This window comes from Streptomyces sp. NPDC050619 (genome assembly GCF_040654815.1).
Classification (GTDB): Bacteria; Actinomycetota; Actinomycetes; order Streptomycetales; family Streptomycetaceae; genus Streptomyces.
In genome coordinates, this window is sequence record NZ_JBFAIR010000003.1 from 344,944 (window position 1) to 402,114 (window position 57,171).

Genomic DNA, 57,171 nt, shown 5'->3' on the forward strand with positions numbered 1-57,171 from the left:
CGGATCGTGGCCTCGCGGGGGCTGCGGCGGTACGGGGTCAAGCTGTGACCACGGGGACCTCCCGCGCTCTGGTCCTGGAGCGCTTCGGGTCGCCGCCGCGGACGCTGAGACGGCCCCTGCCGACCCGGGCGGCGGACGAGACACTGCTCCGTGTGCTCGCCGCCCAGGTGGGTCACCTGGACCTGAACGTCCTGGACGGCCACTTCGGCATCCTGCCCTCGCTCCCGTTCGTCCCGGGTACGGAGGCCTGCGGCACGGTCGTGGCATCGGACGTCCACCCGGAGGGGACGCTCGTCCGGGTGCGCGGGGCGGGACTGGGGCTCAGCCGTGACGGCGGCTGGGCCGAGCACGCCGTCGCTGCGGACCGGGCCGTCGTCCCGGTGCCGCCGGGCACGGATCCCGCGTTGGCCTGCTGCTTCTTCTCGGCGGCGGGGTCGGCGTGGGCGGCCGTGCACGATGTGGCCGCGCTCTGCGAGGGGGAGCGCGTCCTGGTGACGGGCGCGGCCGGAGCCGTCGGTTGCCTGGCGGTCCAGCTGGCCCTGCGGGCGGGCGCCGAGGTGATCGGCGTCGTCGGGCGGCAGGCCAAGCGCGCACATGTCCCCGCGGGGGCCAAGGCGGTGCTGGCCGGCGACCTGTCGGCGGATGCGGTGGGCGAGCCCGTCGACGCGCTCATCGACACTGTCGGCGGATCAGTGCTGCCCGCCGCGCTGAAACTCGTCCGGCCGGGCGGAAGGGCCGCCCTGATCGGCTACTCGGCGGGGCGGGAGCTCACGGTGGACCTGGCCGACTTCCTGCTCGCCGACGTCCCGCTGCTGCCGGTCAGCATGATGTCGCGTGCCGTGGACCTCACCCCGGTCGGCGACCGTCTCCTGGCCGAGATCGCGTCGGGGGAGCTGAACCTGCCCATCGAGCGATACACCCTCGATCGTCTGGAGACGGCCGTCGAACGGCTGCGAACAGGAGCGGCGATCGGCAAGGTCGCGATGACGATGGAGTGATCTCCGCGCCGCGACGGGCTCTCCACAAGCCCCGGGTGGATGCTGTGAACCCGCCATGAAAACAGCTCCGTAATTCACAGGTCACGCAGATATGTCCTGGTCATTTCCAGATCGTGCGGCGTGCAGCTTTAGGTTGCGCGCGGCGGCGTGGAATCCGCGAGATTCTCGCAGTGATCTCCAGGAATTCGCCGCCTGTGAATGGGAGTTGTGATGTCGAAGAACGAGTCCGGGGCCGCCCCGCAGAGAAGCTCACTGCACCGCCGGTCCTTCCTGAACGGCTCCGTCGCCGCTGCGGTGACGGCCGCGTCCCTCGTGGGCGGTACGGCGGCGGCGCGGGCGTCGGACGCCAAGCCGGCCGCGTCGGGGCTGAAAGCGGGGGCGGGCCGGGCCGCGATCGACATCCCGTCCTCCCTCCTTCCGCTGGACAACTTCACCACCGTCCACGACGACCTCTACGTGCGGATCCTCCTGCTGGAGAACGGCTCACGCCGCATCGCCCTCGTCGTACTGGAGCTGACGTCGATCAGCGCCGAGGCGCTCGCCGACATGAGGTCGGTCATCACGAAGGCGGCCGGTGCGGAGACGGCCGACATCGTCGTGACCGTGACGCACACCTTCTCCGCCCCGCACGTCACCCCGGTCGGCAACGGCGCCGGCACGGCCCGGTTCGTGCAGCTGATCACCGAGGCCACCTCCACCGCGATCGCGGCCGCGGTCGAGGGACTGCGCTCCGCGCGGGTCGGGTACGGCACCGGCACCTGCGACGTGAACGTCAACCGGGACGTCCTGACCGCCGACGGCTGGTGGCTCGGCACCGGTGAGGCGGGCCCCTCCGACAAGAGCGTGGGCGTCACGCGCTTCGACGACCTGGACGGCAACCCGATCGCGGTCCTCATGAACTACGGCGTCCAGTCCTCCGTGATGATGGAGTCGGTCATGGCCAACGGGGACCTGCCGATCTCGGCGGACCTCGCGGGCGCGGCGGCGCGGCACGTCGAGAAGCAGTACGACGACGAGGTGGTCGGGCTCTTCCTGGTCGGCTCCTGCGGCGACCAGTCCCCGGCGTTCCGGTCCAAGCGCTACACCATCGACAAGGACAGGAACTGGTCCCAGGTCGACGCCCAGGACGCGGGCTGGCTGCTGCTGACGGTGCAGGGCGAACGCCTGGGCACCGAAGTCGTCAGGGTCAGCGAGACCATCAGGACCTCCGGGGGCGGTGCGGCCTCGGCCCTGCGTCTGGTCACCGACTCCGTCACGGTCGACACGGTGAAGACGGGGCTGCCCACGCAGCCGACCAAGTCGCACGAGTTCACCCCCGACGCCACGGCGGACGTGCCGATCTGGGCCCTCCAGGTAGGGGACGGCGTGTTCGTCGGCGTGGAACCGGAGCTGTCCACCGACACCGCGCTCGGCATCAAGAAGCACTCGCCGTTCCCGCACACCGCCGTCCTGTCGATGCTCGAAGGCGGCTCGAAGAACATGGCCGAGTCCCGCAGCTACGCCCGCATCACCTACGAGGCGATGGACTCGTCGTACGCCCAGGGCTCGGCCGAGACCGTCGCGGCGAAGATCGGCGACCTGCTCGACTCCCTGCGCGGCTGACCTCGCCATCGCTTTCCCCCCCACACCCCCACCGAATAGCAGGAGAAACACGTTGACCTGGGAAGAAAACAGGAATGACCGCCCCGCAAGCCGACTGAGCCGACGGGCCTTTCTGGGCAGTTCCGCAGTCGTCGCCGCCTCGGCCGCCCTCGGCACGGGCCCGGTGGCGCAGGCGGCCGAGGCAGTGACCTCCGCGACCCTCACGGGACCGGTCCGGATCGGGAGCGGCCAGGTGTCCGGAGTGGCGGGCGCGCTGTCCGGCACCACCGTCTTCAAGGGCATCCCCTACGCGGCCTCCACGGCCGGGGAGAACCGCTGGCGTCCGCCGCAGCCGCCGGCTTCCTGGACGGGCGTACGGGTGGCGGACACCTTCGGCGACATCTGCCCGCAGTCCGGCCCCTCGTCGTCCACTCCGGCGATGAGCGAGGACTGTCTCAACCTGAACGTCTGGACGGGGGCCGCCTCCAGCCGGGAACGGCGCCCGGTCCTCGTCTGGATCTACGGCGGGCGGTTCAACAGCGGTTACGGTTCCGACCCGACCTTCGACGGCGCGGGGCTGGCCGCCAAGGGCCTGGTCGTGGTGACGCTGAACTACCGCACCGGCGTCTTCGGCTTCCTCGCCACCCCTGAACTCAGCGCGGAGTCCGGACACCGGGCCTCGGGCAACTACGGCCTGCTCGACCAGATCGCGGCGCTGCGCTGGGTGCGGGACAACATCTCCGCCTTCGGCGGCGACCCCGGCCGGGTGACGATCGCCGGACAGTCCGCCGGGGCCGCCTCCGTCCTGGAACTGGTCTACTCGCCGCTCGCCCAGGGCCTGTTCCACGGCGCGATCGCCGAGAGCGGCGCCCGCTGTTCCGGCGACCCGGAGAACGCCGGACTGGCCACCTCCTACCGGACCCTGGCGGCGGCCGAGAGCGCGGGCACCACCTACGCACAACAGCACGACGCCACCACCCTCGCCGCACTGCGCGCCCTCACCGTGACCGACCTGCTCGACGGCAACAACGACAACGACACCACCGTCAGCGCACCCATGAACGGCAACCCGCCCCTCTTCCGCCCCGTCCTGGACGGCTGGGTCATGCCCAGGACCTACGAGGAGTCGCTCGCGCGCGGCGCCCACAACTACGTCCCGGTCATCACCGGCAACAACCTGGACGAGAGCGGCGCCTCGCCGGCGCCCGACACCACGCTCGCCGCGTACCAGAGCATGGCGCAGACCAAGTACGGCGCCATGAAGGACGAGTTCCTGGCGCTGTACCCGGCCTCGAACGACACCGAGGCCGGCGACCGGACCAACGCCTCCGCACGCGACGGCTCGCGGATCTCCACCTCGCTGTGGGCCACCGAGTGGGCGAGCAGGGCCAAGAGCCCGGTCTTCACCTACTTCTGGACGCACGCCCCGCCCGGACAGACCCGGGGCGCCTACCACGGCTCGGAGATCAACTACGTGTTCGACAACCTGTACGGCACCGACCTGCCCTGGACCGACGAGGACCGCGCGATCGCCGACACGATGTCCGCGTACGTGGTCAACTTCGCCGCCCACGGGGACCCCAACGGCCAGGGCCTCACCCACTGGGCCGCCGCGCGGCCGGGCTCCGCGACCACGATGGAACTGGGGGACGCGTTCGGGCACATCGCCGACGCCGATGCCGCCAACGTGGACTTCTTCGAGCGGTACTTCCCTACAAGGAAAGCCTGGTGACGGGAGGTCAGCGCCCGGGCGCCGGTCCGCTGCTGCCGCGGACGACCAGGTCCACCGGGACGAGGGACTCGGGCCGAGGAGGCTCCGTGGCGCCGTCGATGCGGCTGAGCAGGCGCCGCAGGGAGCGGGTGCCGATCTCCGCGAAGTCGGTGCGCACGGTGGTCAGCGGCGGGAGGAGGTGGGCGGCCTCCGGGATGTCGTCGTAGCCGACGACGCTGACCTCGCCGGGGACGGAGCGTCCGGCCTCGTGGAGGGCGTGCAGCACACCGAGCGCCATCTGGTCGTTGGAGACGAACACCGCCGTCACCTCCCGGCGCTCGGCCAGCCGGCGGCCCAGCTCGTACCCCGAGTCGGCGCTCCAGTCGCCCACCAGCGGGTCGGGCACCTCGGCACCGGCCGCCTCCAGGGTCGAGCGCCAGCTGGCCAGCCGGTGGTCGGCGGAGGTCCAGCCGGTCGGGCCCGCGAGGTGCCACACCGTGCAGTGGCCGAGCCGCAGCAGATGCTCGGTCGCCTTGCGGGCCCCGACCCGCGAATCGCCGGTGATCAGCGGGGTCTCGGTGTCGAGGCCGTTCTCCAGCACCACCAGCGGGATGTCCAGGTGGGTGTCGGCCAGGGCGCGGCCCACCCACAGCTGCGGGGCGATGGCGATCACCCCGTCCGCGCCCTCGGCCGAGAGGCGGTCGACGGCCTCGACCACCGTGTCGTGGTCGGCCGTGTCGAGCGCGATGGAGCTCACCAGGTAGCCGGCGTCCTGGGCCGCGGTGTTGATCGCGGTGAGGATGGCGGCGGGCCCGTAGCGGGCGGCGTCGAAGGAGATGACGCCGAGCATCCGGGTCCGGCCGCTGGCCAGCGACCTGGCACTGCGGCTGGGGCGGTAGTCGAGCGTGCGCATGGCCTCGAGGACCGCTTCGCGCGTCTCGGCGCGGACGGACGGATGGTCGTTCAGCACACGGGAGACGGTCTGTTTCGAGACACCGGCCAGCCGGGCCACGTCGTCCATCACGGGCCGCGAGCCCGCGAAGTTCCGTCTGCTGCGCCACTTCGGAACGGCTCCTTCGGCGGCGCTTCGGGTCATGGTGGCGGTTTCCTCGACATCGGTATGGCGGTCTGTCCCGCCCGGCGGGATTCACAGCATAGGCGGGACAGCCCGAGGGCCCGGGGGGTGCCTCAGCCGGCCCGGATAGTCCAGGAGCGGGCGGTCACCCACTCGGCGTGCGTGACGGCGGCCCTCTCCCCGGCGCCGGCCGCCTCCCGCGGCACGTACACGGGTGCGTCCGGGTGCAGCGGCAGCACCCTCAGCCGCAGGCCGTCGGCGCGCAGGGCATCGGCGGGCAGCCGGTCGACGCCGATGTCCCAGACCCGCCCCGAGAAGAACTGGTCGGCGACGAGCGCGTCTCCCACGTACGCCCGCCCCACGTCCCCGGTCCAGTGGATGCGCAGCAGCGTCCCCGGCGGCCGGTCGTCCGGGACGTCGACGCGGTACTCGGCGGCCACGGTGTCGAAGTACTTGTCCGCGGGCGCGCTCGCCCGGTTCTGCACCCCCGTCGAGAGGTCGGGCGCCGGACCGGCGGGCCGGACCAGGGTGATCGAAACGGTGGTGTCATCAGCCTCGGCGGACGGAACCGAGTAACGGGTGAACACCCCGTCCGCCGCCGCGCTCACCGGCACCCCGTCCACGACGGGAGCCCGCTCCGGAGCGGGCAGCACCGCGAACGAGGTCCCCAGGGACGAACCGTGCAGCCGTACCTCCGCATGGTCGAAGACGACACCCTCGCCCCACAGCACCAGCCGCTCGGCACCCCAGGCCACGCCCCGGTAGGCGGTCCGTGCCGTCGCCGCGTCCAGCACCAGCAGGCCGACCCGGCCACCGTCCGCCGTGTCCACCTCGACCAGGGCGTCGGTACCGGGCCGCAGCCCGGTCACCATCAGCCGACCGCCGACGGCCGTGACATTCCCGGACGGCACACCGACCGACGCCACCGTCGAGGCGTCCAGGGCGAGTTCGGGCGCGATGCCGTCGATCGCGGCCAGCACCAGGACCGTACGGCCGTCCACGTCGACCGTGCAGACGGGCTGCGCGGTGGCCCACTCCAGCTGCAGACCCGCCACGTCCAGCCGCAGCGGCCAGCAGAAGTAGGCGCCGCGCGGGACCGTGACGGGAGTGCTCGGCAGAGTCAACTCGGCGCCGCCGTCCGGGAATTCGACCGTGAACGACGTGTCCGGGTGGTCCGGCAGCGGTTCGTGCGGCTGGTGGTTGTTGACGAACAGGAACCCGGAGCAGCCATCGCCGCGCACGGCCCAGCGCAGCGTGTCCCGGTCGTCCTGCGCGGACGGCTGCCGCTCGGGCAGCACCGACTCCATGGGTGCGAAACGGTCGCCGAAGTCCGCCAACAGCAGGTGCTGGAGGCGCAGTTCGTGGTAGGTCCGCCGGTACTGGCCGTACTCGCCGAGCGGGGCCTGGAAGTCGTACGTCAGGACGGGCAGGTCGTTGGGGTAGCCGGTGGCGTGGGACTCCTGGAGGGTGGTGAGCTCACCGGCCGGGTTGGTGCCGCCGTGGAACATGTAGAAGCCCTGCCAGACCGAGCCGCAGCCGATCTTGGTGAGACCGAGGGCGCCGATGTCGTCGGGGTCGACGCGTGGCCGGCGGTGGTACGACACCGCCATACCGCCGCCCAACTCGCAGGTGGCCCAGGGGAACCGGTCCGCGAACGCGTCCGGGTCGCCGCCACGCACGGTCGTGGGCCTGAGGTCGGCGCCGATGCCCTCGTCGTCGCGCCGGTGGGTGAAGAAGAAGTGCTTGCGGCAGGTGTCGGGCCAGCCGCCGTCCGCCTCGGTCCAGAAGGCCTCGGTGTAGCCGCCGTACAGCGGAAGCAGCTCGTCGGGCGGGAGCTGGACCCCGCCCCAGGCGGTCGACGTCCACAGCGGGGCACTCAGGCCGGCCTCCTGGGCCATCCGCTTGAGGGTGAGGAGGTGGCCGGGCTGGTCGTAGAGCTCGTTCTCGATCTGGATCGCCACGATCGGGCCGCCGTGCGCCCGGTCCAGACCGCGCAGTTGCTCGGCGACGGCCGCGAACCAGGTGCCCACGGGTTCGAGATACGCCGGGTCATCGGTGCGCGGCACGCAGTCGCGGGCCAGCAGCCAGTCGGGCAGGCCGCCATTGCGGACCTCCGCGTGTGACCAGGGGCCGATGCGCGGGATGAAGTCCAGTCCGTGCCGGGCGCACAGCTCGGCGAAGCGGCGCAGGTCGCGGTCTCCGTCGAAGCGGACGCGGCCCTCGATCTCCTCGTGGTGGATCCAGATGAGGTAGCTGGCGATGGTGGTCACCCCGCCCGCCTTCATCTTCAGCAGCTCCTCCTCCCACTCGTCGGCCGGATAGCGGGAGTAGTGGAACTCGCCGGAGACCGGGAACCAGGGGCGGCCGCCCCGCGTGAGCCAACGGCTGGTGACCTCGATGGGATCGGGCACTCCGGGGGCGTCCGCGAAGGGCAGGTGTCCGGTCAGCGGCGGGCCGGCGGGGTCGGGGACCCGCAGGCGGTGCGGATGCGTCGTCATCAGGAGTCGTTCTCCGGTCCGAGGTCGGGAGTGTCGGTCAGCCGGGCGTGCGTGCCGGTCGTGGCGTGCAGCTCCAGCAGGACCAGTTCGTTGGCGCCCGGACGCAGGACCGGGCCGGGGACGTACAGGGTGTGCTGCGGACCGCGGTTCCAGTAACGGCCGAGGTGGAATCCGTTGACCCATGCCTGGCCCTTGGTCCAGCCGGGCAGGGAGAGGAACGTGTCGGCGGGGGTGTCCACGTCGAACGTGCCGTGATGGAAGGCGGGTTCGGCGTCGGTGGCCGCCTCGGACGGCACGAACGGCACCGCGTCCAGGTCGTCCAGGGGCACGGGCCGGCACTCCCAGCCGTGCAGGGCGGTGCCCTGGAAGGACACCTGCCCGAGCAGGCCCTTGGGCGCACCGATGCGCGGCCCGTAGTTGACCCCGCCCAGGTTCTCCACAAGGACCTCGAGGACCGCACCGGGCTCCGGCACCCGCACGGGCAGCGTCTCGTCGTGGCGTTCGCGCTCCAGTACGCCGACACTGGCGCCGTCCACGAAGACCTGGGCGCGGTCGCCGACCCCGCCCGCGAAGTGCAGCAGACCGTCGCCGGAGGCGGGAACGGTGGTGCGGTAGAGCACATGGCCGGTGTGCACCCCGAGTTCGTGCATCGGCACCGGGTCCTGGGCGCGCACGACCCCGTCCAGCGCGCGTACGTACGGCAGCAGCGGCGCCCTGCGGTCCAACTCGACTGTGGTAGAAGGAAGTTTGGGACCCGGCGCCGGGGCCGGCTCCTCGGGAACGGCCGCGTACCGGGCGATGACCTCGCGGAAGGCGTGGTACTTGGGGCCGGGGTCGCCGCTCTCGGTGAGCGGGGCGTCGTAGTCGTATGACGTGATGGTGGGCTCGTAGGCGTGCTTGTGGTTGGCGCCGTTGGTGAAGCCGAAGTTGGTGCCGCCGTGGAACATGTAGATGTTGACGGAGGCACCCGCCGACAGCAGCCGGTCGAGGTCGGCCGCGGCGTCGTCCGCCGACCGCACATGGTGCGGCCCGCCCCAGTTGTCGAACCAGCCGATCCAGAACTCGGCGCACATCAGCGGGCCTTCGCTCTGGTGGGCGCGCAGCGCCGCCAGGTGCTCGTCGACCCGGCTGCCGAAGGTGGCGGTGGCGAGCGTGCCGGGCAGGCTGCCGGCGCTCAGGTGCGGGGCGTTGGCCTGGTCGCAGGTGAACAGCAGCTCGTCGACACCGCGGGAGCGCAGGGCCTGTTCGACGTGCTTCAGGTACGCGGTGTCGTCGCCGTACGCCCCGTACTCGTTCTCCACCTGTACGGCGATCACCGGTCCGCCGTTCGCGGCCAGATGCGGCAGCAGCGGGGGCAGGAGCTGGTCGAGGTAGCGGTCGAAGGCCTGCGTGAAGCGGGGATCGCTGGTGCGCAGCCGGATGTCGGGGTCCGAGAGGAGCCACGCGGGCAGCCCGCCGTCGTCCCACTCGGCGCAGATGTACGGCCCGGGCCGCAGCAGCACATGCAGGCCCTCCGCCTGCGCCAGGCGCAGGAAACGGGGCAGGTCGAGCAGGCCGTCGAGGGCGAGGGTGCCGGGCTCCGGCTCGTGCAGGTTCCACGGCAGGTACGTCTCGACGGCGTTGAGCCCCATCAGACGCGCCTTGCGCAGCCGGTCGGCCCACTGGTCGGGATGGACGCGGAAGTAGTGCAGGGCCCCGGAGATGATCCGGAACGGCTCGCCGTGCAGGAGGAAACCGTCGGACGACGTCGTCAGAGCGGGCATGGGGGGCTTCCCTTCGCTTCGGTTCGATTCGGAGTGCGGAGCCTTGTGCGTGGGGGACCGGGGTGCCGGATTCAACAGGGCTCAGGAGTCAGTGAGTTCGGGTGCTGCGGATCAGCCAGAGCGTGGCGGCCAGGCACAGCGCCGAGACACCGGAAAGCAGGAGCGGGACCGCGCGGATGCCGGACGCTTCAATCGCCTTGCCGAGCGCCGGCCCGGCGGCGACACCGCCGACCATGGAGGCGGCGATGACCAGGGCCCCGGCCCGCCGGGCGCGTGGAGCCGCCCGGTGCAGCCAGGGCAGGCCGGTGGGGAAGACCGGGGCGATGAACAGCCCGACACCGGCGTACGCGTACGGCGCGAGCGCCGGGACCGAGGCCAGCAGCAGACAGACCGTCATGCCCGCGCAGGAGACCGTGATGATGGCCTGGGCGGAGAAGCGCAGGGCGATCGGGGCGACCAGGAACCGGCCGACGGTCATCATCAGCCAGTACACGGAGGTGGCGGTCGCGGCGACCCCGGCGCCGAACCCCACCGTCTCCAGGTGCGTCGGCTCCCAGCCGCCGACACCCGCCTCGATACCCACGTGCAGGACGTAGAGCACGACGAACATGGCGAGCACCGAACCCAGGCTGCGGCCGAGAACCCGTCCGCCGTCGGTCCCGGATCCGGCCGTCGCGGCCGTCGGACCCGGCGCGCGGTCGCGCACGCCCCGCAGGCACAGCAGCAGCGGCAGGTTGGCGAGCGCGAAACCGAGGAAGACCGCCGGGTAGTGCGCCGAGCCGACCGCGCCGATCAGCGCCGGGCCGAGGATCGCGCCGATCCCGAAGTGCGCGTTGAGGATGTTCAGCATCGCGGTCGAACGGTGGCCGAAACCGACCGCGAACAGCTGGTTGAGGCCGTAGTCGATGCCGCCGAAGCCGAGTCCCGCCAGCAGGGCCGTGGCCAGTGCGGTCGGCCAGTTCGGCGCCAGCGCGAAACCCGCCGCGCCGACGGCCATGAGGAGGTACGAGGCGCCGAGGATCTGCCGGTTGCCGAGCCGGCCGTAGAGCCGGTCGAACAGCAGCACACCGGCCACCCCGCCGACGAAGTGGGCACTCAGCCCCAGCCCGGCGGCCGAGGGGGTCAGCCCGAACTCCTCGCGGAACGCCGGGATGGCGGGCCCGTACAGGGCCTGGAGGGCGCCGATGAGAACGAAGCCCACGCAGGAGGCGACCACGGCGGCGGGGCTGAAGATCGGGGCGGCGTTCGGGGCGGCCCTCGGCGGGGCGCTCGGTCCGACCGGCGGTGCGGATGGCTCCGGCCTGCCGCTGTCGACAACTCGTTCTTCCCCCGGCACAGCACACCTTTCCTTCGCTCTTACGGCAGTGATGTTACCGGTAACATCGGCAGCGTCAAGATCCCGGACAGAGGTGGATGGGGGAGAGGTGGGTGGATGGCGGTTTGGACTGTTCGTCCAGGCTCTGGACGTGTAGTCTGAGATGACTCGTTGTGGCAGGGAGGGGATGTCGATGGTCGAGGCGAGCGTGGAGGCCGAGCGGGACGCGATCATCGCGGCGCTGACGCCCGTCATGGACGGCATCGCGGCGACGTTCGGCCCGATGTGCGAGGTGGTCCTGCATGACTACCGGCACCCGGAGAAGTCGGTGGTGGCCCTCGCCGGCTCGGTGACGGGGCGTGCGGTGGGCGGGGCGATGAGCGAGATCGGCATGCGGATCGTCGCCCGGGGCGAGGAGGCGGGCGACGAACTGAACTACGTCACCCGGATCGGGACCGGGAAGACCGTCAAGTCGTCCACGATGGTGCTGCGGGACTCGACGGGCGCGGTCTTCGGCGCGGTGTGCGTGAACCTGGACGTCACCGCGGTCACCGAGGCCCACACCCTGCTCGCCGCGCTCGCCGGCACCCCCCGCACCCCTGCCGAACTGCCGGTCACCACCTTCGGCAACGACATCGACTCCGTCGTCGACGTCATCCTCGACGACCATCACCTCAGGCAGAACCAGCCATGGGCGGGTCTCGACCGCGAGGCACGCCTGGAGCTGTTCCGCGGCCTGGACGAGCGCGGGGTGTTCGCGGTGCGCCGCTCGGTCGAGCAGGTGGCCGGCCGCCTCGGCATCTCCCGCGCCTCCGCGTACAGCTACCTCGCCCAGGCCAGGGCGGCGACCGACACGACGTCCGAGGCCGATGGCACCACTTCCGACTCCGGTGGCACGACTTCCGCCTCCGGTGGCGACGCTTCCGATTCCGCTGGCGCCGCTTCCGACTCCGCTGGAGGGCACGCGTGACGACCAGCACCCCGCCCGTCACTCTCGACGACATCCGTGACGCGGCCGCCCGCCTCAAGGGCGTCGCACACCGCACCCCGGTGCTGCGCTCGCGCACCCTCGACGAACGCGTCGGCGCCGAGGTCTTCCTCAAGTGCGAGAACTTCCAGCGCGTGGGGGCCTTCAAGTTCCGCGGCGCCTACAACGCGGTCTCGCGCCTCACGCCGGAGCAGCTGGCCCGGGGCGTCGCCGCCTTCTCCTCCGGGAACCACGCCCAGGCCGTCGCCCTGGCCGCCCGGGAACTCGGCACCACCGCGGTGATCGTCATGCCGGAGGACACCCCGGCCTCGAAGCTGGCGGCCACCGCCGGTTACGGCGCCGAGATCGTGACGTACGACCGCTACACCGGCGACCGCGTGGCCATCGGCGAGGCCCTGGCCGCCGAGCGGGGCCTCGCGCTCATCCCGCCCTACGAGCACCCGCACGTCATCGCCGGGCAGGGCACCGCGACGCTCGAACTCCTCGAGGAGGTAGGGGAGTTGGAAGCGCTGATGACACCGGTCGGCGGCGGCGGGCTGATCGCCGGGAGTGCCACGGCGGCCAAGGGGCTGTACCCGGGCATCCGCGTGATCGGCGTCGAACCGGAGGCGGGGGACGACACCAAGAGATCCCTGGAGGCGGGCCGGCGCGTCAGCGTCCCCGTGCCCAGGACCATCGCCGACGGACAGGCCCTGCACACGCCCGGAGAGTTGACCTTCTCCATCAACCGACTGCTCGTCGACGAGATCGCCCTGGTCTGCGACGACGAGATCCGGGACGCGATGCGCTTCGCCTTCGAAAGACTGAAGATCGTCGTCGAGCCGAGCGGCGCCACTCCGCTCGCCGCCCTCCTCGCCGGCGGAGCGGCCGGCCTCCCGCGCCGGATCGGCGTGATCATCTCCGGCGGGAACATCGACGCGGAGCGCTTCGCCCGGCTCTGCGGAACCGTGGACTGACAGACACAGGGCCGCCGTCCCCCGAATGGCAGTGCCGGGTGGACAGGCGGACGATGGAGTGGTGGGGCCGGCCCCGCCGGTCCGCCCGGAGTGGACGGGCGACGGAGACCAGCCCCGGCCGTACGGACAACGGCCGGAAGGGAGAGCCGTCATGATCGAGGTGAAGCCGCTCGACAAGCCGGACGAGCGCCGTGATTTCCCCAGGGGCCATCTCGAAGCCGTCCACCTCACCGGACTCGACTTCGCCGTGGCGACCTTCGAACCGGGCTGGCGCTGGTCGGAGTCCGTGGCACCTATAGCGGGCACGGACAGCTGCCAGATCCATCACAACGGATACGTCGTCCAGGGACGCATGCGCATCCGCATGGACGACGGTTCCGAGAGCGAGGTCGGGCCCGGCGACGTCTTCGTGGCCCCGCCCGGACACGACGCCTGGGTCGTCGGCGACGAACAGTGCGTGGCATACGACTTCGCGGGCAGCATGGCAAAGGAGTACGCCAAGGCGGACTGACACTCGGCGTGCGGTCAGACCGGCAGCAGCCGGCCGACCAGGGTCCCGAGCTGTCGCGCGTTGCGGCACTCGTGCATCTCGACGAGTTCGGCGTAGGCGGGGGCGGCTGAGTCGCCCGTGCCCCACTGCGCGTGTGCCTCCGGGTTCAACCAGTAGACACGGCGGGCCCGTTCGGCGATGTGCCGTACGGCCGCCAGGTTCGGGTCGCTCATGTTCGTGCGGGCGTCACCGAGGACGAACACGGTCGTGCGCGGGCCGACCGCCTCGCCGTACCGCTCCGCGAACTCGCCCAGGGCGACGCCGTAGTCGCTGCTGCCGTGCCAGCCCGTGAGGGTCGCCTCCGCCCGGATCCGGGCGCCGAGCCCTTCCGGGTCGGCCGCGCCGTGCACGAGCAGCCGGGTCACCTCGTCGAGCCGATTGACGAAGGCGAACACCCGCACCTTGCTGAACTGGTCGTGCAACGCCTGCACCAGCAGCATCGTGAAATCGGAGAACCCGGACACCGAGCCCGACACATCGCACAGCAGCACCAGTTCGGGGCGGGCGGGGCGACGCCGGCGCAGCACCGGCCGCATCGGGACCCCGCCCGTCGACAGCGACCCCCGCAGGGTGCGGCGCAGGTCGATCGTGCCGCGGGCGGCGCGGCGGCGGCGCGCGGCCAGCCGGGTGGCGAGCTTGCGGGCGAGGGGCTGCACGGTCCTGCGCAGCTCGGCCAGCCGATCCTTCCCCGCGAACAGGAAGTCGACCCGGTCGGCGGTCGGGGCCACCGCCCGCCGCGCGATCTCGTCCCGGCCGCGCCGCTCGGCGACCCGGCGCCGCGCCTCCGCGGCCACCATCCCCCGGAAGTCCTCGATACGCCGCCGGATCTCGTCCTCCAGCAGCCGGTCCGTGAACCCCGAACCGCCGCCCCGCGCACGGACGTCGTCGCGGACGCGGGCGAGCAGCGTCTGGGGGCGGAGCCGTTCGAGCGTCTGGTACGACGACCAGCCGTCGGACGCCGGAGAGGAGCCGTATCCCCCGAAGCCGTCGACCGCCTCGATCGCCAACCGGGCCAGCAGCGCCCGGTCGTCGGCGGTGAGCGCCGCCGCGAGCCGGTCGCGCAGGTCGCCGCGGTCCGCGGGCTCCGCCTCGGGCGCGCCGACGCCCCGCGGAAAGTACAGGTCGAAGACCGGATCGAACACCGGCCGCTGGGACGTCCCGTGCAACAGGGTCGCGGCCAGCCCCTCCCGCAACCGCTCACGGTCGGCCAGTCCCAGCGCTTCCACCGCCTGCGCGGCGTCCAGGGTCTCGCCGGTGCCGACGCGGACGCCGTGCGCGCGCAGCGCCCCGACGAGGGACGTCAACCGCTCAGCGACACCGGCCGGCGTGCTCACAGCGCGCCCAGGTCGAGCTTGGCGGTGGCCTTGAGGACGTCGTCCTGGTGCTTCAGGAGCACGCCCAGGCTGTCGCGTACGACGGTCTCGTCGAGCGTGTCGGCGCCGAGGGCGATGAGCGTGTGCGCCCAGTCGATGGTCTCCGCGACCGACGGCACCTTCCGCAGGTCCATCGCCCGCAGCGCGCCCACCACCCGGACCACCGACTCGGCCAGCGCCTCGTCCAGGCCCGGCACCTTCAGCCGGACGATCCGGCGCTCCAACTCCTCGTCGGGGAAGCCGATGTGCAGGAACAGACAGCGCCGACGCAGCGCCTCCGACAGCTCACGGCTCGCGTTCGAGGTGAGCACGACGAAGGGGCGGCGGGTCGCGCTGATCGTGCCCAACTCGGGCACGGTGACCTGGAAGTCGCTGAGCACCTCCAGGAGCAGGCCCTCCACCTCGACGTCCGCCTTGTCGGTCTCGTCGATCAGCAGCACCTTGGGCTCGTCGCCGCGAATCGCGGTCAGCAGCGGGCGGGGGAGCAGGAACTCCTCGCTGAAGATGTCCGTGCGCGCCTCGTCCCACGTCTCGTCCCGGCCCGCGCTGATGCGCAGCAACTGCTTGGCGTGGTTCCACTCGTACAGCGCCCGGGACTCGTCGACGCCTTCGTAGCACTGAAGACGCACCAGCCGAGCCTGGGCGACCTGCGCCACCGCCTTGGCGAGCTCGGTCTTGCCGACCCCGGCGGGACCCTCCACCAGGAGCGGCTTGCCCAGGCGGTCGGCGAGGAAGACGGTCGTGGCGACCGCGGGAGAGGCGAGATAGCCGGTCTCGGCGAGACGTGCGGAGACGTCGTCTACGGAAGTGAACAACGGGGCCTCCAACTCGGTGGCGGTACCTGGCAGTGCCGACAGCCACCTATCTAAGCGCTTGTTCACCGCCCGTGTCACTACAGATCCGTGTCACACGGACAGGGCGAACACAAGGCGGGGGCGGCCGTCGAAACGGCCGCCCCCTCCCGTCGTACGCGTCGCCCTCACGCCGTCACCGCGACCGCCCCCACGGCCGGAGTGCGCAGCACGCGCCGGGTCGTGGCCAGGCTCGTCCCCAGCGTCGCCGCCGCCGCGACCGACACCACCGCCAGCCAGATGCCCAGGCCCTGGTCGGGCAGCACCGCGTCGGTGCGGACCACGGTGAACGGGATGATCCCGGCCAGCGCGGCCACCGTGCCGAAGAACAGACCGGTGAGTGTCAGGATCAGCCCCTCGGCGCCCACGGTGCCGAGCACCTGCCCCGGAGTCGCCCCCGCCAGGCGCTGCTGCCCGAACTCCCGGCCGCGGTAAGTCGTCGCCGCGTACAGCGAGTTGATCAGCATCACGCAGACGAACACCACGATGATGCCGACGACCGTGAAGTTCAGCGTCTGAAGGTTCTTGGCGTCGACCGACTTGATCGCGCCCGAGGCCTCCACGGCGTCGCTCTCCACCGCCTGCATGTACAGCGTGGCGGTGGCGACCGCCGTGAACAGGATCAGCGACATCAGGATCCCGGCCAGCTGGTCGGCCCGGCGGCGCAGGTTGCGCACCGCCAGCCAGCCGCTCGCGCCGGTCAGCGGCAGCCGGTCCAGCAGGCCCTTCAGCAGCCGCGGCGACAGCAGTGCGAAGCCCACCGACAGCAGGATCGCCCCGTACGCCGGTGCCGCCATCAGCGCGGAGTCCGTCGCCGAGAACGCGAAGGTGGAGGACGCCGCGAGGGCACCGGTGACCAGGGCGGCGTACGCGAAGAACGTCCGCCCCCTGCCGCTCCGTTGATCCCTGCGCGTCGCCCGCCGTACGGCGAGGAAGGCGGCCCCCGCCGCCGCGAGCAGCGTGACGCCGACGCCGGACATCAGCGCGAACGGGCCGAAGGCGTGGTCGACGGACCGCGCGACCTGCCCGCTGTCGTGAAACACCGCCAGCAGCGCCTGGCCGCCGAGCATCGCCGGGCCGATCGCCAGCGCCGTGCCCACCAGGGACACGGCCACCGCCTCGCCCACGACCATCCGCTTGGTCTGCGCCGGAGTGGCCCCCGAGCAGCGCAGCAGTTCCAACTCGGCCGCGCGCTGACGCACGTTGACCGTCAGCGTCGAGGCGATGGCGAAGAACACCAGCAGGGTGCCGTAGCCGCCGACCACAGTCGCCGAGATGCTCAGCGTCTCCGCGCTCACCGAGTCGACGCCGTCCTGCGCGGCCGTGTCGTGCATCGAGTTGAACGTCATGATGATCGCCGCGCCGAGGAAGGCGGACAGCAGCGTCGCGAGGAACCGCCCGGGCCGTTGCCTGATCGAACGCATCGCCAGTACGAACATCGCTCAGACCTCCGCCATCATGTCGTCGCCCAGGTGCGCCAGCCGCTCGGCGACCGCTTCCGGTGTCGGGGCGTCCATCCGGCCCGCGAGCCGGCCGTCCGCGAGGAAGAGCACCGTGTCGGCGTACGAGGCGGCGATCGGGTCGTGCGTCACCATCACCACGGTCCGGCCGTGCACCCGCACCGCGTTCTGGAGCAGCGTCAGCACGCCCCGCGCGGAGCGCGTGTCCAGTGCTCCGGTCGGCTCGTCCGCGAAGACCACCCGGGGCTCCGTGACCAGGGCACGGGCGATCGCCACGCGCTGCCGTTGGCCTCCGGAGAGCTGGTCGGGCCGGTGATCGAGGCGGTCGCCGAGGCCTACCGTCGTCAGGACCTCCCGGGTCCGCCTGCGGTCCACGCGCTGCCCGGCGAGCTTGAGCGGCAGCACCGTGTTCTGCGCCACGGTCAGGGTGTCCAGCAGGTTGTACTGCTGGAAAACGAATCCGATCCGGCCCCGCCGGAACTTCGTCAACTCGGCCTCGCTGCCGCCGGTCAGCTCCTTGCCGTCCACCTGCACGATGCCGCTGTCGGGCAGGTCCAGCCCGGCCGCGCACTGCAACAGCGTGGACTTGCCGGAGCCGGACGGCCCCATCACGGCGGTGAACGTGCCGCGCCCCAGGCCGAGGGTGACCTTGTCGAGCGCGGTCACGGCGCTGTCGCCGGTCCCATAGGTCTTGCTGACCTTGACCAGTCGGAGTGCCTCGGCGGCGGGTCCCGAATCCTGCGTACGTCGCGAACCTGCGCGAAACATCGTCATCACTCTCCGTCCGGCACGCTCTGTGCCTCCCTGATGAAGCTACGGAGACGGAGGGCGCGGGACACGGGGCGCAGAACCCGTATTGGATGGTGTCGCTGAGTACACCGTTCCCCGTCTCCCCAGCCGGGCGGACGTCAGCCCCTCGCACTGTCACCGCTGTCCCGGGACGGCAGAAACATGGAGAAGAGCAGATATGAGCAAAGGAACCGCCCTCATCGTCGGTGTCGGCCCCGGCCTCGGTCTGGCGCTCGCGGAGGCTTTCGCCCGGGACGGCCACCCGGTCGCGCTCTTCGGCCGCGACGCGGAACGCCTCGGGAAGCACGCCGCCGAGCTGACCGGCCAGGGTTTCGGGGCGGGCGCCTACCAGGCAGATGCCGGCAACCCGCAAGACCTGCGGACCGCGCTCGGCCGGGCGGTGGACGACCTCGGCGCCCCGGAGGTGCTCGTCTACAACGCGGCCGTACTCCAGACCGACTCACCCACAGGCCCGGACGCCGACGCGTGGGCGCAGACGTTGGCCGTGAATGTCACCGGGGCCGTGGTCGCCGCCCAGACGGTTCTTCCCCTCCTGCGGGAGGGCCGGGGCAGTCTGCTCTTCACCGGCGGCGGTCTCGCCCTCCAGCCCTCGCTCGAATACACCACGCTGTCGGTCGGCAAGGCCGCGCTGCGCGCCTACGTCCAGGTCCTCCACGACGACCAGCGCGACTCGGGCGTGCACGTCTCCACGGTCACCGTTGCCGGCGCCATCGGAGGCGAGGACCCACGCTTCGCCCCCGACGTCCTGGCCGCGGCCTACCTCGACCTTCACCACCAGCCGAAGGACCAGTGGCAGGCCGAACTCGTCTACGCCTGACAGCCCGCGCCCAGGGCCGACGCGGGGCCGTCCCCCGCCCACAGCCCTCCGCGGACAGCCGTGACAGGGCTGTGACCGGAGTTATGGCCTCCGCCACAGCCCCGGTCGGCCACGCCTGATCAACTCGGCGGATGCACAGAAACATGGTCCGGCGGACGCCCAGAAACATGGTCCGGCGGACGCACGGAAACACGGTTGGTCGCACCGCCCTGGCGACCCTGGCCACGACGGTCGCCCTCGCCCTCGCGGGGTGTGGCAGCACCCGCGCGGCGGACGCCGGATCCGGGACCACCGCCGCCGCCCCGGACACCTCCGCTCCGACGTCGTCATCGCCCCAGCCGCGCCATATCAGCGCCGAGTTGCGGAAGCTGGAGGACACCGCCTGCGGTTCGACGACACCGCGGCCGTCGGCCGAGGAAACCACCAGCGCGCCCCCGACGGAACCGGTGGGGGATCAGCCCCCGAACTACGCCGACAACAACGCCTACCGACAGACCCTGCCCCTCGAGGGCCTGGCCGTCTGCCGGGGCGAGGTCCATGTCGAACGGCTGACCGAGAAACTCAAGGATGTCCCCGTGGACAAGGCCCGGGTCGACACCGAACTGTCCCGCCTCGGCTACGGCTACGAGGTCGACGAGATCCAGGCCGATGACGAACCGGACGACACCGTCCGGTTCGTCATCGGCCTGGACGGGGTGTGCCTGACCGGCACGCTGGTGCCGGGCCACGGCGACACGATCGAGGCCCACGGCCCCTACATGGAGGGCGGCTGCGTCGAGCCCGCCTACGGGCACTGAGGCGCGCCTCCATGGGTCCCACTGGCTGACGAGTCCGCGATTCCGTTTTTGAAAAGTTTCAATTCCTACGGCACTCGACGTGACGGGTTCTGTTGGAAACTGTCGCCAACTCACCCTGTCGCAGCCGTGGACACGTGTCGCATGCGCCACTAGCTTCAACCGCCGAGCCGGCTGAATCGATACAACTCCGACGGCCGAAGGGACAACGGCGTGAATGACGGAGCGAACGACCAGGAGCGCGGGACGATAAGGCGCAGGACGGTACTGACGACGGCCCTGGGCGCGGTGCCCCTGGCCATGGCGGGCGGCGTGGGTGGCGGGGGCACGGCCTGGGCCGTCCCGCTCCCCGGCCGGACCTCCGTGGCGGGGCTGACCGTGGAGCACCGTACGAACCCGCTCGGCGTGGACACGGCACGGCCCCGGTTCGGCTGGCGGACGGTCTCCGCGGTCCGGGGCCGCAGGCAGACGGCGTACCGGATCCTCGTGGCGACCTCGCCCGACCGCCTGACCGACTCCCGCGCCGACGTCTGGAACAGCGGCCGCGTCACCTCGCCGGACTCGGTCGCGGTGCGCTACGCGGGCCCCGACCTGCGCCCCTCCACCCGCTACCACTGGACGGTGACGGTGTGGGACGAGCACGGCCGCGCCGTCCCCGCCGCCCCGACCGCCCACTTCGAGACCGGACTGCTCAGCACCGACGGCACCGCCGGCTGGGACGGCGCACGCTGGATCACCATGGGGGGCAAGGAGCCGAACAGCGCCGGAGCCCCGCTGCTGCGCCACGAGACGGCCCTGAAACAGCGTCAGGTGCGCGAGGCCCGGCTGTACGTCTCGGCCCTCGGCGTGTACGACGCCTACGTCAACGGCCACCGGGTCTGCGTACCGCAGGGCGAGGGCACCACGCTGGAGCTGCTCGCCCCGGGCTGGACCAACTACGACAGCACCGTCAACTACCTGACCTACGACGTCACGGACCTCATGGCGGGCCGCGGGCGGGTCACGCTCTGTGCGGTGCTGGGCAACGGCTGGTACAACGGCCGCATCTCCGAGAACAGCGCCTACTACGCGGCGGACGGCAACCGCCTGGCCCTCAAGGCGAAGTTGCTGATCCGGTACGCGGACGGATCGCGGCAGACGATCGTCACCGCACCCGGCGACGACTGGAGAGCCACCGACACCGGCCCCTACCGCGCCGACGACATCTACGACGGGCAGACCTACGACGCCCGCAAGGAGCTCCCGGGCTGGACGGCGAGCGGCTTCGACACCTCCGGATGGGCGGGCGTCGAGGAGCACGACCACGCCACCCGGTTCCCCGACGCGAAACTGGTCGCCTGTCCCGCGGACAGCGCCCGCCTGATGCCCGAGTGGGACCGCGCGCCCCAATCCGTCACCGTCTGCACCGGTGTGACGGGCCAGGACGGCAGCCCGGGCGACAAGGGCCGCATCGTCGTCGACGCCTCCCGCACCATCACCGATCCCGCCGAGGCCGCCACCGCGGCCGTCACCCTGCACCCCGGCGACACCGCCGTCATCGACCTCGGCCAGAACCTGGTCGGCGTCCCCCGCTACACCCTCCGCGGCCCGGCCGGCGCCCAAGTCACCTTCGAACCGGGCGAGATGCTCAACGACGACAGCGCCGGCGCCGACGGACCCGTCGGCTCGGTCTACCGGGCCAACCTGCGCACCGCCAAGGCCACCAGCACCTACGTCCTCAAGGGCGACCCCGACGGCGAGACCCACCAGGACTCCCTGACCTTCTACGGCTTCCGCTACCTCTCCGTCACGACGACCGACACCGTCACCCTCACCGAACTCACCGGCCGGGTCGCCACCTCCGCACTTCGCGACATCGGCACCGTCACCACCGACGACCCCGAGGTCAACCAGCTGATCAGCAACGTCCGTTGGGGCCAGCGCGGCAACTACCTGTGGGTGCCCACCGACTGCCCGCAGCGCGACGAACGCTGCGGCTGGACCGGCGACACCCAGCTCTTCTCCCTCACCGGCCTCTACAACGCCGACGCGGTCGCCTTCCTCAGCCACTTCCAGGACACCCTGATCGACTCGCAGCGCGTCTACGGCGCGGACGGCGCCCAGTTCACCTGGATCGCCCCCGGAGCCCGCTACAACCAGCCGGTACCGGCGAGCGGTTGGGCCGACTGCGGGGTCGTCGTGCCGTGGACGGTGTGGCAGATGTCCGGCGACACCACGATCATCGACCGCGGCTGGACGGCCATGACGAAGTACCTGGACTGGATCCGGCAGCGGACCGGCGACACCTACGCCGGCCAGGGCGCGGTCTTCGGCGACTGGCTCGCCTTCCAGGTGACCAGCACCCAGCTCATCAGCGACGTCTACTACGGCTACAGTGCCCGGCTCATGGCCGACATGGCCCGCGCCACCGGCCGCACCGCAGAGACCCGCACGTACGAAGAGCTCTTCACCCACATCAAGCGGGCGTTCGTCACCAAGTACCTGAGCACCGAGGACGGCACCCTCACCCTGCGCTCCAGCCTCGGCGAGGCCCCGCCGTGGACGCCCGGGGGAAACGCGGGCGAGCCCGAGGACGACAGCCAGACCGCGCTGCTGTGGGCCCTCGAACTGGGCCTGTACGACACCGAGGCCCAGCGTCGCCAACTGGTCACGCTGCTCGCCGAGAACATCGGCAACGACGCGGCCTACAAGGCCGCCCATCCCGACAGCACCCGCGTGAAGTACGCGGAGAACACCCTCTCCGTCGGCTTCCTCGGCGTGAACGTCCTCGCCCCCGTCCTCACCGACGAGGGCCGCGTCGACCTGGCGTACGCGCTGCTGCACCAGAACGCCATGCCGTCCTGGCTGTACTCGGTGGACAACGGCGCCACCACCGTCTGGGAGCGCTGGAACTCGTACTCGAAGGAGGACGGCTTCGGCCCGGTCGACATGAACTCGTTCAACCACTACTCCTACGGCGCGATCATGGAGTGGATGTACGAAAGCATGGCCGGCATCGCCAAGGACCCGGAGCACCCCGGCTTCCGCCACTTCTTCCTGCGCCCGCACCTCGACCCGACCGGCCGGATCGGCCAGGTGGCCGCGTCGCACCTGTCGCCGTACGGAGAGATCGTCAGCGAGTGGACGGCGAAGGACGGGAGGCTGACCTACCGGGCCGTGGTCCCGGCCAACAGCACGGCGACCCTGCGCCTGCCCACCGCCGACCCGGACACGGTCCGCGAGGACCGCTCACCCCTGGCCCGCGCCGAGGGCGTCGAATATCTGGGCTTCGCGGACGGCACAGCCTCCTACCGGCTCCCGTCCGGCCGCTACGAGGTGACCTCCGCGCTCGCCTGATCGCCCACCAGCACCACCTCCAGGGTGCGCGGACCGTGCACCCCCTCGACCCGGTCCAGCTCGATGTCGCTGGTCGCCGACGGCCCGGAGATCCAGGTCAACGGGCGGGCCGGGTCGAGGCGTTCGAGAGCCTGCGGGACCGAGGAGACGACCTGGTCCGCGACCCGTACGACACAGATGTGGTGGTCGGGGACGAGCGTGATGCGGCGGCGGCCCTGGTCGGGGGAGCCGTCCAGGACGATGGTGCCGGTCTCGGCGACGGCGATCGCGCACGCGGTGACGACACTGTCGACCCGGTCGAGCTCGTACGCCGTGCTCTCGGCGCGGTCCGGCACCTGCTCGGCGTGGGCCGCCGCGAGCCAGCCGGGATCGAGGCCCGGCGGTACGAGCACCGTCCGCGAGCCCCGCGCGGCCAGCATCCCGGCGATCGTCGCCGCCAGGTCCTCGGCCGTGCAGCGGTGCACGATCGCCCGGTAGTCCGCCAGGTTCTCGGCCAGCAACTCCACCGTCTCCGCGACACGCCGGTCACCGTGCTCGCGCAGATAGTCGCGCGAGAACGCCTGCTCGTACGGCGTGTCGTCCTGTTCCACGTCCGCCAGCGCGCGCCGCACCCGGCCCAGGATCCGTTCCCTGCTGCTCACTTCGAGTCGTCCTTTCCACCCCGCGTGCGCTGCCACCAGTCGCGGAATGGCTCGGCCGGCACCGGCGGCAGATCCCGCGTACCGCTCCACGCGCTGCCCGGACCGGGCAGGGTGCGCGGATGGAAGCGGCGGGAGCGCGAGGCCAGCCGCTGGCCGGCGCGCAGCGCGCCCGGACGCGCGAACGCCCAGCGTGCCGCGCGCATCGCCGCCCGCTCGGCGGCGTGTCCCTTCGCAGGCTTGAGCACCACCTTGTTGCCCTCCCGCGTCACCGGACCGCCCTGCACGACCCGCTCGCGCAGATGCACCAGGACCTCGGGGATGTCGATGGCGACCGGGCACACCTCGTAGCAGGCCCCGCACAGCGAGGAGGCGTACGGCAGCGAGGCGTCGATCTCGCTTGCCGTGCCCCGCAGTTGAGGGCTGAGGATGGCGCCGATCGGGCCCGGGTAGACCGAGCCGTACGCATGCCCGCCGGCCCGCTCGTACACCGGGCACACATTGAGACACGCCGAGCAGCGGATGCAGCGCAGGGCCTGGCGGCCGACCTCGTCGGCGAGCGTGTCGGTGCGGCCGTTGTCCAGCAGGACCAGGTGGAAGGTCTGGGGGCCGTCCCCGTCGGTGGTGCCGGTCCATGTCGACGTGTACGGGTTCATGCGCTCGGCGGTCGAGGAGCGGGGGAGGGTCTGGAGGAACACCTCCAGGTCCCGCCAGGTGGGCACGATCTTCTCGATGCCGACGACGGAGATCAGTGTCTCGGGCAGGGTGAGGCACATCCGCCCGTTGCCCTCGGACTCGACGACGACCATCGTGCCGGTCTCGGCGACCATGAAGTTGGCGCCGGAGACACCGACCTTGGCGCGCAGGAACTTCTCCCGCAGGTGCAGCCGCGCGGCCTCGGCGAGTTCGGCGGGTGTGTCGGTCAGGCCCTCGGGTGCCGGGCGGCCCCACTCGCTCATCTCGCGCGCGAAGATCTCCCGGATCTCGCCGCGGTTGCGGTGGATGGCCGGCACGAGGATGTGCGAGGGGCGGTCCTTGCCCAACTGCACGATCAGCTCGGCGAGATCGGTCTCGTAGGCACCGATGCCCTCGGCTTCGAGGGCCTCGTTGAGCCCGATCTCCTGCGTGGCCATCGACTTGACCTTGACGACCTCCGACTCGCCGGTCTCCTTGACCAGTTCGGTCACGATCCGGTTGGCCTCGTCGGCGTCGGCGGCCCAGTGGACGATGCCGCCCGCCGCCGTCACCGACTCCTCCAACTGCTCCAGATACCGGTCGAGATGATGGAGCGTGTGGTCCTTGATCCGCTTGCCGGCCTCCCGCAGGGCCGCCCAGTCGGACACCTCCGCGACGGCCTTCTCCCGCTTGGCGCGGATGGTGTGCGTGGCGTGCCGCAGATTGCCCCGCAGGGTCGGGTTGTTGACCGCCTCGTGCGCGGCCTTCGGGAAGGCCGGCATTCCTACGAACGTGCCGCTCATGCCGCCGGTTCCTCCTCCGTGCTGGCCAGGATCTCCGCGATGTGCACGGGCCGCATCCCCGTCTTCAGCCGGGTCATCGTCCCGCCGATGTGCATCAGACAGGAGTTGTCGGCCGCGCACAGCACGTCCGCGCCCGTCGACTCGGCGTTGCGCACCTTGTCGGCGCCCATCGCCGCCGAGACGTCGGCGTTCTTCAGGGCGAAGGTGCCGCCGAAGCCGCAGCACTCGTCGGCCCCCGGCAACTCGACCAGCTCCAGCCCCTTCACGGCCTGGAGCAGCCGACGGGGCCGCTCGCCCAGACCCAGGCTGCGCAGCCCGTGACAGGTCGGGTGGTAGGTCACCGTATGCGGGTAGTACGCCCCCACATCAGTCACCCCCAGCACGTCCACCAGGAACTCGGTCAGCTCGTACGTCTTCGGTACGACCGGTGCCAAGGTGGCCGCGAGCGTGTCCCCGCGGCCCTCGGCCCGGGCCCGCTCACCCATCCGCGGATACAGCTCCCGCACCATCGCCCCGCACGAGCCGGACGGTGTCACGATCGCCTCGTAGTCCCGGAAGACATCGGAGAAATGCGTGGCCAGCGGCTCGGCCTCATGCCGGTACCCGGTGTTGTAGTGCGCCTGCCCGCAGCAGGTCTGAGCCATCGGGAAGTCGACGTCGACGCCCAGTCTGGTCAGCAGTTTCACGACGGCGCGCCCGGTGTCGGGGTAGAGCGTGTCGTTGACACAGGTCAGGAACAGGGCGACACGCATCGCGGCTCCTCGTGGTCGATCATCGGATGAGTGAAGCGTAGTCGGGGTGCACGGTACCCGGGAGTCCCCGTCATCCGGCGGTAAGCCGGGCTTGCGCGGCCCGCCACCGTGCCGTGTCGCCCTGCGGCTCATAGTGCGTCAGCGGCTGCGTACGGGTGAGCAGTCCGCGCATTCCCGCCAGGTCGCCGACGAGCCCGTGGGCCCGGGCCTGCACCAGGACGTTCCCGAGAGCCGCCGCCTCCGTCGGGCCCGCCACCACCGGCAGCCCGCAGGCGTCGGCGGTCAGCTGGCAGAGCAGGGCGTTGCGAGTGCCGCCGCCGACGACGTACACGACGTCGACCGGATGGTCGGCCAGCCGCTGCGCGTCTTCGACGGCCTTGCGGTGGGCGAGAGCCAGGGAGTCGAGGATGCAGCGCGTGATCTCGGCGGGGGACTCGGGCACCTGCTGTCCCGAGGCGCGGCAGGCCTCGGCGATCCGCTCCGGCATCCGGCCCGGCGCCAGGAACGCCGCGTCGCCCGCGTCCACGACCGACCGCAGCGCGGGCACCCTGGCCGCGTCGAGGAGCAGCGCGCCGAGATCCGGCTCGCCCCAGGCCCGTACGCACTCCTGGAGCAGCCACAGGCCCATGATGTTGCGCAGATAGCGGACCGTGCCGTCCAGCCCCAGCTCGTTGGTGAAGTTGGCCAGGCGGCTCTCCTGCGTCAGCACCGGCGCGTCCAGCTCCAGACCGGCCAGGGACCAGGTGCCGGTGCAGATGTAGGCGAACCGCTCGTCCGTGGCCGGGACGGCCGCCACCGCGGACGCGGTGTCGTGCGAGCCGACCGCCGTCACCGGCACCGGCCCGCTCAGCCCGGCCTCCTCCAGCACCTCCGCCCGCAGCACCCCCGCCGGATCACCGGGCTGCCGCAGCGGAGCGAACAGGCCCAGGTCGATGCCGAGTGCGGAGGCGATGTCGTACGACCACGCACGCGTCCGGGGATCGATCAGCTGGGTGGTCGACGCATTGGTCAGCTCGGTGCCCTGCTCACCCGTGAGCCAGTAGGCGAGAAGGTCGGGGATGAGCAACAGCCGCTTCGCGTAAGCCAGTTGATCCGACGCCCGAGCCGCGACCAACTGGTAGAGCGTGTTGAAGGGCGCGTACTGCAAGCCGGTCGCCGCGTACAGCTCGGGAGCGGGCACGCTCGCCCACACCTTCTCCGCGATGCCCTCGGTCCGCGCGTCGCGGTAGTGCACGGGGTTGCCGAGCAGGGCCCCGTCCGCGTCGAGGAGGCCGTAGTCCACGGCCCAGCTGTCGATGCCGACGGAGTCGAGCCGGCCGCCGCAGTGGGCTCCCGCCGCCCGCAGCCCGTCCAGGACACCCCCGTAGAGCCCGAGGATGTCCCAGCGCAAGCCCTCCGGAACCCGGACGGGCCGGTTGGGAAAACGGTGTGCCTCGGTGAGCTCCAGGCTGTCGGGGCCGACGCGGCCGACCATGACACGCCCGCTGGACGCGCCGAGGTCGACCGCGGCGTACGACTTCACAGCCCCGCTCATCGCAGGAAGGCGGCCGCGACGCCGGCGTCGACCGGGACGTGCAGCCCCGTGGTGTGCGTCAGCTCCCCGCCGGTCAGCGCGAAGACGGCGTTGGCGACATGCTCCGGCAGGACCTCCCGCTTGAGGATGGTCCGCTGGGCGTAGAACTCGCCCAGCTTCTCCTCGGGCACCCCGTACACGGCCGCCCGCTTCGCGCCCCAGCCCCCCGCGAAGATCCCGGAGCCGCGCACGACCCCGTCCGGGTTGACGCCGTTGACGCGGATGCCGTGCTCGCCCAGCTCGGCGGCCAGCAGCCGCACCTGGTGGGCCTGGTCGGCCTTGGTCGCGGAGTAGGCGATGTTGTTGGGACCGGCGAACACGGCGTTCTTCGAGGCGATGTAGACGATGTCGCCGCCCAGCTCCTGGGCGATCATCACCCGGGCCGCCTCGCGTGAGACGAGGAAGGAACCGCGCGCCATGATGCCGTGCTGGAGGTCCCAGTCCTTGGCCGAGGTCTCCAGCAGTGGCTTGGAGATGGAGATGCCGGCGTTGTTGACCACGAGGTCGACCCCGCCGAAGGCGAGCGCGGCCGACTTGAAGGCGTCGGCGATCTGCTCCTCGGACGTCACGTCCACGGTCACGGCGACGGCCTTGTCGGGCCCGCCGAGCTCCTCGGCGACCTGGGAGGCGTTCTCGGCGTCGAGGTCCGCGATCACCACACACGCCCCCTCGGCGACCAGCCGCTGCGCGATCGCCTTCCCGATCCCGCTGCCCGCGCCCGTGACGAGCGCGACGCGCGTCGCGAGCGGCTTGGGCTTCGGCATCCGCTGGAGCTTGGCCTCCTCGAGGGCCCAGTACTCGATGCGGAACTTCTCCGACTCCTCGATGGGCGCGTACGTCGAGACCGCCTCGGCGCCCCGCATCACATTGATCGCGTTGACGTAGAACTCGCCGGCCACCCGCGCGGTCTGCTTGTCCTTGCCGAAGCTGAACATGCCGACGCCCGGGATCAGCACGATCGCCGGGTCGGCGCCGCGCATCGCGGGGGAGTCGGGCAGGGCGTGCCGCTGGTAGTAGGCCGCGTACTCCTCCCGGTACTCCGCGTGCAGCTCCTTCAGCCGGGCGATCGCCTCGTCGAGGGGAGCCGCCGGCGCCAGGTCGAGGACCAGCGGGCGGACCTTGGTCCGCAGGAAGTGGTCCGGGCAGGAGGTGCCGAGCGCGGCGAGCCGCGGGTGCTCGGCGCGTGCCAGGAAGTCGAGGACGACGTCGGAGTCGGTGAAGTGACCGACCTGCGCCCGGTCCTGCGAGGCGACGGCACGGACGTACGGCGCCAGGGCCGCGGCCCGCTCCTGCCGCTCGGCCTCGGGCAGCGTCTCGTACCCCTCGATCACCGGACCGAAGGGCTCGGACTTCCCGCGCTCGGCGAGGAAGGCCTCCGCGGTCCGGATGATGTGCAGCGAGTTGCGCTCGCACTCCTCGGACGTGTCACCCCAGGCCGTGATCCCGTGCCCGCCGAGCACACAGCCGATCGCCCGCGGGTTGGCCTCCTTGACCGCCGCGATGTCCAGACCGAGCTGGAACCCGGGCCGCCGCCACGGCACCCACACCACGCTGTCGCCGAAACACTCGGCCGTCAGCTTCTCCCCGTCGGCCGCACAGGCGAGCGCGATCCCGGAGTCGGGGTGCAGGTGATCCACGTGGGCGGCCTCGACCAGCCCGTGCATCGCCGTGTCGATCGAGGGAGCCGCCCCGCCCTTGCCGTGCAGGCAGTAGTCGAACGCGGCGACCATCTCGTCCTCGCGCTCCACCCCCGGATAGACGTCGACGAGCGCCCGCATCCGGTCCAGCCGCAACACGGCCAGCCCACCCTCGGTCAGCGTCCCGAGGTCCCCCCCGGACCCCTTGACCCACATCAGCTCGACATCACCACCGGTGACGGGATCGGTGTCGGTGCCCTTGGCGGACGTGTTGCCGCCGGCGTAGTTGGTGTTACGGGGATCAGCACCGAGCCGGTTGGATCGGGCGAGGAGAGCGGCAGCTTCGGGGTGGGATGCCATGAACTTCCAGTCCTTGTTAGAGAGAGGGCGAGTGCACTTACCTAGGGGCGCGGGGCTGTATCAATATGCGGCTCCGCCGCGTGGGCGCGACGAGCCACAGACGGCCCGCAGCCGCCAGACAACAGATCCAGGCAGACGATCACGCCCCCCAACCCGCTTGCTGACCACCAACCCGTTCAGCAACGATCTTCTGAGCCCACCCGGACCGGGCATACGCGGCAAGAGGATCCCCGTCCAAGCCCATCTCCTCCCGCACCTCACGCAGCAACGGCCGCACATCGGTGTTGTACGCATCCATGATCACCGCGTTCGCCTCCAGCACATCCCCCGCCCGCTGGGCCGCACCCAAAGCCTCCCCGTCCACCAGCAACGCCTTCGCCGTCGCCTCCTGCACATTCATCACCGACCGGATGATCGCCGGAATCTTCGCCTCGATGTTGTGGCACTGGTCGAGCATGAACGCGACCGAAGGCGTGAACCCACCCCCGCGGATCACCTCGTACATGATCCGGAACAGCTGGAAGGGATCGGCGGCCCCCACCATCAGGTCGTCATCCGCGTAGAACCGCGAGTTGAAGTCGAACGCGCCGAGCTTCCCCTCCCGCAACAGCGTCGCGACGATGAACTCGATGTTGGTGCCGGGCGCGTGATGCCCGGTGTCCACCACGACCTGCGCCTTCTCGCCCAGCTTCAGGCAGTGCGCGTAAGCCGTCCCCCAGTCCGGCACATCCGTCGCGTAGAAGGCCGGCTCGAAGAACTTGTACTCCAGCAGCATCCGCTGCCCGTCCCCGAGCCGCTCGTACACCTGTGCCAGCGCCTGGGCCAGCCGGTCCTGGCGCGCTCGGAGGTCGTCCTGCCCGGGATAGTTCGTGCCGTCCGCGAACCACAGCTTCAGGTCCCGGGAACCGGTCGCGTCCATGACGTCGACGCACTCCAGCAGATGGTCCACCGCCTTGCGCCGCACCGCCGCGTCCGGGTGACAGACGCTGCCGAGCTTGTAGTCGTCGTCCTGGAAGGTGTTGGAGTTGATCGCGCCCAGCCGCACACCGCGGTCCTCGGCGTGCTTGGCCAGCGCGGCATAGTCCTCGACCCTGTCCCAGGGGATGTGCAGGGCGACGGTGGGCGCGACGCCGGTGAACTCGTGGACCTTCGACGCGTCGTCCAGCTTCTCCTGCGGCGTCCGTGGGACGCCTTGCTGGGCGAACACCTTGAAGCGTGTGCCCGAGTTCCCGTACGCCCATGACGGCGTCTCGACTGCCTGGGTCTTGAGAGCGGTCTTCACCGCGGCGATCTCGGTCACTTCGGGGCTCCTCTGTCAGCCATGCGATATGAATCGATTCAAAGCGCGAAGGTATGGGTCCCCCGTAGGGGTGTCAAGGGTTCCGGCAAACCCTGTCGGTCGTGTCCGGAGTGTGACCTTTGGCTATCGAAAGTTTTTCGATCCGGACCCATTGACGTGACATGGCTGGCGCGCCTAACGTCCCGGCAACCAAGTTGAAACCTTTCACGACGCTGTGACGGCCTCCGCCGGCGTTGTCGAGGAGCCCCTCATGACCCACCCGTCCAAAGCGGGTCCGGCCCCGGTGTTGTCGCTCAAGGACGTCTCCAAGTCCTTCGGAGCGGTGCGCGCACTCAGGGACGTGTCCCTGGAGTTGTTCCCCGGCGAGGTACACGCACTCGCCGGCGAGAACGGCGCGGGCAAATCGACCCTCATCAAGACGCTCGCCGGGGTGCACCGACCGGACGCCGGCCACGTGCTGCTCGACGGCGAGCCCGTCCTCTTCCACGGCCCGGGCGACGCCCGCGACGCCGGTATCGCCGTGATCTACCAGGAGCCCACGCTCTTCCCCGACCTGTCGATCGCCGAGAACATCTTCATGGGCCGCCAGCCGCGGCGCGCCCTGGGCCGGATCGACCACAAGGCCACCCACGCGGTCACGCTCGCCCTGATGCGGCGGCTCGGCGTCGAACTCGACCCCGACCGTCCCGCCCGTGGCCTGTCGATCGCCGACCAGCAGATCGTCGAGATCGCCAAGGCCCTCTCCTTCGACGCCCGCGTCCTGATCATGGACGAACCTACGGCCGCCCTCACCGGCAGCGAGGTGGCCCGCCTCTTCGGCGTCGTCAGCACCCTGCGCGAGCAGGGCGCCGCCGTTCTCTTCATCTCGCACCGCCTGGAGGAGATCTTCCGGATCTGCCAGCAGGTGACGACCCTGCGCGACGGCGCCCTGATCGCCAGCGAGTCCCTGGACGGCATGACCGAGGACGATCTCGTACGGCGGATGGTCGGCCGCGACCTCGACGAGCTGTACCCGAAGCAGGACGTCCGGCCGGGCGAGGTCGCACTGAGCGTGCGACGCCTGACCCGGGAGGGCGTCTTCACTGACGTGTCCTTCGACGTGCGGCACGGGGAGATCGTCGGTCTCGCCGGGCTCGTCGGCGCCGGCCGCACGGAAGTGGCCCGGGCCGTCTTCGGGATCGACCGCTGGGACGCGGGCGAAGTCGAGATCCAGGGGAGAAAGCTGACCAACGGCGCCCCCTCCACCGCCATGGCCGCCGGGCTCGCCCTCGTCCCCGAGGACCGGCGCGCCCAGGGCCTGGTGATGGACATGTCCATCGAGCGCAACATCGGCCTGACCGGTCTGCGGACCACGGTGAAGGCCGGCCTGGTCGACCGCGGCGCCGAACGCAGCCGCTCCCTCGACTGGGCCGTCAAGCTCCAGGTCAAGTACGCCCGGATCGCCGACACCGTCAACACGCTGTCCGGCGGCAACCAGCAGAAGGTCGTACTGGCCAAGTGGCTCGCCACCGGCCCCAAGGTGCTGATCGTCGACGAGCCGACGCGCGGCATCGACGTCGGCACCAAGGCCGAAGTGCACCGGCTGCTGAGCCAGTTGGCCGCCGACGGGGTCGCCGTACTGATGATCTCCTCCGACCTGCCCGAGATCCTCGGCATGGCCGACCGCGTGCTCGTGATGCACGAGGGACGCCTCACCGCCGAGATACCGCGCTCCGAAGCCACCGAGGAATCCGTGATGGCCGCAGCCACCGGGAGGGCCGCCGCATGACGGTGCTCACCCCGAACGAGACCCCCGTCGCGGACGTGCCCAAGTCCAGCGGCACCCGGCTGGTCGACCGCGTCTTCAAGATGCGCGAACTCGCCATCCTGGCCGTCTTCCTGGTGATGATCGCCGTCACCCAGGCGGGCAACAGCGAGTTCCTGTCCGAGCAGGGCATCAAGGACCTGCTGCTGAACGCCACCATCCTGGTGCTGGTCGCCACCGGTCAGTCGCTCGTCGTCATCACCCGCAACGTGGACCTGTCGGTCGGCTCGACCCTCGGTATCAGCGCCTTCGCCGCCGGTACGTACCTCCAGGGCGGCGGCAACCCGGTCGTGGCCGTCGTCCTGGCGATCCTGCTCGGCATCGGCTTCGGCCTGCTGAACGGACTCCTCGTCAGCCTCGGCCAGGTACCCGCCCTGGTCGTCACCCTCGGCACCCTCTACATCATCCGCGGCATCGACTCCATCTGGGTCGGCTCCCGCCAGATCACGGCGGCCGATCTCCCCGGCGGCTTCGTCGACTTCGGCTCCGGCGGCATCTCCGCCGTGCCGTGGCTGGCGATGATCGCCCTCGCCGTACTGGTGGCGACCGCGTACTACCTCAAGCACTTCGGCAGCGGCCGCGAGCTGTACGCGCTCGGCTCCAACCCCGAGGCCGCCCGCCTCGCCGGCATCCCCGTGCGCAAGCGGATCCTCGCCGCGTACACCTTCTGCGGAGCCCTCGCCGGACTCGCGGGCGCGATGTACCTGGCCCGCTTCGGCAACGTCGACTCCGGTACGGGCAACGGCTACGAACTCACCGTCGTCAGCGCGGTCGTGGTCGGCGGAGTGGTGTTCACCGGCGGCTCCGGCAGCGTCTACGGGGCCGCTCTGGGCGCGCTGCTCCTCACCTCCATCAACAGCGTGCTGCCCGCCCTCGGCGTCAGCTCCGTGTGGGTGCTCGCCATCAACGGCATCCTGCTCATCCTCGCCATCTCCGTGGACCGTGTGGTCGCGCTGCGGGTGGCGTCGGCCCTGAAGAAGTCGGCCCTGAAGAAGAGGAACGCCCGCCATGCCTGAGTCCCTCACGCGCGCGGTCCGCTGGGACACAGCCGTCGGCGCCCTCCTGATCGCCTTGCTGCTGCTGTCCTTCTCCTCCGTCGACGGCTTCGGCAACGCCCTCAACCTGTCGTTCCTGATCGGCAACACCCTGCCCATCGCGCTGATCGCGCTGCCGATGACCCTGCTCGTGGTCTCCGGCGAGATCGACCTGTCGGTCGCCTCCACGGCCGGTCTTTCCGGCGCGGTGATGGGGTACCTGTGGAACCAGGGCATGACGATCGAGGCGATCATCCCGATCTGCCTGCTGCTCGGAGTCGTCTGCGGGCTGATCAACGGCCTGCTGGTGACCCGGCTCGGACTGCCCTCCCTCGCCGTCACCATCGGCACCCTCGCCGCCTACCGGGGCATCGCCCAGATCGTGCTCGGCTCCGACGCGGTGACCGACTTCCCCACCCAGTACCTCGACTTCGCGGCCGGACGCATCGGCGACACCTTCATCCCGCAGGCCTTCCTGCCCTTCCTGGTGCTGCTCACGATCGCCGTGGTCGCCCTGCACGCCACCCCGTTCGGACGGTCGCTGTTCGCGATCGGCGCCAACGAGGAGGCGGCGCGCTTCGCCGGGATCCGGGTCAAGCGGCAGAAGCTGATCCTGTTCACGCTGACCGGTCTGATGGCCTCACTCACCGGCATCTTCTGGGCGCTGCACTACGCCAGCGCCCGCTACGACAACGCCACCGGCCTCGAACTGTCCGTCGTGGCCGCCGTGTTGCTGGGCGGCATCGACTTCGACGGCGGCAAGGGCACGCTCGGCGGCGCCATCGCGGGAGTCTTCCTGCTCGGCGCGCTGCAGAACGTGATGAGCCTCCTGAACGTCTCCGCCCAGTCGCAGATCGTCGTCACCGGCGTTCTGCTCGTCGTCTCCGTGCTCGCCCCCCGGGTCGCACGGCAGATCTCCGTCGCGAGGGCGGGCCGCAAAGCCGCCTCGACTCCGACCTCCTCCCTCAGCTCACCCTCGTAAAGGAACCCTCGTCATGCGCAAGTCGACCCTCCGCCGCACCTGTGTGGCCTTCGCCGCCGTCACCTCCCTCGCCCTGGCCGCCACCGCCTGCGGCGGCACCACCAAGGAGGACGTGAAGAGCGAGAGCACCGGCTCCGCCGCCTCGGCCGGCAAGGCCGACCCGAACGCCGCCCTCAAGAAGGGCCTGACCGTCGGCTTCCTGCCCAAGCAGGTCAACAACCCGTACTTCACCATCGCCGACAAGGGCGGCGAGACGGCCCTGAAGGAGCTGGGCTCCAGCTACAAGGAGGTCGGCACGAACAGCGCCACCGACACCGCCGGCCAGGTCTCCTACGTCAACACGCTCACCCAGCAGCAGGTCGACGCGATGGCCGTCTCCGCGCAGGACCCGGGCGCACTGTGCACCGCGCTCAAGCAGGCCATGAAGAACGACATCAAGGTCGTCACCTACGACTCGGACACCAACCCCGAGTGCCGCAACGCCTTCGTCTCGCAGGCCAGCGCCGAGGACCTGGGCCGCACCGAGGTGCAGCTGCTCGCCGAACAGATCGGCTACAAGGGCCAGATCGCGATCCTGTCCGCCGCACAGACGTCGACCAACCAGAACACCTGGATCGACTTCATGAAGGACGAGCTCAAGGATCCGAAGTACAAGGACATCAAGCTCGTCAAGGTCGCGTACGGCAACGACGACGCCCAGGCGTCCTTCCAGCAGACCCAGGGCCTGCTCCAGGAGTACCCGAACCTGAAGGGGATCATCTCCCCGACCACCGTCGGCATCAAGGCGGCGGCGCAGTACCTGTCGGGCTCCAAGTACAAGGGCAAGGTCAAGCTGACCGGCCTGGGCACCCCGAACGACATGCGCAAGTACGTCAAGAACGGCACCGTCGACGCCTTCGAGCTGTGGGACCCGGCGAAGCTCGGCGAGCTGGCCGCGCGCACGTCCGTCGCCCTGGTCTCCGGGCAGATCACCGGCAAGGAGGGCGAGACCTTCAAGGCCGGCGACATGGGCGAGTACACCATCGGCAAGGACGGCGTGATCAGCCTCGGCAAGCCGACCGTGTTCGACGCGAAGAACGTCGACCAGTTCAACTTCTAGGCATCGGAGGGTTTTTGATGCAGCGCGTGTGCTTCCTGCTGAAGGTCCGGGCGGACCGTCTCGACGAGTACCGCGAGCGGCACGCCGCCGTGTGGCCTCAGATGCTCGACGCTCTGACGGCCACCGGCTGGCACAACTACTCGCTCTTCCTGCGTGACGACGGCCTGCTCGTCGGCTACCTGGAGACCGAGGACTTCGCCGCCGCCCAGGCCGGCATGGAAGCCACCGACATCAACGCCCGCTGGCAGGCGGAGATGGCGCCGTTCTTCGAGTCGTTGGACGGCGCCCGGCCCGACGAGGCCATGAAACCGCTCACCGAAGTGTTCCACCTCGCCTGACCCCTGCTCTCACCTCGCCCGACAATGGAGTCCCCCGAGATGAACAGACGTACTCTGCTGGGCGCCGCCCTCGCCGGAGCCGTGATGACCCCCGTATTCGCCGCCGGTACCGCACGAGCCGCCGACCCCGGCCCCTCGGTCACCCGGACCGGCAACACCACCCTCGACAGCCAGGCCATCTTCTTCGTGTCCTACGACGGCCTGGTCAACAACAACTCCTTCCAGAAGAACGGCCTGCTGACCTACAAGGGCTACCAGTACGCCGTCTGGTACACCGCCGACCGCAACGCCGTCGTCGGCCGCCGCGTCCTCGGCTCCAGCACCTGGTCCACCGTCAAGGTCGGCCACACACTGCGCTACAACGACTCCCACAACGTCATCTCCATGGGCGTCTCCAAGGTCGACGGCCGCCTGCACCTCAACATGGACTCCCACAGCGACGGCTTCACCTACGTCAAGTCGGCGGCCGGGCTCATGGACAACCCGTCCGGGCTGAGCTGGACCGCGAGCCGCTTCGGCGCACCCCAGTCCACACTGGACGGACTGGCGCTCACCTCGCAGTTCACCTACCCCCAGTTCGTCTCCACCCCCGACGGCAAGCTCCAGCTGAGCTACCGGGTCGCCGTGTCCGGCAACGGCCGCAACGCCCTCGCCGAGTACGACGGCACGAAGTGGACCAACCTCGGCGAGTGGACCAGCTCCACCGGCACCTACACCAGCGAGCACGGCTCCAGCACGGCCCGCAACATGTACCTGCACGGCATCGACTACGACGCGAACGGCCGGCTGCACTCCTTCTTCACCTGGCGCGAGCAGAACGGCGCCGTGATGTGCAACGGCGGCGGCATCACCAACCACGACACCGGCTACGTCTACTCCGACGACCGCGGACGGACCTGGCGGAACAACGCGGGCACCGTCGTCGGCACCACCGGCGGCTCCGACAAGGTCGCCGTCACGGACAGCGGCCTGGTCATCGACCCGCTCAACCCCGACCACTCCCTGATGAACCAGGAGAGCCAGGCCACCGACTCGGCGGGCCGGCCGCACGCGATCATCAGCTACGTCCCCGGCCGCTTCGGCCAGTGCACCACCAACTACGCCGCCGACCGCACCGCCAACGGCCGCGCCTTCCACGTCCGCAAGAACGCCTCCGGCACCTGGCAGAAGACCGAGATCCCGGTCCCGCTGAACTCCTCCCAGCGCACCAAGCTCGTCCTGGACAAGTACAACAACGCGTACGCGATCTTCCCCTTCGGCCGGATCGCCGCGGCCTCCGCGGCCTCCGGGTACACCGACTGGAAGCTCCTGTTCGACGGCAGCGGCCTCAACGCCTTCGGCGAGGTCGTGATCGACGAGATGAGGCTCAAGGCGGACAACGTCCTGTCGTTCATGTACCAGGAGAAGTCGAGCGGCACGACACCCTCGGCGCTCCACGTCGTCGACTTCGCACTGCCCGCCTGACCGGGCCGGACACGCGATGCGTCACGGTAATGTGAGGGCCTTCCGGCCATCCCCCGCCCTCCTGGAGGTCTCTGCCTGATGGTCCAGTCGGTGGGTATCAAGGACGTCGCCCGTGCCGCGGGAGTCTCCGTCGGCACGGTCTCGAACGTCATCAACCGTCCGGACACGGTCGCGGCCGAGACCCGGGCGCGGGTGGTGTCCGCGATAGACCGGCTCGGCTACGTCCGCAGCGAGTCCGCGCGCCAGTTGCGCGCGGGCCGCAGCCGGATCATGGGCCTGCTCGTCCTCGACATGGGCAACCCCTTCTTCGTCGACGTGGCGCGCGGTGCCGAACGGGCCGCGCGCGAGGCCGGACTCGGTGTGATGGTCTGCAACAGCGCCCAGAACCCGGGCGAGGAGGCCGAGTACCTGTCGCTCTTCGCCGAACAGCGGGTCCGGGGCGTGCTGTTGACCCCCGCCGACGCGACCGGCCGCAACATCGACTCCTTCCGGCGCCACGGCATCCCGTTCGTCCTCGTCGACCGGGTCGCCGAGGGCACCACCGAGTGCTCGGTCTCCGTCGACGACGTGGCGGGCGGCGCGCTCGCCGTCCGCCACCTCGTGGACGCCGGGCACCGCTCCCTCGCGTACGTCAGCGGCCCGCCCGGCCTCAACCAGGTCCGGGACCGCCGTACGGGCGCCCTGAACGCGCTCGCCGAGGCAGGTCTCGGCCCCGACGCGATGCGCGAGCTGCCGACCGAGCGGCTCGACGTGGCCGCCGGCCGGGACGCCGGCGCCCGCCTCCTCGGCCTGGCCGACCGCCCGACGGCCGTGTTCTGCGCCAACGACCTGCTCGCCCTCGGTGTCCTTCAGGCCATGTACGCGGCCGGCGTCGGCGTCCCCCACGACCTCGCGATCGTCGGCTACGACGACATCGAGTTCGCGGCCGCCGCGGCCGTCCCGCTCACCTCGGTCCGCCAGCCCGCCGTCACCATGGGCGCCCTGGCCGCGGAACTCCTCCTGGAGGAGACGGAGCCGGAGGCCGCGCCGCACGGGCACGAGCACCGACGGGTCGTGCTCCAGCCCGAACTGGTCGTACGACGCTCCAGCCTGTCGGCCCGCTGAGCCGCCGTTCAGTAGCGCCCGTGATCCCGGCCGCGGCCGACGGCCGGGACATGTGCTCAACTGGTACGCGGCCAGCAGTCCGTCCGCACCGGGAGCCCCGTTGACCGTCAGCTACCGCCAGCCCGGCGTCGTCCTCACCGACCGCCACTTCACCGTGCCCCTCGACCACGACGACCCCGCGGGGGAGACGATCGAGCTCTACGCCCGCGAGGTCGTCGCGAGCGACAAGGCGCACCAGGACCTGCCGTGGCTGGTCTACCTCCAGGGCGGTCCGGGCTTCGGGGCGCACCGGTTCGTCGGCAAGCAGGCCTGGCTCGGCCGCGCCCTGAAGGAGTACCGCGTCCTGCTCCTGGACCAGCGCGGCACCGGCCACTCCACGCCCGCGGGCCGCCAGACGCTCCCGCTGCGCGGCGGCCCCGCCGAGCAGGCCGACTACCTCACGCACTTCCGCGCCGACTCGATCGTCCGTGACTGCGAGACGATCCGCCCATCCGTTACCGGCGGCACGCCCTGGACCGTCCTCGGCCAGAGCTTCGGCGGCTTCTGCACGGTGAACTACCTCTCCACCGCCCCCGAGGGCCTCAGCACCGCCGTGGTCACCGGCGGTCTGCCCTCGCTCGACGCCCACGCCGACGACGTGTACCGGGCCGCCTACCCCCGTATCGAACGCAAGGTCACCGCGCACTACGGCCGCTACCCGCAGGACGTCGAACGCGCTCGGCGGATCGCCGAGTACGTGCTGCACCACCAGCCGCTCCTGCCGAACGGCTACCGGCTCACCGCCGAGGCCTTCCAGTCCCTCGGCATCCTCCTCGGCGGCAGCGAGGGCAGCCACCGGCTGCACTACCTCCTGGAACACGCCTTCGTCCGCACCCCGCAGGGCCCGGCCCTGTCGGACGCGTTCCAGGAGGAGGTCCAGGGCCTGCTGTCGTACGCGGGCCACCCCCTGTACGCCCTCGTCCACGAGGCGATCTACGGCCAGGACGAGCGCCCCACCGCCTGGTCGGCCGAGCGCGTCCGCGCCGAGTTCCCGCAGTTCGACGCCGCCAAGACCCTCGCGGGCGACGGACCGCTGCTCTTCACCGGCGAATCCGTCCACCCCTGGATGTTCGACTGCGACCCGGCCCTGCGCCCGCTGCGCGAGACCGCCGACCTGCTCGCCGCCCGCACCGACTGGAAGCCGCTGTACGACCCGGCCCGCCTCGCCGCCAACGAGGTGCCGGTCGCGGCCGCCGTCTACCACGACGACATGTACGTCGACTCCGCGCACTCCCTCGCGACGGCCCGGGCGATCCGCGGCCTGCGCACCTGGGTCACCGACGAGTTCGAGCACGACGGCGTACGGGCGGGCGGCCCCCGCGTCCTGGACCGGCTGCTGGCGCTGACCCGGGACGAGGTGTAGTCGCGCTTCCATGGTCGCCGAGCGCCCTGACGCCGAAGACGGCCAAGACTCGGCGTTATCGAGCCGCCGCGCGCACATGACGTTCACACTGCGGCGCGGGGCGTGGTTGGATCATCACGCTTGCGCACCGCGCCGGAACGGACATGGGGGACGGCATGAACGAGACGGAACTGGCGGACCGCTTCGAGGAACACCGCGGACACCTGCGGGCGGTGGCCTACCGCATGCTCGGCTCGCTGGCCGAGGCCGAGGACGCCGTCCAGGAGACCTGGCTGAAGCTGAGCCGCGCAGACGCCGACGAGATCCGCAACCTCGGCGGCTGGCTGACCACCGTGGTCGGCCGGGTCTGCCTCGACCTGCTGCGCTCGCGCACCGCACGCCGTGAGGACCCCCTGGACGACACCTTCGTCCCCGACCCCGTGATCCGGCCCCTGACCCGGACCGACCCGGAGGAGGAGGCGCTTCACGCCGACTCGGTGGGCCTGGCTCTGCTGGTCGTCCTGGAGACACTGGAGCCCGCCGAGCGGCTCGCGTTCGTACTGCACGACATGTTCGCGGTGCCGTTCGACGACATCGCGCCGATCGTGGACCGCAGTTCGGCCGCGACCCGGCAACTGGCCAGCCGCGCCCGGCGCCGCGTGCAGGGGGCCACACTCTCGGCCGAGCCGGACCTCGGCCGGCAGCGCGAGGTCGTCGACGCCTTCATCGCCGCCAGCCGAGCCGGGGACTTCGAGGCCCTGGTCGCCGTCCTCCACCCGGACATCGTGCTGCGGGTCGACTCCGGGGCCCTGGTCGGCGGCGCGGCCGCGTCGAAGCTGGTGCGCGGTGCCAAGACAGTGGCCGAACAGTCGCTGATGTTCCGGCGGTTCGCGCCGTTCACGCGGGTCGCGCTCGTCAACGGAGCGATCGGCACCTTCACCGTCGTCGACGGGCGACTGCAGTCGGTCACGGGCATCACCGTCGTCGACGGCCGGATCGCCGAGTTGCACATCCTGGCCGACCCCGAGCGTCTGGCCGGCCTGGAACTGCCGGAGGTGACCGGCTGACTCAGGCGGCCACGGTCACTGAGCCCGCGGTGCGGTGCGGGCCCACGACCCGGCCGTCCGGCAGGAGTTCACCGGTGTCGTCGAAGACGATGGTGCCGTTGCACAGCAGGCTCCAGCCCTGTTCGGGGTGGGCCGACACGATCACGGCGTCGTGGTGGTCGGGGCTTTCCGCGGCGGGACACGCCGGCTGGTGGCTGCACATGACGTCACTCCTCGGTCCGGATACGGCTCCTGCCCGTTCGGCTCGCATCTCTGTGATAGCCGAGCCAGTTTTCCGTTGGATGAGGGGACCCCCACAGTCCCGGAAACTCGTCGGTGAGTTTTCGCTCCCCCGCGGAGCCCGGATCATGGCCCGGATCATGACCTGCGGGTAAGTAGGCTGGCGGCATGCGAGACCACACGACGGACCTGGCCGGCCTGCGCGGCGACTGCGAGCAGTGCTTCGGGCTGTGCTGCGTGGCCCTGCCCTTCGCCGCCTCGGCCGACTTCGCTATCGACAAGAAGGCCGGCAAACCCTGCCCGAACCTCCGGGGCGACCACCGGTGCGGCATCCACGCCAAGCTGCGCGAGAAGGGCTTCAACGGCTGCACGGTGTACGACTGCTTCGGCGCCGGGCAGAAGGTCTCGCAGATCACCTTCGGCGGCCGGGACTGGCGTACGAGCCCGCCGGAGCAGGCCCGCCACATGGCCGAGGTCTTCCCGGTCGTGCGCCAACTCCACGAACTGCTCTGGTACCTCAACGAGGCGCTCACCCTGCCGGCCGCCCGCCCCGTCCACGACGGCCTGCGCCGGGCCCTGGACGAGACCGAGCGGCTCACCCACAAAACCCCCGAGGAACTCGGCGCGTTGGACGTGGCCGCCCACCGGCAGGAGGTCAACGTGCTCCTGCTGAAGACCAGCGAGCTGGCGCGGGCGGGGATACGCGGCAAGAAGAAGAACCGCCGGGGCGCGGACCTGATGGGCGCCCGCCTCAAGGGCGCCGACCTGCGGGGTGCCAACCTGCGCGGTGCCTACCTCATCGCCGCCGACCTCACCGGCGCCGACCTGCGCGGCGCGGATCTGATCGGTGCCGACCTGCGCGACGCCGACCTCACGGACGCCGACCTGACCGGCGCCTTCTTCCTCACCCAGCCCCAGCTGAACGCCGCCCGGGGCGGCGCGGGCACCCGACTGCCCGAGTCAGTCACCCGTCCCGCGCACTGGACAGCCCGACTCTGACGGAGCCTCGTCGACGACCGGTGCGGACGCCACTCCGGGCGCGGCCACCCGCCGCGTGAGGCGCAGCCGCAGCCCCTGGGGCATCAGCGTGAGCCGCTCGGCCACCCGCAGCCGGTAGTCCGGGTCGGACGCCAGCTCGTAGCGGCGCAGCAGCAGGCCCAGGACCAACGTGGCCTCGTGCAGGGCGAACTGCCGCCCGATGCAGGCCCGCGCCCCGGTCCCGAACGGCTTGTAGGTGTGCGCAGGACGGGACCGTACGGCTTTCGCCTCGAAGCGGTCCGGGTCGAACCGGTCGGCGTCGGCGCCCCAGACCGCGGGATCCCGGTGCAGCATCGGCGTGAGGACCAGGGTCCAGGCGCCCCGCAGCATCGGGTGCGTCCCGGCCAGCACGGTGTCCTGGCGGGCCTCCCGGGAGATGCCGGGCGCCGTCGGCCACAGCCGCAGCGACTCGTCGAGGATCCGGCGCACATGACGAAGCTTCGCCACCTGGTCGTAGCCGGGCACCGCCGCGCCGCCCCAGACGCGGTCCACCTCCGCCCGGGCGCGGGCGGCGACGTCGGGATGGCGGGCGAGGTAGTACAGGGCGAAGGAGAGCGCGCCCGAGGTGGTCTCGTGGCCCGCGACCAGGAAGGTGATGACCTGACGCCGGACGTTCTGCGGTGACAGTCGCTCGCCGGTCACCGGGTGGGTCGTGCGAAGCATCCGGTCCAGCAGGTCCCCGTCCCCGTCCGGGCCCCCGCTCGCCGTGCGCCGGGCGCGTATCAGGTCGTCGACCGTGCGGTTGAGATACGCGATGTCGGCCTCGTTGCGGCGGGCGGCAGGGCGCAGCAGCAGCGGGGAGGGCACGGTGTTGAGCCGCTGCGCGTAGCTGAGCGTGCCCACCATCGCGGTCACGAAGGGATGCGGCCGGGGGCGCTCGAAGGAGCCGAAGTCGTGCCCGAAGCCGGTCCGCGCGATCGTCTCCATGGTCAGTTTGGTCATGTCGCCGGGCACGTCCACCGCACGGCCCGCCGTCACTTCGCGGTCCCAGCGGTCGGTGAGCTGCCCGGCCACCGCCAGCATCGTCCCGTGATAGCTCTCCATGGCCTCCCGGTTGAAGCCCGGGGCCAGGACATCGTGCGCCAGCTGCCAGTTGGGCTCGTGGTTGTACGCCGTGAACAGCCCGTCCCCGGCGACCGGCCGCAGGTTGGCGACCCCGAGCCCCACATGCTTGGCGAACCGCGACTCGTCCGCCAGGTCGGCCACGAGATCGGCGCCCCAGGTGAACACGACCTCCCTGCCGAAGGCCTTGCGCCGGAAGATCGGACCCAGCCGCCGGGCGTGCCCGAGGGTGTCCTGCAACGGCGTGCGCCCACTGGCGCCGAGCACGTCACCCAGCAGCGGGACCCGGTGCGGCGGACGCGGAATGCGGTCCAGCTGGGGCCAGCCCAGCTCGGCGCCACGGAATCCCTTCGGCAGCCCGGTCCCTGTCATCGTCTGCGCCATGACGCCATCTCCCTCGCTCCAGCGGCGGATTGAGCACGTTGTACATGAGTTCAATAGCGTCTCAGTCTGGTCCCGCCGGTGAAGCGCGGTCAAGTAAAGTGCGGGCATGGCCGCGGAACAGGGCGAGCGCACACGCCGCCGGCTCAGCACGGGGGAGCGCAGGGAGCAACTGCTCTCGGTGGGCGCGCGACTGTTCTCGGAGAGCCCCTACGACGAGGTGTGGATCGAGCAGGTCGCGGAGATCGCCGGTGTCTCGCGAGGGCTGCTCTACCACTACTTCCCGACCAAACGGGACTTCTTCGCGGCGGTCGTCGAGCGCGAGAGCGAGCGGATGCTGCGCATGACGGAAGCCGTGCCCGGGGTCCCGGTGCGCGAGCAGCTCGCCGCCGGTCTCGACAGGTATCTGGAGTACGTCCAGGCCCATGCGCACGGCTACCGCGCCTTCCACCGGGCCGACGCGGCCGGCGACCAGACGGTGCGTACGGTCTACCGGCGGGCCCTCGCCGCACAGGAGCAGCGGATTCTCGCGGCACTGGCCGCGGACCCCGAGTTCGGTGCGGCGGCGCGGGAGCGGCCCGATCTGGGCCTGGCCGTCCGGGGCTGGCTGGCCTTCACCACCGCGGTCTGTCTGGAGTGGCTCCGGGGCCCGGATCTCCCGCGCGAGCAGGTGCGCGATCTGTGCGCACGGGCGCTGCTGGGCGTCATCTCGTCCTGAGGCGTACCGGTCGTCCTGAAGCGCACCGGTTCATGGGCGGTTCTTGGTTGGCTTCCTCGCCGATCTTCGATAGGTTAGGCAAGGCTTACCTAAGGAGGTATTTGGGATGGGTGACAGCCAAACCTGGACGGCCGCGCCTTCCGCGGCCGAGCGGGCCCGGTCCGTGCTTGCCGCCGCATGGTCCTGTGCGGTGACGGCTCAGGGCGCCCGCGAGGAGTTCGTCGGCGCGCACACCGTGACCGAGGACGGCGGGGTGCTCCTGGACGTACCCGAGGAGAGCATGCTGCTCGCGGCGGCGATCTGCGCACCTCGCGGCGAGCCGTCCGCCGTCCTGGAGTTCGCCGACGTCGCGCCCGTCCCCGTGCGCAACCGGATCCGCACCCGGCTCTGGCTCGCGGGCTGGTTCGTCCCCGCGGACGGCAAGCTGGCCTGCCAGGCCACGCGTGTCGTGCTGCGCGAGCCGTCCGGCGCGGTGGTCGTCGGCCTCGGCGAGTTCGCCGCCGCCGTACCCGATCCGCTGGCCACGGCCGAGGCCCGGTTGCTCACGCACCTCGCCGACTGCCATGCCGACGCGGTCGAGCGGCTCACCCGCCTCGTCGACTCCGACAGCCTGCACGGCGCGGTCCGCGTCCAGCCGCTCGCCGTCGACCGGCACGGACTGACGCTGCGCATCGAGCGCGCCCGGGCCCACGGCGACGTACGACTGGCGTTCCACCGGCCCGCCGACGACATCGCCCAACTCACGGAACGCATGCACGTCCTGCTCACCCAGGCCAGTGCCGCCGCCTGCCCGCGGGCCCTACAGCGGCAGCGCACAGACGGCGACGGGTGAGGCGAACGGCTCGCCCGCGAGCCGCAGTTCACCGCTGCGCGTATTCACCCGGAACACGCTCACGGTGCCGGACTTCTGATTCGCCGCGAACAGCAGCGTCCCGTCCGGGGAGAAGGCGATCTGCCGCGGGAAGTCACCGGCCACCGGCACCGTGTCCAGCAGCCTGAGCCGGGCGCCGTCGGCCTCCACCGCGTAACGGGTGAGGCTGTTGTGGCCCCGGTTGGCGAGATAGGCATAGGCGCCGTTCGACGTCACCAGGATCTGCGCCGGGTAACTGGTGCCGGACCCTGTTCCCGTGGACTGGGCCTCGCCGACGGTCAGCCGGCCGCCGGAGCGGTCGTACGCGCAGACCGCGACCGTGTTGTCGACCTCGTTGGCCAGATAGGCGAACCGCCCTCCGGGGTGGAACGTGAGGTGACGCGGACCGGCGCCCGGCCGGGTGTGGGCCTGCGCGACCTCGGTGAGCCGGCCGCTCTTCTCGTCCAGGCGGTAGGTGTACACGGTGTCCGTGCCCAGGTCGACGGCGAGCACATGGCCGCCGTCGGGGCTCGTGACGACCTGGTGGGCGTGCGGGCCCTCTTGGCCGGGACCGGGCGCCGGACTGGAGTGCGTGACCAGGTCGGTGCGCTCGCCCAGCGCCCCCGAGGTGTCGATCGGGTGCACGGCCACGCTGCCGGAGCCGTAGTTGGCGCTGAGCAGCCAGCGCCCGCCCGGATGCACCGACAGATGGGTGGGACTCGCGCCGCCGGTGCTCCGGCTGCCCAGGATCCTGCGGTCTGCCGGCCGTATGGCGGTCACCGCGCCGTCCTCGCGCTCGTTCACCGCGTACAGCGTGCGGCCGTCCGGATGCGGCGCCAGGTACGAAGGATCGTCCACGCCGGTGAGGGTGCCGCTTGCGGTGATACGGCCGCTTCCGGCGTCGTACGTGGCGAGACCGATGCCCCTGCCGCCGCCTTCGGCGGAGGTGTAGGTGCCGAGGTAGAGCGGGCGGGGGCCGGAAGGCGCAGGGCTCTCGCGCGGCTCGCTGGGTGTGCTCGTGCTCGCCTCAGCGGCCGTCGGATCGATCGTCGGATCAGCCGTCGGATCGGTCGTCGGCGGCGCGTCGTCGCAGGCCGGCAGCGCGGCCGCGGAGGCCGCTCCCGCGAGAGCGCCGACGAATCGGCGCCTGCTCCAGCCGCCACTGCCCATGTCCACACCTCAGGTCGTCGGTCGTTCCGTTCGTGACTGCCACCTTCGCGTGGATCACCTGTCACGTGCAACAACGGCATCGTGCGTTGCGCTGGGCGCGTCGTCACGTGGAACGACGGTCGGCTCCCGTGCGGCCGCGGCGCAGTGGTGCGGGCACGCTCTCCCACAGGCGGGTGAGCCGTGGCATGCGTTCGCGCTGCTCGCGGGCGGTGCGGTCCAGCTCCTCCAGGAGGCGGCGCGAGCGGTGCTCGGTGTCGAGCTCGTCGAGGATGCGGTTGACCTCGGTGAGGACGGCGCCGTGCAGCTGCCACTGGCCGGCGTCGCGCTGGACCTCCTCCAGGAGCAGCTGGGCCAGCTTGTCGCGGGTGGCCACGGCCTGCCGCAGCTCGGCGGCCAGCCGGGACTCCGCCGCGTCGGCGTTCAGACTCACCGGGGTGGTGACCAGTACCGCGAAGCTGACCACGGCGTCGCCGATCTCCGACAGCAGCTGCTCCACGGCGGCACCCGTCCCCGGCGCGAACAGCGGCTCGAACTCGCGTTCCTTGGCGAGGTCGGTGAAGGTGCGCGCGAGCACCCGCAGCACGACCGTGCAGATCTCCAGCGTGTCCAGACCGGTGCGCAGCACCACCCGGTGCAGCAGCCCCTCCTTCACACGGGGATTGAGCCGCAGACTGTCCTCGGCCTGCCGCAGGGCCGCGTCCACCTCGACGATGTCGTGGTCGAGGCGGCGCGCCTCGTGCAGTGAGGCCGTGGCGCGCTCGACGGGGGTGCGGCCGGCGGCCTCCTCGCCCATGCGCAGCATCAACTGTCTGACCCGGCGGGACAGCCCCTCGATCGACTGCCCGGCCTCGCCCACCCACACCGGAGGGGCGAAGAGCAGATTGCAGCCGAGCCCGACGACCGCCCCGATCAGTGTCTCCAGCACCCGCGCCCACGCGGTGTCCCCGACGGTGGTGACCCCGAGCACCAGCATCGCGCTGATCGCCACCTCGGGCACGAACTCGTCGACCCGCACCAGGTGCCCGACGGCCAGCGCCGCCACGATCAGCAGTCCCAGGCTCCACCAGGTCAGCCCCACCAGCAGACTGAAGGCGATGGCGACGAGGACCCCCGCCACCACGGAGTTCACCCGGCGGATGCCGGTGGTGAGCGTGGAGTAGAGGGTGACCTGGACGACCAGCAGCGCGGTCAGGGGCGCGGTGAGCGGCGCCGCCTCGGGGCTCAGGCGCAACGCGATGACATACGCGATGGTCGCCGCGGCCGACGACCGCAACGCCTGCACGACCACGGGGTCCCGGTGCCGCTTCACCAAGCGCACGAGGGACGTCGGCCACTTACGTACGTCTCGCATCCTCGCGCTGTCCCCTTCCACGTATGTACCGCAGGTACGCATTGAGGACCGTAAGTGTCCGCAAGGAAGCGTAGACCCTGAGGAAAACCTCCGTCATCGCCCTGCGGTTGTCCGCACCCCGTTTCTGCGGACTCCCGGATGGTCCCAGCCCCTTCGGGACGGAAGTCTTGGATCATGAAATGGCAACGGACCGCACTACTCCTGCCCCTGCTCATCGCGCTCAGCACCGCCGTGTCGGCCGGCCCCGCCGTGGCCGGAGGGCCGGCGGACACGGTGACCCCCGCATCGACGACCGCGTCCGTCGTCGCCGCCCTCGACCGCGCCGCACACCCGCTGCGCAGCGTCGAACCCGGCGGTGACAGCGGCGATCTGCGTGCCCTCGACCGCATGGTCGGCGACGCCGAAGTGGTCGGACTGGGCGAGGCCACACATGGCTCGCACGACTTCTTCGCCCTCAAGGACCGCGTGTTCCGCCACCTCGTCGAGGAGAAGGGCTTCCGCACCTTCGCCCTGGAGGCCCCCTGGAGCACGGGCCTGCGCCTCGACGACTACGTGGTGCACGGCAAGGGCGACCCCCGGCGCATCATGCGCGACGAGTTCCAGCGCGACTACCTGTGGTGGAACAACACCGACTATCTGCGGCTCGTCGAGTGGATGCGGGCGTACAACGTCCGTCATCCCGGCGACCCCGTCCGCTTCATGGGCGACGACATCGCCTGGACGGGCCCCGAACTGTACGACGCGGTGACGGACTTTGTGGCCCACACCCGTCCCGAGTCGAGCGCCCGCCTCGCCGAGCTCTACCGGGGCCTGAGGCCCACCGTGTCGACGGGGACGTACATCGAGCGGTACCTGAACAAGCCCTACGCCGAGCGGACGGAGATGGCCGACCGCACCGGCGAGGCGCTGGAATTGCTCAGGCGGCAGGGCCCGGGCACCGACCTGGAGGCGTACGACCGGGCTGTGCGGAACGCGACGGTGATCGACCAGACCGCCCGCCAGTACGCGTTCGATCTGGAGGCCCCCGCGCAGATCGCCGAAGGCATGCGCTACCGCGACCGGACGATGGCCGCCAACGTCCTCCGGTGGCAGCAGCACACCGGCACCAAGGTGCTGCTGTCGGCGCACAACAACCATGTCGGCTATGTGCCGGAGGACCCCTCGTCCTACCCGAAGGTGTAAGGCGCCTTCCTGCGCGACAGGCTCGGCTCCGGGTACGTGAACATAGGTCTGACGTTCCACCACGGCTCGTTCAACGCCACCGGTCAGGACGGGGCCGCCATCCGTCGCTGGACACTGGGACCACCGGGCCCGGGCAGCAACGAGCGGACCCTCGACCGGGTACGCCACCGCGACTACGTACTCGACCTGCGCTCCGCCGGATCACCGGCCCGCGAGTGGCTGTACCTGGCCCGGCCGACGCGAAGCATCGGCACCGCCTACCCGGACGGCCCGCACGACATCGCGCTCGCCCGTAGCCATGACGTCCTGATACACCTCCATCGCGTGGAGGCGGCACGGCTGCGGGACCATTGACTTGCACCTCGGGCTGAAGCCCGAGGATTCTGGCCTTCTCGACTTGTTGCTGCGCCGCTACGCGGCACGGGGTTCGGTCGGGAATCCGTGGCTTCCTGTTTCTTCGCGCTGTGCCGGGATTGCTCCTGGTCTTACCGGCGCTCCGCAGGCCGTCACCGCCAGTCCGGCGGCCGTCTTGACGTTGATCGCGGCGTTGGTGTCCCGGTCGTGGACGGTGCCGCAGGCGGTACAGGTCCATTCCCGCACGTTCAAGGGTTTGGGCCCGTCCTTGACGCCGCAGGTGGAGCAGGTCTGGGAGGTCGGTGTGAACCGGCCGATCGTGACCAGGGTGCGGCCGTACCGTTCCGCTTTGTACTCCAGCATGCCGATGAACGATGACCATCCGGCGTCGTGCACGGACTTGGCCAGCTTCGTGCGGGCCAGTCCCGCCACCGACAGGTCCTCCACGGCGATCCCTTGGTTCTCGGAGATCAGCTTCGTGGAGAGCTGGTGGTGGAACTCACGGCGTGCATCGGTGACCTTGGCGTGGGCGCGGGCGACCTTCAGGCGGGCCTTGGCGCGGTTCTTTGATCCCTTCTGCTTGCGGGACAGTTCCTTCTGGGCCTTCTTCAGCTTCTTCTCCGCGCGCCGCAGGAAGCGCGGAGAGTCGATCTTCGTGCCGTCGGACAGGACCGCGATGGGGGTCCCCCCGCGCGAGCGGAGCCGAGCGTGGGGGAGGGTGAGGCCGAGATCGATGCCGATGGTGCGGTCGGTTTCGGGCATCCGGGCCGCGTCGGCGGCGGAGTCGGTGTCGATGACGAAGGAGGCGACATACCTGCCGGCCGCGTCCTTGATGACGGTGACGGAGGTGGGGGTGGTGGGCAGCGTGCGGGACCATTTCACCTTCACCTCACCGATCTTCGGCAGGCTCAGACGGCCACTGCCGGTGATGTTCCAGCGGGCGTTGGCGGTGAACCGGATCGACTGCCGGGCGTCCTTGCGGGACTTGAAGCGGGGCGGACCGGTCCTGGGACCCTTGCGGGTGCCCTTGAGGGAGGCGAAGAAGTTGCGGTACGCGGTGTCGGCGTCCCGCAGGGACTGCTGGAGCACCACTGCGGAGACCTCGCCCAGCCAGGACCGCTCGGCTGTCCGCTTGGCCTCGGTGATCAGGCGCACGGACAGCTGACCGGCCGTCGGGAACGGCTGCTCTGCCTTACGGGCGTCTTCACGGGCGCGGACCACGTCGTTGAACACGACACGGGCGCACCCGAACGCCTTCGCCAACGCGATCTGCTGGCCGGCGTCCGGGTACAACCTGAAGGCGTACCTGAGCTGCATGACTGTCACCCTACAAACTTGGGTTATGGGTGAGATGTGGCGATCGGTGTGTACGGACTTCGAGTGCGACCTGGTGGAGTTCAACGGCGAGACCAACCACGTCCACCTGCTGGTGAACTTCCCGCCCAAGGTCGCCGTCACCAAACTGGTCAACTCCCTCAAGGGCGTCTCCCCCCCCCGCCGCCTGCGCCTGGGGGCACCTCCCGGCCGAAGGCTGGGGGAGAGTTCCCCGACCTGATGCGCCACTACTGGCGGGCCAACAAGCTCTGATCCGGGTCCTATTTCGCTGGAACCGTCGGTGGCGCCCCGATCACGATTGTTGTGGTCGTGGGCGGGAGGCCCGAGGGAGATGTCGCTGGAGCCACGGCTGATCGTGGGGTGCCGGAGCTGACGGCCCGGGTGGTGCGGGCTGCGTTCCCGAAGGGGACGATGGCGGTGCGGGTTCGGGAGGCGTTGGGCCCGCTGTTTGAGGATGAGGCGTTCGCCGGGGCGTTTGCCGTCCGGGGACGTCCGGCTGTCTCGCCGGGGGCGTTGGCTTTGGTATCGGTGTTGCAGTACGCGGAGGGGCTGACCGATCGACAGGCCGCTGACCAGGTACGGGCCCGGATTGACTGGAAGTTTCTGCTCGGCCTGGAGCTGGACGATCCCGGGTTCGAAGCTTCCGTGCTGAGCCTGTTCCGTTCCCGTCTCATTGAGCACGGACTGGAACAGGCGACGCTGGAGCTGGTGCTGGAACGCCTGCGCGGGCTGGGCCTGCTGAAGGCCGGTGGTCGGCAGCGGACCGATTCGACGCATGTGCTGGCGGCGGTGCGGACGCTGAACAGGATGGAGTTGGTCGGCGAGACGCTGCGGGCCGCACTGGAGGCGCTGGCGGTCGCGGCCCCGGCGTGGTTGTCCGGCCTGGTCACGGCCGAGTGGGCCGAGCGCTACGCGCCGCGCGTGGACGACTACCGCTTCCCCAAGGGCGAAGAGGTCCGTGAACAGTGGTCTGAGCAGGTTGGGCGGGACGGATTCGTCCTGCTGGAGGGCAAGGATCTCCCGCCGGTTCATCACCGGTTGTGCTCGCCCTATGGCACCGATGCTGGTTACGGGATCAAGCGTGGCTCGGGCTGGACCGGCTACAAGGCGCATCTGACCGAGACCTGCGAGCCGGATGCGCCGCACGTGATCACGCAGGTGGCCAGCACCAATGCCGTGGTGGCCGACACGGAGATGACCGAACCGGTCCACCCAGACCCGAGAGGATCAGGGCTTCTCCCTCGCCGACTTCACCATCGGCTGGGACAACGAGAGCGCCATCTGTCCAGGCGGGCACCGAAGTTTCGAGTGGTGGGAACAGAAACACCACCGCAATGGCACTCCGGTCCTCAAGGTGTTTTTCTCCGCCGAGCACTGCCGCCCCTGGCCGAAGCAGACGTCGTGCACCAAGCCCCTCTCCGGCCGCTGGGGCAGGGGCATCACCTTCCTGCCCCGCGAACGGCACGAGGCCCTCGAAGCCGTCCGCCAGGCCCAGGAGAGCGACAATTGAAAGAACCGTTACGCGATCCGGGCCGGGGTCGAAGGCACGATCTCCCAGGCCGTGCGTGTCACCGGCCTACGCCGCACCCGCTACCGCGATCTACCCGCGACCCGCCTCGGTCACGTCTTCGCCGCCACTGCGATCAACCTCATCCGCATCGACCGATGGCTGACCGGCACCCCACTCGGCGGCACCCGCACCTCCCGCCTCGAAGCTCTGATGCTCGCGGCCTGACCACCCGAATCACGCATTCATCAGCAGAGTCCTGAAGGCCGATGCACTGCGAATAAATTCCGGTAGCGGCGTCAGACGTACAGCTTGTCGAGGAAGGCGGCGAGATTGCCCGTCGTCCTGGCTATCTGCTCCTCCAGCGTGAGGCTCTCCTCGAAGCGGGTGCCGGTCTCGGGGAGCTTCTTGCCGCGGACGTAGAGGGAACAGGCGAGGTCGGTGCACATGTACAGACCGACCGAGTTGCCCTCGCGGCCGGCCGCGCCCGTCTTGCGGGCCGTCATCAGCGAGACTCCGCCTCCCGGATGGGTGGTCAGGCACAGCGAACACATGCTGCGGTGCAGGAACCCGCGCCGCGAGGACGGGAAACGCAGCGTCACGCCGACCGGCCGCCCCTCCCGTTCGGTGACCAGATAACTGCGGTCGGGAGCTCCCGGATCCCGCCAGCCCAGGAAGTCCAGGTCGGCCCAGGGGCGTTGGTCGAGATCCCGGGGCAGGGCCAGGCGTTTTGCCTCTCCCTTCGAGCAGTTGACAAAGGAGTTGCGAATGTCCTGCTCGTCGAGTGATCTCATGGGGAGCCTCCTGGGTGGCCACGGAAAAGAAACCTAGGGGCACTAGGCACACGGCTAGGGTAGGCAGCCCGTTGAGGAGAGACCAGTGGATTTCGGGGACGTCGGATCGCCGCGGGCGCGGGCAGCGCTGCTCCATGTGGCGGCTGTCTCGGAGGGGCCGCCTGTAGCCCCTGATCTGCGCATCACGCTGAACTTCCACCCGGACCGGCTGGTGCGCGAACTGCCCATCCTGCACGCGCTGGCCCAGGACGGCACGTATCACTCGCAGTTCGTCACGGGCACCAGCAACGGCGGCCTCACCGCGCGTCCCGGCGGCGACCGCTGGCGCTGGGAGAGCCGGATCTTCGGCGGCGCCTACGACGACGCGGCCGCTCACGACCGGCCCGTGTACGGCGCGTTGAACTTCCGCCGCCAAGTGGTCGGTGCGGCCCCGCGGTTCGGCTCCTCACACTTCCGGCTGTCCGGTGCCGCGCTCGCCCGCGCCACCTTCTGCTATCCGGACAGCGCGGCCGAGCCGGGCGACTTCGGCGTCGCCGCCGGGATGTCCCTGATCGCGCTGGCCGAGACGGACGTACAGGACGCCCTCAACGACTACATCGAGGCCCAGGTCCACGCCGGTGTCGCCCTCGCCCGGGACGTGGAGGCGCTCGTCCTCGACGCGAGTTACCGCGGCACGCCCGTCGAGACGGCGGCCCGGCGCCTGCCCTGCCCCGTCGAGTGGCACCCCGGCTACCGGCTCACCGTGGCGGAACTGCGCCGCCACGCGGACTACCGGGGCCAGGAGTACGCCGACCTGGGTGCCCGGATCGCCGAGGACGGCCGGATAGACCCGCGGATCATCGGCGACGCCGCCCGCACGGGGCGGTACGAGGTGCAGGACCTGAAGATGGTGTGGCACACCCTCGCCCGCTTCGGCGCCCCGGAAGGCGCGGGCACCGCCCGTTCCGACGGAGCGGTGGTCGGCGTCCGCGGCCACGTTCCGGGAGCGAGTACCCCCAGTGCGTAGGCGTGTGTATGCCGGCGTCCGCGGCCACGGTCCGCGCATGGCACCGGGCGTGCGGGACGCGTTCCGTACCCTGTACCGGGACCGCCCGCCGGACGCCGACGAGTCGGCCCCCGAGCTGTGGCTCAACGGGCTGGTGGAGACCGGGTGTTACGTGGAGGACCTGCATACGCGGCCGGCTTGATCGGGGAAGGGGTGGAGGAACAGGTGACGGACTCCATGGACGTGGCGGAGGCGGCGGATTCGGCGGAGGCGGCGGAGTCCTGGCGACGGGCGCGGCGCGTGCTGGAGAGCGCGCGCCTGGCGCCCGACGGGCTCGCCCGCCTCCGCCCGCTGTCCGGCGGCACGTACAACACCGTCGAGGAACTCCTCCTCACCGACGGCAGCCGTTACGTGCTGAAGGTCGCCCCTGCGGAGAGCACCCCGGCCCTGCGGTACGAGAGCCGACTGCTGATCTCCGAGGCGGAGTTCTACCGCGTGGCCGCCCAAGCCGCTGTCCCGGCGCCGCATGTCGTCGCCGTCGGCGGGGACGGCGACGTAGCGCATCTGCTGATGACGGCCTGCCCGGGGGAGCCCTGGGACGGCGAGCTCACCGAGGTCGAACGGACCTTCCTGCGTACGGAGTTGGGCCGTCAGGTGGCCCGGCTGCACCGCGTGACCGGGCCCGGCTTCGGCTATCCGTCCGGCGCCCTCGGTCCCCTCGCCGCCGACTGGCGGACCGCCTTCACCGCCATGACCGAGGCCATCCTGGCCGACGCCCGCCGCTACGGCGCCCGGCTGCCTCGCCCCGCGGACGAAGTGGCCCGGACGCTCCGGGCCGCCTCTCCCGCGCTGGACGAGGTCACTGTCCCGTGCCTGGTCCACTTCGACCTGTGGCCGGGGAACATCCTGGTGGACCGCCCGGTGGGGGAGGGGCCCCGGATCGGCGGACTCATCGACGGGGAGCGCATGTTCTGGGGGGATCCGCTCGCCGACTTCGTCTCCCTGGCGCTACTGGGGGACATACGGAAGGACGAGGCGTTCCTCGCGGGCTACCGGGAAGCCGGCGGCCGGGCCGAGTTCGACGTCCCGGCCCGCCTTCGCCTCGCCCTCTACCGCGCCTACCTGTACCTGATCATGCTCACCGAGACGATTCCCCGTGGGTTCGACGCCGGCCAGGCGCGTTGGGTCCAGGAGACGGTCGCCCCGGAACTCGTCGCGGCACTGGAGGAGATCGAGGAGCTGGCACCGGACAGGCGCTCGTAGCCGGATCCGGTCACTCCCTGACGGTAGCGGCGAAGACGACCGTGCCCGGCCCTGGAGGAGCGGACGGCGTACCGACGTTTCGCTGGTCATCGCGGAGGTACTCGCGTGTCGCCCGAATGACGCGACGGGAGCGCGAAGGGAGTACGCCGTGGTCGACCATCGCCATGAAACACCTGGCGAGAACGGTGATCCCGTTCCGCGGGACCTGCCCGACCAGCAGGTGAGCCCCGGCGAGGACCCGTGGGAGGTCGCTCCCGCGGAAGCGGAGGGCGGCGTGGCCGAGGAGTCCGACGAGACCGCCGCCGAGGTCCCCGACACCGACGAGGCGGGCACGGGCAGGCAGGGCGCCCCCCAATCGGGCACCGTGCACCCCGAGCATCCCGTACCGGACGAGTCCTCCGCCTGACCGCCTGACCGCCTGACCGCCTGGCCGTGGGTCCTGCCGGTCCTCAGCCGACCTTGTGGCCCTCCATCGGTTCCGTCCTCGCGCCGGCGCCCTCTTGCACGCCGTGGAGGAATTCCTCCAGCACATCGGTCGCCGTGTGCTCCGGACGCCAGCCGAGTTCCCTGCTGGCGCGCGTGCAGTCCATCAGGGGGAGCCGCAGGACCGCGTCGAAGAGATGCGGGGAGGCGGGTAGCAGGTGCAGGCCCCACGCGGCGGCGAGCGCCGAGCGGGCGGCCGTGCGCGGCATCCGTACCGGGCGGGCGCCGAGCATCTCACCCAGCAGCTCCGCGTCGACCGGCGGTTCGCCCGCCAGGTTGAAGGCGCCGTTGACGTTGGTGCGCAGGGCGAGACAGTACGCGTTCGCCGCGTCGTCGGTGTGCAGCGCCTGGACCCGCAGGCCCGGGATGTCGGGGAAGAACGGCAGCAGCTCCGGCCGCGCCAGCGGGCCCGGCAGGAAACGGCCGCCGAAGATGCGACGCTGCTCGCTCGCCGACGCCCGTTTGAAGAGGAAGGCCGGCCGCATCCGTACCACCCGGATCTCGGGCTGGTCGCGCTCGAAGGTGTCCAGGGCGCGCTCCAGATAGGCCTTCTCCCGGCAGTAGGCCGCGTCCGGCCAGCCGTGCGTCGGCCATGACTCGTCCACCGCGTGCCCCTTCGGCCCCGGGGAGTACGCGCCGACGGACGACGCGTGCACCAGCGTCGGCACGCCGGCCGCGGCCACCGCGTCGAACACTCGCATCGAGCCGAGCACGTTGGTGCGCCAGGTCGCCGCCGGGTCGTGCGTCGGCTGGAACGCCCAGGCCAGATGGACCACGGCGGTGGCGCCCTCGAACTCCCTGATGAGGTCGGCCTGGTCGGAGGCCAGGTCGACCGCCGACCACTCCGTCTTCGGGGGCGACCAGTCGGGGGTCCGGCGGGCCAGGCCCCGTACCGACCCGACCTTCGCGTCCTCGGAGAGGAGACGCACCACACTGGTGCCGACATTGCCGGTGGCGCCCGTCACGACGATTCTGCTGCCCGTTGAAGTGCTCACCTTCGGCTCCTTACGGCCGTGGGTCCGTGGAAAGTGCCCGAGTACCCGGCCGAAAGAAATGCACGCGCCCCACGGCAACCATCGGCCGGGAGATGATCACACGATGAGCGAGATGATGAGCGAGACAATGAGTGGGATCATCCTGATGTCCGACGCCCGGGTCGCCGCCGTTCCCATGGAGGAGTGCGGTGAACGCCTCGCGGACGTCCGCGGCTCCCTCCTGGTCGACGACCGCAAGCACAAGGACTCCCACGGCGCGGAGGTCCACCTGCGCCACGGCGTGCTCGACCGGCTGCTCAGGGCGCAGACCCTGCTGCCCGGGGGCCTGCGCCTGCTCTTCGTCGAGGGGTACCGTCCGCCGGCCCTCCAGCGGTCCTACTTCGAGAAGTACGCCGACGCACTGCGCGCCGGCCATCCGGACTGGTCAGCCGACCGAATCCGCACGGCGGCCAGCCGCTACGTCTCCCCACCTGAGATCGCCCCGCACTCCGCGGGCGCCGCCGTCGACCTGACACTGGCCGATCCCGACGGCCGCGAACTCGATCTCGGCACCCCCATGAACGCCAATCCGGAGGAGAGCGACGGCGCCTGCTACAC

At 70.9% G+C, this 57,171-nt stretch carries 48 protein-coding genes and 4 pseudogenes (2 of these 52 cut by a window edge); 31 read left to right on the forward strand and 21 right to left on the reverse strand.

All coding sequences use genetic code 11. From position 1 onward, the window contains the following. The 4 genes from AB0I77_RS07545 to AB0I77_RS07560 form a co-directional block, all read left to right on the forward strand. Positions 1-48: the 3' end of an ABC transporter permease gene (locus AB0I77_RS07545; protein ID WP_363281448.1), read on the forward strand. 783 nt of this gene lie to the left of the window's left edge; 48 of the gene's 831 nt are visible here — the last part of the coding sequence; its start codon lies beyond the left edge, outside the window; the stop codon is at positions 46-48. Further along, positions 45-998 (forward strand): zinc-binding dehydrogenase, encoded by a 954-nt coding sequence (locus AB0I77_RS07550; RefSeq protein WP_363281449.1) that lies wholly within the window; start codon positions 45-47, stop codon positions 996-998. The genes AB0I77_RS07545 and AB0I77_RS07550 overlap by 4 nt, the downstream gene beginning before the upstream one ends. A gap of 210 nt (positions 999-1,208) precedes the next feature. Beyond that, positions 1,209-2,600 carry a hypothetical protein gene (locus AB0I77_RS07555; RefSeq protein ID WP_363281450.1) on the forward strand — a complete coding sequence of 464 codons (1,392 nt, stop codon included), beginning with the start codon at positions 1,209-1,211 and terminating at the stop codon, positions 2,598-2,600. Between the two features lie 52 nt (positions 2,601-2,652). Then, positions 2,653-4,311, forward strand: a complete 1,659-nt coding sequence (locus tag AB0I77_RS07560) for a carboxylesterase family protein (RefSeq protein ID WP_363281451.1) — start codon at positions 2,653-2,655, stop codon at positions 4,309-4,311. 7 nt (positions 4,312-4,318) lie between these two features. Here AB0I77_RS07560 and AB0I77_RS07565 read toward each other — a convergent pair whose 3' ends face one another. The 4 genes from AB0I77_RS07565 to AB0I77_RS07580 all read right to left on the reverse strand — a co-directional run bounded on the left by AB0I77_RS07565 (position 4,319) and on the right by AB0I77_RS07580 (position 10,860). Continuing rightward, positions 4,319-5,386, reverse strand: coding sequence for a LacI family DNA-binding transcriptional regulator (locus AB0I77_RS07565; RefSeq protein ID WP_363281452.1), 1,068 nt, complete (start codon positions 5,384-5,386; stop codon positions 4,319-4,321). Between the two features lie 92 nt (positions 5,387-5,478). Then, entirely contained in the window at positions 5,479-7,863 is a 2,385-nt protein-coding gene (locus tag AB0I77_RS07570) for a beta-galactosidase (protein WP_363281453.1), read from the reverse strand. Continuing rightward, positions 7,863-9,626: a glycoside hydrolase family 35 protein gene (locus AB0I77_RS07575; RefSeq protein WP_363281454.1), complete on the reverse strand. Its 1,764-nt coding sequence runs from the start codon at positions 9,624-9,626 to the stop codon at positions 7,863-7,865. The genes AB0I77_RS07570 and AB0I77_RS07575 overlap by 1 nt, the downstream gene beginning before the upstream one ends. 88 nt (positions 9,627-9,714) lie before the next feature. Further along, on the reverse strand, positions 9,715-10,860 hold the full coding sequence (locus AB0I77_RS07580) for an MFS transporter (RefSeq protein WP_363281596.1): 1,146 nt from the start codon (positions 10,858-10,860) through the stop codon (positions 9,715-9,717). A gap of 274 nt (positions 10,861-11,134) precedes the next feature. Between AB0I77_RS07580 and AB0I77_RS07585 the strand changes: the two genes are divergently transcribed. The 3 genes from AB0I77_RS07585 to AB0I77_RS07595 all read left to right on the forward strand — a co-directional run bounded on the left by AB0I77_RS07585 (position 11,135) and on the right by AB0I77_RS07595 (position 13,396). Then, positions 11,135-11,911, forward strand: a complete 777-nt coding sequence (locus tag AB0I77_RS07585) for a PAS domain-containing protein (RefSeq protein WP_363281597.1) — start codon at positions 11,135-11,137, stop codon at positions 11,909-11,911. Next, positions 11,908-12,885: a threo-3-hydroxy-L-aspartate ammonia-lyase gene (locus tag AB0I77_RS07590; protein WP_363281455.1), complete on the forward strand. Its 978-nt coding sequence runs from the start codon at positions 11,908-11,910 to the stop codon at positions 12,883-12,885. Before AB0I77_RS07585 ends, AB0I77_RS07590 begins: the two co-directional genes overlap by 4 nt. A gap of 151 nt (positions 12,886-13,036) precedes the next feature. Further along, positions 13,037-13,396: a cupin domain-containing protein gene (locus AB0I77_RS07595; protein WP_363281456.1), complete on the forward strand. Its 360-nt coding sequence runs from the start codon at positions 13,037-13,039 to the stop codon at positions 13,394-13,396. Positions 13,397-13,410: 14 nt separating this feature from the next. Here the strand turns inward: AB0I77_RS07595 and AB0I77_RS07600 are convergent, their stop codons facing one another. From AB0I77_RS07600 to AB0I77_RS07615, 4 genes are all read right to left on the reverse strand, one after another. Then, the gene (locus AB0I77_RS07600; RefSeq protein WP_363281457.1) at positions 13,411-14,769 is read right to left on the reverse strand and encodes a VWA domain-containing protein; all 1,359 of its coding nucleotides are present in this window, start codon (positions 14,767-14,769) and stop codon (positions 13,411-13,413) included. Continuing rightward, the gene (locus AB0I77_RS07605) at positions 14,766-15,623 is read right to left on the reverse strand and encodes a MoxR family ATPase (protein ID WP_363281458.1); all 858 of its coding nucleotides are present in this window, start codon (positions 15,621-15,623) and stop codon (positions 14,766-14,768) included. The genes AB0I77_RS07600 and AB0I77_RS07605 overlap by 4 nt, the downstream gene beginning before the upstream one ends. 164 nt (positions 15,624-15,787) lie before the next feature. Beyond that, on the reverse strand, positions 15,788-17,098 hold the full coding sequence (locus AB0I77_RS07610; RefSeq protein WP_363281459.1) for an FtsX-like permease family protein: 1,311 nt from the start codon (positions 17,096-17,098) through the stop codon (positions 15,788-15,790). Between the two features lie 3 nt (positions 17,099-17,101). Next, positions 17,102-17,887, reverse strand: a complete 786-nt coding sequence (locus AB0I77_RS07615) for an ABC transporter ATP-binding protein (protein WP_363281598.1) — start codon at positions 17,885-17,887, stop codon at positions 17,102-17,104. 199 nt (positions 17,888-18,086) lie between these two features. On the opposite strand from AB0I77_RS07615, the gene AB0I77_RS07620 reads away from it, so the two are divergent. The 3 genes from AB0I77_RS07620 to AB0I77_RS07630 all read left to right on the forward strand — a co-directional run bounded on the left by AB0I77_RS07620 (position 18,087) and on the right by AB0I77_RS07630 (position 22,876). Next, the gene (locus AB0I77_RS07620; RefSeq protein WP_363281460.1) at positions 18,087-18,746 is read left to right on the forward strand and encodes an SDR family NAD(P)-dependent oxidoreductase; all 660 of its coding nucleotides are present in this window, start codon (positions 18,087-18,089) and stop codon (positions 18,744-18,746) included. A gap of 167 nt (positions 18,747-18,913) precedes the next feature. Beyond that, the gene (locus AB0I77_RS07625) at positions 18,914-19,543 is read left to right on the forward strand and encodes a hypothetical protein (protein ID WP_363281461.1); all 630 of its coding nucleotides are present in this window, start codon (positions 18,914-18,916) and stop codon (positions 19,541-19,543) included. Positions 19,544-19,840: 297 nt separating this feature from the next. Then, the gene (locus AB0I77_RS07630; protein WP_363281599.1) at positions 19,841-22,876 is read left to right on the forward strand and encodes a family 78 glycoside hydrolase catalytic domain; all 3,036 of its coding nucleotides are present in this window, start codon (positions 19,841-19,843) and stop codon (positions 22,874-22,876) included. Here the strand turns inward: AB0I77_RS07630 and AB0I77_RS07635 are convergent. The 6 genes from AB0I77_RS07635 to rhaI all read right to left on the reverse strand — a co-directional run bounded on the left by AB0I77_RS07635 (position 22,849) and on the right by rhaI (position 30,614). Beyond that, the gene (locus AB0I77_RS07635; protein ID WP_363281463.1) at positions 22,849-23,517 is read right to left on the reverse strand and encodes an LUD domain-containing protein; all 669 of its coding nucleotides are present in this window, start codon (positions 23,515-23,517) and stop codon (positions 22,849-22,851) included. The two genes, AB0I77_RS07630 and AB0I77_RS07635, sit on opposite strands and share 28 nt — an antisense overlap. Then, positions 23,514-24,992, reverse strand: a complete 1,479-nt coding sequence (locus AB0I77_RS07640; RefSeq protein ID WP_363281465.1) for a LutB/LldF family L-lactate oxidation iron-sulfur protein — start codon at positions 24,990-24,992, stop codon at positions 23,514-23,516. Before AB0I77_RS07640 ends, AB0I77_RS07635 begins: the two co-directional genes overlap by 4 nt. Next, positions 24,989-25,744, reverse strand: a complete 756-nt coding sequence (locus tag AB0I77_RS07645) for a (Fe-S)-binding protein (protein WP_363281466.1) — start codon at positions 25,742-25,744, stop codon at positions 24,989-24,991. Before AB0I77_RS07645 ends, AB0I77_RS07640 begins: the two co-directional genes overlap by 4 nt. A 70-nt stretch (positions 25,745-25,814) precedes the next feature. Then, a complete protein-coding gene (locus tag AB0I77_RS07650; protein WP_363281467.1) occupies positions 25,815-27,278 on the reverse strand; it encodes a rhamnulokinase family protein in 1,464 nt (487 codons plus the stop codon). Beyond that, entirely contained in the window at positions 27,275-29,314 is a 2,040-nt protein-coding gene (locus AB0I77_RS07655; protein WP_363281468.1) for a bifunctional aldolase/short-chain dehydrogenase, read from the reverse strand. The genes AB0I77_RS07650 and AB0I77_RS07655 overlap by 4 nt, the downstream gene beginning before the upstream one ends. A 139-nt stretch (positions 29,315-29,453) precedes the next feature. After that, entirely contained in the window at positions 29,454-30,614 is a 1,161-nt protein-coding gene (rhaI, locus tag AB0I77_RS07660; protein WP_363281469.1) for an L-rhamnose isomerase, read from the reverse strand. A gap of 250 nt (positions 30,615-30,864) precedes the next feature. Here rhaI and AB0I77_RS07665 point away from each other — a divergent pair, with 250 nt between their 5' ends. The 9 genes from AB0I77_RS07665 (at position 30,865) to sigJ (ending at position 40,887) form a co-directional block, all read left to right on the forward strand. Further along, positions 30,865-32,382, forward strand: a complete 1,518-nt coding sequence (locus AB0I77_RS07665; protein ID WP_363281470.1) for a sugar ABC transporter ATP-binding protein — start codon at positions 30,865-30,867, stop codon at positions 32,380-32,382. Further along, positions 32,379-33,434 carry an ABC transporter permease gene (locus tag AB0I77_RS07670; protein WP_363281471.1) on the forward strand — a complete coding sequence of 352 codons (1,056 nt, stop codon included), beginning with the start codon at positions 32,379-32,381 and terminating at the stop codon, positions 33,432-33,434. Before AB0I77_RS07665 ends, AB0I77_RS07670 begins: the two co-directional genes overlap by 4 nt. Next, positions 33,427-34,434 carry an ABC transporter permease gene (locus tag AB0I77_RS07675; RefSeq protein ID WP_363281472.1) on the forward strand — a complete coding sequence of 336 codons (1,008 nt, stop codon included), beginning with the start codon at positions 33,427-33,429 and terminating at the stop codon, positions 34,432-34,434. Before AB0I77_RS07670 ends, AB0I77_RS07675 begins: the two co-directional genes overlap by 8 nt. 13 nt (positions 34,435-34,447) lie before the next feature. Further along, positions 34,448-35,533 carry a rhamnose ABC transporter substrate-binding protein gene (gene rhaS, locus AB0I77_RS07680; RefSeq protein WP_363281473.1) on the forward strand — a complete coding sequence of 362 codons (1,086 nt, stop codon included), beginning with the start codon at positions 34,448-34,450 and terminating at the stop codon, positions 35,531-35,533. A 17-nt stretch (positions 35,534-35,550) separates the two neighbouring features. Continuing rightward, positions 35,551-35,871 carry an L-rhamnose mutarotase gene (locus AB0I77_RS07685; RefSeq protein ID WP_363281474.1) on the forward strand — a complete coding sequence of 107 codons (321 nt, stop codon included), beginning with the start codon at positions 35,551-35,553 and terminating at the stop codon, positions 35,869-35,871. Between the two features lie 39 nt (positions 35,872-35,910). Next, complete coding sequence (locus tag AB0I77_RS07690; protein WP_363281475.1) at positions 35,911-37,335, forward strand: BNR repeat-containing protein; 1,425 nt, start codon at positions 35,911-35,913, stop codon at positions 37,333-37,335. A gap of 78 nt (positions 37,336-37,413) precedes the next feature. Further along, entirely contained in the window at positions 37,414-38,439 is a 1,026-nt protein-coding gene (locus tag AB0I77_RS07695; protein ID WP_363281476.1) for a LacI family DNA-binding transcriptional regulator, read from the forward strand. Positions 38,440-38,539: 100 nt separating this feature from the next. After that, positions 38,540-39,841 (forward strand): alpha/beta fold hydrolase, encoded by a 1,302-nt coding sequence (locus AB0I77_RS07700; protein WP_363281477.1) that lies wholly within the window; start codon positions 38,540-38,542, stop codon positions 39,839-39,841. Between the two features lie 155 nt (positions 39,842-39,996). Then, the gene (gene sigJ / locus AB0I77_RS07705; RefSeq protein ID WP_363281478.1) at positions 39,997-40,887 is read left to right on the forward strand and encodes an RNA polymerase sigma factor SigJ; all 891 of its coding nucleotides are present in this window, start codon (positions 39,997-39,999) and stop codon (positions 40,885-40,887) included. 1 nt (position 40,888) lies between these two features. Here the strand turns inward: sigJ and AB0I77_RS07710 are convergent, their stop codons facing one another. Then, positions 40,889-41,089 carry a DUF5999 family protein gene (locus tag AB0I77_RS07710; protein ID WP_363281479.1) on the reverse strand — a complete coding sequence of 67 codons (201 nt, stop codon included), beginning with the start codon at positions 41,087-41,089 and terminating at the stop codon, positions 40,889-40,891. Between the two features lie 185 nt (positions 41,090-41,274). On the opposite strand from AB0I77_RS07710, the gene AB0I77_RS07715 reads away from it, so the two are divergent. Further along, positions 41,275-42,105 (forward strand): pentapeptide repeat-containing protein, encoded by an 831-nt coding sequence (locus tag AB0I77_RS07715; RefSeq protein WP_363281480.1) that lies wholly within the window; start codon positions 41,275-41,277, stop codon positions 42,103-42,105. Here the strand turns inward: AB0I77_RS07715 and AB0I77_RS07720 are convergent. Further along, on the reverse strand, positions 42,067-43,590 hold the full coding sequence (locus tag AB0I77_RS07720; protein ID WP_363281481.1) for a cytochrome P450: 1,524 nt from the start codon (positions 43,588-43,590) through the stop codon (positions 42,067-42,069). The two genes, AB0I77_RS07715 and AB0I77_RS07720, sit on opposite strands and share 39 nt — an antisense overlap. 106 nt (positions 43,591-43,696) lie before the next feature. On the opposite strand from AB0I77_RS07720, the gene AB0I77_RS07725 reads away from it, so the two are divergent. Then, entirely contained in the window at positions 43,697-44,305 is a 609-nt protein-coding gene (locus tag AB0I77_RS07725) for a TetR/AcrR family transcriptional regulator (protein WP_363281482.1), read from the forward strand. 106 nt (positions 44,306-44,411) lie between these two features. Beyond that, positions 44,412-45,137 (forward strand): DUF2470 domain-containing protein, encoded by a 726-nt coding sequence (locus tag AB0I77_RS07730; protein ID WP_363281483.1) that lies wholly within the window; start codon positions 44,412-44,414, stop codon positions 45,135-45,137. On the opposite strand, the gene AB0I77_RS07735 is transcribed toward AB0I77_RS07730, so the two are convergent. Both AB0I77_RS07735 and AB0I77_RS07740 read right to left on the reverse strand, forming a co-directional pair. Continuing rightward, positions 45,105-46,325, reverse strand: coding sequence for a beta-propeller fold lactonase family protein (locus AB0I77_RS07735; protein WP_363281484.1), 1,221 nt, complete (start codon positions 46,323-46,325; stop codon positions 45,105-45,107). The genes AB0I77_RS07730 and AB0I77_RS07735 overlap by 33 nt on opposite strands. Before the next feature lie 103 nt (positions 46,326-46,428). After that, positions 46,429-47,676, reverse strand: coding sequence for an aromatic acid exporter family protein (locus AB0I77_RS07740; protein ID WP_363281485.1), 1,248 nt, complete (start codon positions 47,674-47,676; stop codon positions 46,429-46,431). 387 nt (positions 47,677-48,063) lie between these two features. Between AB0I77_RS07740 and AB0I77_RS07745 the strand changes: the two are divergent. Next, positions 48,064-49,212: pseudogene (locus tag AB0I77_RS07745) on the forward strand (erythromycin esterase family protein). Between the two features lie 57 nt (positions 49,213-49,269). On the opposite strand, the gene AB0I77_RS07750 reads toward AB0I77_RS07745, so the two are convergent. Then, positions 49,270-50,529, reverse strand: coding sequence for an RNA-guided endonuclease TnpB family protein (locus AB0I77_RS07750; RefSeq protein WP_363281486.1), 1,260 nt, complete (start codon positions 50,527-50,529; stop codon positions 49,270-49,272). 31 nt (positions 50,530-50,560) lie between these two features. On the opposite strand from AB0I77_RS07750, the pseudogene AB0I77_RS07755 reads away from it, so the two are divergent. The 3 pseudogenes from AB0I77_RS07755 to AB0I77_RS07765 form a co-directional block, all read left to right on the forward strand. After that, positions 50,561-50,799, forward strand: a pseudogene (locus tag AB0I77_RS07755) (transposase); the annotation flags it as partial. A 159-nt stretch (positions 50,800-50,958) separates the two neighbouring features. Continuing rightward, positions 50,959-51,180 (forward strand): annotated as a pseudogene (locus AB0I77_RS07760) (transposase); the annotation flags it as partial. Positions 51,181-51,826: 646 nt separating this feature from the next. After that, a pseudogene (locus tag AB0I77_RS07765) lies at positions 51,827-52,282 on the forward strand (transposase). 71 nt (positions 52,283-52,353) lie between these two features. Here AB0I77_RS07765 and AB0I77_RS07770 read toward each other — a convergent pair. Further along, positions 52,354-52,848: an FBP domain-containing protein gene (locus AB0I77_RS07770; RefSeq protein WP_363281487.1), complete on the reverse strand. Its 495-nt coding sequence runs from the start codon at positions 52,846-52,848 to the stop codon at positions 52,354-52,356. Positions 52,849-52,933: 85 nt separating this feature from the next. Here AB0I77_RS07770 and AB0I77_RS07775 point away from each other — a divergent pair, with 85 nt between their 5' ends. From AB0I77_RS07775 to AB0I77_RS07790, 4 genes are all read left to right on the forward strand, one after another. Then, complete coding sequence (locus AB0I77_RS07775) at positions 52,934-53,854, forward strand: DUF3626 domain-containing protein (RefSeq protein ID WP_363281488.1); 921 nt, start codon at positions 52,934-52,936, stop codon at positions 53,852-53,854. A gap of 37 nt (positions 53,855-53,891) precedes the next feature. Beyond that, positions 53,892-54,035, forward strand: coding sequence for a hypothetical protein (locus AB0I77_RS07780; protein ID WP_363281489.1), 144 nt, complete (start codon positions 53,892-53,894; stop codon positions 54,033-54,035). Positions 54,036-54,070: 35 nt separating this feature from the next. Continuing rightward, positions 54,071-55,096 carry an aminoglycoside phosphotransferase family protein gene (locus AB0I77_RS07785; protein WP_363281600.1) on the forward strand — a complete coding sequence of 342 codons (1,026 nt, stop codon included), beginning with the start codon at positions 54,071-54,073 and terminating at the stop codon, positions 55,094-55,096. 148 nt (positions 55,097-55,244) lie between these two features. Further along, a complete protein-coding gene (locus AB0I77_RS07790; protein ID WP_363281490.1) occupies positions 55,245-55,502 on the forward strand; it encodes a hypothetical protein in 258 nt (85 codons plus the stop codon). A gap of 43 nt (positions 55,503-55,545) precedes the next feature. Here the strand turns inward: AB0I77_RS07790 and AB0I77_RS07795 are convergent, their stop codons facing one another. Then, positions 55,546-56,574: an SDR family oxidoreductase gene (locus AB0I77_RS07795; RefSeq protein WP_363281491.1), complete on the reverse strand. Its 1,029-nt coding sequence runs from the start codon at positions 56,572-56,574 to the stop codon at positions 55,546-55,548. 127 nt (positions 56,575-56,701) lie between these two features. On the opposite strand from AB0I77_RS07795, the gene AB0I77_RS07800 reads away from it, so the two are divergent. Beyond that, a protein-coding gene (locus AB0I77_RS07800; RefSeq protein ID WP_363281492.1) for a M15 family metallopeptidase crosses the window boundary here: on the forward strand, positions 56,702-57,171 show its 5' portion. 199 nt of this gene lie beyond the right edge of the window; only the first 470 of its 669 coding nucleotides appear in the window; it begins with the start codon at positions 56,702-56,704; its stop codon lies beyond the right edge, outside the window.

Excerpts from the sequence above, each read along its gene's own strand:
- AB0I77_RS07555 (WP_363281450.1), top strand. The coding sequence starts at position 1,209 with ATGTCGAAGAACGAGTCCGGGGCCGCCCCGCAGAGAAGCTCACTGCAC.
- AB0I77_RS07565 (WP_363281452.1), bottom strand. The coding sequence starts at position 5,386 with ATGACCCGAAGCGCCGCCGAAGGAGCCGTTCCGAAGTGGCGCAGCAGA.
- AB0I77_RS07570 (WP_363281453.1), bottom strand. The coding sequence starts at position 7,863 with ATGACGACGCATCCGCACCGCCTGCGGGTCCCCGACCCCGCCGGCCCG.
- AB0I77_RS07575 (WP_363281454.1), bottom strand. The coding sequence starts at position 9,626 with ATGCCCGCTCTGACGACGTCGTCCGACGGTTTCCTCCTGCACGGCGAG.
- AB0I77_RS07585 (WP_363281597.1), top strand. The coding sequence starts at position 11,135 with ATGGTCGAGGCGAGCGTGGAGGCCGAGCGGGACGCGATCATCGCGGCG.
- AB0I77_RS07595 (WP_363281456.1), top strand. The coding sequence starts at position 13,037 with ATGATCGAGGTGAAGCCGCTCGACAAGCCGGACGAGCGCCGTGATTTC.
- AB0I77_RS07610 (WP_363281459.1), bottom strand. The coding sequence starts at position 17,098 with ATGTTCGTACTGGCGATGCGTTCGATCAGGCAACGGCCCGGGCGGTTC.
- AB0I77_RS07615 (WP_363281598.1), bottom strand. The coding sequence starts at position 17,887 with ATGTTTCGCGCAGGTTCGCGACGTACGCAGGATTCGGGACCCGCCGCC.
- AB0I77_RS07620 (WP_363281460.1), top strand. The coding sequence starts at position 18,087 with ATGAGCAAAGGAACCGCCCTCATCGTCGGTGTCGGCCCCGGCCTCGGT.
- AB0I77_RS07625 (WP_363281461.1), top strand. The coding sequence starts at position 18,914 with ATGGTCCGGCGGACGCACGGAAACACGGTTGGTCGCACCGCCCTGGCG.
- AB0I77_RS07630 (WP_363281599.1), top strand. The coding sequence starts at position 19,841 with ATGGCGGGCGGCGTGGGTGGCGGGGGCACGGCCTGGGCCGTCCCGCTC.
- AB0I77_RS07640 (WP_363281465.1), bottom strand. The coding sequence starts at position 24,992 with ATGAGCGGCACGTTCGTAGGAATGCCGGCCTTCCCGAAGGCCGCGCAC.
- AB0I77_RS07645 (WP_363281466.1), bottom strand. The coding sequence starts at position 25,744 with ATGCGTGTCGCCCTGTTCCTGACCTGTGTCAACGACACGCTCTACCCC.
- AB0I77_RS07650 (WP_363281467.1), bottom strand. The coding sequence starts at position 27,278 with ATGAGCGGGGCTGTGAAGTCGTACGCCGCGGTCGACCTCGGCGCGTCC.
- AB0I77_RS07655 (WP_363281468.1), bottom strand. The coding sequence starts at position 29,314 with ATGGCATCCCACCCCGAAGCTGCCGCTCTCCTCGCCCGATCCAACCGG.
- AB0I77_RS07665 (WP_363281470.1), top strand. The coding sequence starts at position 30,865 with ATGACCCACCCGTCCAAAGCGGGTCCGGCCCCGGTGTTGTCGCTCAAG.
- AB0I77_RS07670 (WP_363281471.1), top strand. The coding sequence starts at position 32,379 with ATGACGGTGCTCACCCCGAACGAGACCCCCGTCGCGGACGTGCCCAAG.
- AB0I77_RS07675 (WP_363281472.1), top strand. The coding sequence starts at position 33,427 with ATGCCTGAGTCCCTCACGCGCGCGGTCCGCTGGGACACAGCCGTCGGC.
- rhaS (WP_363281473.1), top strand. The coding sequence starts at position 34,448 with ATGCGCAAGTCGACCCTCCGCCGCACCTGTGTGGCCTTCGCCGCCGTC.
- AB0I77_RS07685 (WP_363281474.1), top strand. The coding sequence starts at position 35,551 with ATGCAGCGCGTGTGCTTCCTGCTGAAGGTCCGGGCGGACCGTCTCGAC.
- AB0I77_RS07690 (WP_363281475.1), top strand. The coding sequence starts at position 35,911 with ATGAACAGACGTACTCTGCTGGGCGCCGCCCTCGCCGGAGCCGTGATG.
- AB0I77_RS07695 (WP_363281476.1), top strand. The coding sequence starts at position 37,414 with ATGGTCCAGTCGGTGGGTATCAAGGACGTCGCCCGTGCCGCGGGAGTC.
- sigJ (WP_363281478.1), top strand. The coding sequence starts at position 39,997 with ATGAACGAGACGGAACTGGCGGACCGCTTCGAGGAACACCGCGGACAC.
- AB0I77_RS07710 (WP_363281479.1), bottom strand. The coding sequence starts at position 41,089 with ATGTGCAGCCACCAGCCGGCGTGTCCCGCCGCGGAAAGCCCCGACCAC.
- AB0I77_RS07715 (WP_363281480.1), top strand. The coding sequence starts at position 41,275 with ATGCGAGACCACACGACGGACCTGGCCGGCCTGCGCGGCGACTGCGAG.
- AB0I77_RS07720 (WP_363281481.1), bottom strand. The coding sequence starts at position 43,590 with ATGGCGCAGACGATGACAGGGACCGGGCTGCCGAAGGGATTCCGTGGC.
- AB0I77_RS07725 (WP_363281482.1), top strand. The coding sequence starts at position 43,697 with ATGGCCGCGGAACAGGGCGAGCGCACACGCCGCCGGCTCAGCACGGGG.
- AB0I77_RS07730 (WP_363281483.1), top strand. The coding sequence starts at position 44,412 with ATGGGTGACAGCCAAACCTGGACGGCCGCGCCTTCCGCGGCCGAGCGG.
- AB0I77_RS07735 (WP_363281484.1), bottom strand. The coding sequence starts at position 46,325 with ATGGGCAGTGGCGGCTGGAGCAGGCGCCGATTCGTCGGCGCTCTCGCG.
- AB0I77_RS07740 (WP_363281485.1), bottom strand. The coding sequence starts at position 47,676 with ATGCGAGACGTACGTAAGTGGCCGACGTCCCTCGTGCGCTTGGTGAAG.
- AB0I77_RS07750 (WP_363281486.1), bottom strand. The coding sequence starts at position 50,529 with ATGCAGCTCAGGTACGCCTTCAGGTTGTACCCGGACGCCGGCCAGCAG.
- AB0I77_RS07770 (WP_363281487.1), bottom strand. The coding sequence starts at position 52,848 with ATGAGATCACTCGACGAGCAGGACATTCGCAACTCCTTTGTCAACTGC.
- AB0I77_RS07780 (WP_363281489.1), top strand. The coding sequence starts at position 53,892 with ATGGCACCGGGCGTGCGGGACGCGTTCCGTACCCTGTACCGGGACCGC.
- AB0I77_RS07785 (WP_363281600.1), top strand. The coding sequence starts at position 54,071 with ATGGACGTGGCGGAGGCGGCGGATTCGGCGGAGGCGGCGGAGTCCTGG.